This window comes from Oceanimonas sp. CAM02 (assembly GCF_032842915.1).
GTDB classification, from domain to species: domain Bacteria; phylum Pseudomonadota; class Gammaproteobacteria; order Enterobacterales; family Aeromonadaceae; genus Oceanimonas; species Oceanimonas smirnovii.
On sequence record NZ_JAWJBK010000033.1, the window covers coordinates 115,344 to 173,014 of the forward strand.

The 57,671-nt window shown below is 56.7% G+C and carries 53 protein-coding genes (2 of these 53 cut by a window edge); 44 read left to right on the forward strand and 9 right to left on the reverse strand.

Annotation, left to right across the window (positions count from 1 at the left end):
• The 4 genes from arsJ to R0I78_RS12610 all read left to right on the forward strand — a co-directional run.
• Window positions 1-1,107: the 3' portion of an organoarsenical effux MFS transporter ArsJ gene (gene arsJ, locus R0I78_RS12595; RefSeq protein WP_317075571.1), read on the forward strand. It extends 96 nt beyond the left edge of the window; the window shows 1,107 of its 1,203 coding nt (coding positions 97-1,203); its start codon lies beyond the left edge, outside the window; its stop codon occupies window positions 1,105-1,107.
• A gap of 43 nt (window positions 1,108-1,150) precedes the next feature.
• Window positions 1,151-2,035: a LysR family transcriptional regulator gene (locus tag R0I78_RS12600; RefSeq protein WP_317075572.1), complete on the forward strand. Its 885-nt coding sequence runs from the start codon at window positions 1,151-1,153 to the stop codon at window positions 2,033-2,035.
• 159 nt (window positions 2,036-2,194) lie between these two features.
• Window positions 2,195-3,169 carry a DUF1852 domain-containing protein gene (locus R0I78_RS12605; RefSeq protein ID WP_317075573.1) on the forward strand — a complete coding sequence of 325 codons (975 nt, stop codon included), beginning with the start codon at window positions 2,195-2,197 and terminating at the stop codon, window positions 3,167-3,169.
• A gap of 62 nt (window positions 3,170-3,231) precedes the next feature.
• On the forward strand, window positions 3,232-4,263 hold the full coding sequence (locus R0I78_RS12610) for a methionine synthase (RefSeq protein WP_019933761.1): 1,032 nt from the start codon (window positions 3,232-3,234) through the stop codon (window positions 4,261-4,263).
• A gap of 17 nt (window positions 4,264-4,280) precedes the next feature.
• Here R0I78_RS12610 and R0I78_RS12615 read toward each other — a convergent pair whose 3' ends face one another.
• Window positions 4,281-4,964 carry a heavy metal response regulator transcription factor gene (locus R0I78_RS12615; protein WP_395544766.1) on the reverse strand — a complete coding sequence of 228 codons (684 nt, stop codon included), beginning with the start codon at window positions 4,962-4,964 and terminating at the stop codon, window positions 4,281-4,283.
• 186 nt (window positions 4,965-5,150) lie between these two features.
• Between R0I78_RS12615 and R0I78_RS12620 the strand changes: the two genes are divergently transcribed.
• From R0I78_RS12620 to R0I78_RS12635, 4 genes are read left to right on the forward strand one after another with little or no spacing between them, the layout of a single operon-like run.
• Window positions 5,151-6,941, forward strand: coding sequence for a copper resistance system multicopper oxidase (locus R0I78_RS12620; RefSeq protein ID WP_317075574.1), 1,791 nt, complete (start codon window positions 5,151-5,153; stop codon window positions 6,939-6,941).
• On the forward strand, window positions 6,938-7,771 hold the full coding sequence (locus R0I78_RS12625) for a copper resistance protein B (protein ID WP_317075575.1): 834 nt from the start codon (window positions 6,938-6,940) through the stop codon (window positions 7,769-7,771). The genes R0I78_RS12620 and R0I78_RS12625 overlap by 4 nt, the downstream gene beginning before the upstream one ends.
• Window positions 7,772-7,810: 39 nt before the next feature.
• Window positions 7,811-8,302: a cupredoxin family protein gene (locus tag R0I78_RS12630; protein WP_317075576.1), complete on the forward strand. Its 492-nt coding sequence runs from the start codon at window positions 7,811-7,813 to the stop codon at window positions 8,300-8,302.
• 26 nt (window positions 8,303-8,328) lie between these two features.
• Window positions 8,329-8,742, forward strand: coding sequence for a cytochrome c (locus R0I78_RS12635; RefSeq protein WP_317075577.1), 414 nt, complete (start codon window positions 8,329-8,331; stop codon window positions 8,740-8,742).
• On the opposite strand, the gene R0I78_RS12640 is transcribed toward R0I78_RS12635, so the two are convergent.
• Window positions 8,739-10,136 carry a heavy metal sensor histidine kinase gene (locus R0I78_RS12640; RefSeq protein ID WP_317075578.1) on the reverse strand — a complete coding sequence of 466 codons (1,398 nt, stop codon included), beginning with the start codon at window positions 10,134-10,136 and terminating at the stop codon, window positions 8,739-8,741. The two genes, R0I78_RS12635 and R0I78_RS12640, sit on opposite strands and share 4 nt — an antisense overlap.
• Window positions 10,137-10,313: 177 nt before the next feature.
• Between R0I78_RS12640 and R0I78_RS12645 the strand changes: the two genes are divergently transcribed.
• The 5 genes from R0I78_RS12645 (at window position 10,314) to R0I78_RS12665 (ending at window position 19,230) form a co-directional block, all read left to right on the forward strand.
• Window positions 10,314-12,743 carry a type I restriction-modification system subunit M gene (locus R0I78_RS12645; RefSeq protein WP_317075579.1) on the forward strand — a complete coding sequence of 810 codons (2,430 nt, stop codon included), beginning with the start codon at window positions 10,314-10,316 and terminating at the stop codon, window positions 12,741-12,743.
• Window positions 12,740-13,792 (forward strand): YhcG family protein, encoded by a 1,053-nt coding sequence (locus tag R0I78_RS12650; RefSeq protein ID WP_317075580.1) that lies wholly within the window; start codon window positions 12,740-12,742, stop codon window positions 13,790-13,792. Before R0I78_RS12645 ends, R0I78_RS12650 begins: the two co-directional genes overlap by 4 nt.
• The gene (locus tag R0I78_RS12655) at window positions 13,785-15,170 is read left to right on the forward strand and encodes a restriction endonuclease subunit S (RefSeq protein WP_317075581.1); all 1,386 of its coding nucleotides are present in this window, start codon (window positions 13,785-13,787) and stop codon (window positions 15,168-15,170) included. The genes R0I78_RS12650 and R0I78_RS12655 overlap by 8 nt, the downstream gene beginning before the upstream one ends.
• Window positions 15,171-15,415: 245 nt before the next feature.
• Window positions 15,416-18,514 carry an HsdR family type I site-specific deoxyribonuclease gene (locus R0I78_RS12660; protein WP_317075582.1) on the forward strand — a complete coding sequence of 1,033 codons (3,099 nt, stop codon included), beginning with the start codon at window positions 15,416-15,418 and terminating at the stop codon, window positions 18,512-18,514.
• Window positions 18,514-19,230 carry a SprT family zinc-dependent metalloprotease gene (locus R0I78_RS12665; protein ID WP_317075583.1) on the forward strand — a complete coding sequence of 239 codons (717 nt, stop codon included), beginning with the start codon at window positions 18,514-18,516 and terminating at the stop codon, window positions 19,228-19,230. The genes R0I78_RS12660 and R0I78_RS12665 overlap by 1 nt, the downstream gene beginning before the upstream one ends.
• Before the next feature lie 68 nt (window positions 19,231-19,298).
• On the opposite strand, the gene tnpA is transcribed toward R0I78_RS12665, so the two are convergent.
• Window positions 19,299-19,727, reverse strand: a complete 429-nt coding sequence (gene tnpA / locus R0I78_RS12670) for an IS200/IS605 family transposase (protein WP_317075584.1) — start codon at window positions 19,725-19,727, stop codon at window positions 19,299-19,301.
• A 57-nt stretch (window positions 19,728-19,784) separates the two neighbouring features.
• Between tnpA and R0I78_RS12675 the strand changes: the two genes are divergently transcribed.
• The 3 genes from R0I78_RS12675 (at window position 19,785) to R0I78_RS12685 (ending at window position 21,842) form a co-directional block, all read left to right on the forward strand.
• Window positions 19,785-20,126, forward strand: coding sequence for a hypothetical protein (locus tag R0I78_RS12675; RefSeq protein ID WP_317075585.1), 342 nt, complete (start codon window positions 19,785-19,787; stop codon window positions 20,124-20,126).
• Window positions 20,126-21,295 (forward strand): RNA-guided endonuclease TnpB family protein, encoded by a 1,170-nt coding sequence (locus tag R0I78_RS12680; protein WP_317075586.1) that lies wholly within the window; start codon window positions 20,126-20,128, stop codon window positions 21,293-21,295. Before R0I78_RS12675 ends, R0I78_RS12680 begins: the two co-directional genes overlap by 1 nt.
• Before the next feature lie 61 nt (window positions 21,296-21,356).
• Window positions 21,357-21,842 carry a low molecular weight protein-tyrosine-phosphatase gene (locus R0I78_RS12685; RefSeq protein ID WP_317075587.1) on the forward strand — a complete coding sequence of 162 codons (486 nt, stop codon included), beginning with the start codon at window positions 21,357-21,359 and terminating at the stop codon, window positions 21,840-21,842.
• A gap of 201 nt (window positions 21,843-22,043) precedes the next feature.
• On the opposite strand, the gene rne is transcribed toward R0I78_RS12685, so the two are convergent.
• Window positions 22,044-24,977 carry a ribonuclease E gene (rne, locus tag R0I78_RS12690; protein WP_317075588.1) on the reverse strand — a complete coding sequence of 978 codons (2,934 nt, stop codon included), beginning with the start codon at window positions 24,975-24,977 and terminating at the stop codon, window positions 22,044-22,046.
• Between the two features lie 337 nt (window positions 24,978-25,314).
• On the opposite strand from rne, the gene rluC reads away from it, so the two are divergent.
• Together rluC and R0I78_RS12700 are read left to right on the forward strand one after the other, a co-directional pair.
• Complete coding sequence (gene rluC / locus R0I78_RS12695) at window positions 25,315-26,265, forward strand: 23S rRNA pseudouridine(955/2504/2580) synthase RluC (protein ID WP_019933743.1); 951 nt, start codon at window positions 25,315-25,317, stop codon at window positions 26,263-26,265.
• Window positions 26,262-26,903: an HAD family hydrolase gene (locus R0I78_RS12700; RefSeq protein ID WP_019933742.1), complete on the forward strand. Its 642-nt coding sequence runs from the start codon at window positions 26,262-26,264 to the stop codon at window positions 26,901-26,903. The genes rluC and R0I78_RS12700 overlap by 4 nt, the downstream gene beginning before the upstream one ends.
• Before the next feature lie 80 nt (window positions 26,904-26,983).
• Here R0I78_RS12700 and R0I78_RS12705 read toward each other — a convergent pair whose 3' ends face one another.
• Entirely contained in the window at window positions 26,984-27,562 is a 579-nt protein-coding gene (locus tag R0I78_RS12705) for a nucleoside triphosphate pyrophosphatase (RefSeq protein WP_317075589.1), read from the reverse strand.
• Window positions 27,563-27,699: 137 nt separating this feature from the next.
• Here R0I78_RS12705 and yceD point away from each other — a divergent pair, with 137 nt between their 5' ends.
• The 21 genes from yceD to R0I78_RS12810 all read left to right on the forward strand — a co-directional run bounded on the left by yceD (window position 27,700) and on the right by R0I78_RS12810 (window position 48,570).
• A complete protein-coding gene (gene yceD, locus R0I78_RS12710) occupies window positions 27,700-28,221 on the forward strand; it encodes a 23S rRNA accumulation protein YceD (RefSeq protein WP_019933740.1) in 522 nt (173 codons plus the stop codon).
• A gap of 21 nt (window positions 28,222-28,242) precedes the next feature.
• Window positions 28,243-28,413: a 50S ribosomal protein L32 gene (gene rpmF, locus R0I78_RS12715; RefSeq protein WP_019933739.1), complete on the forward strand. Its 171-nt coding sequence runs from the start codon at window positions 28,243-28,245 to the stop codon at window positions 28,411-28,413.
• 11 nt (window positions 28,414-28,424) lie between these two features.
• The gene (gene plsX / locus R0I78_RS12720; RefSeq protein WP_019933738.1) at window positions 28,425-29,435 is read left to right on the forward strand and encodes a phosphate acyltransferase PlsX; all 1,011 of its coding nucleotides are present in this window, start codon (window positions 28,425-28,427) and stop codon (window positions 29,433-29,435) included.
• 5 nt (window positions 29,436-29,440) lie between these two features.
• A complete protein-coding gene (locus tag R0I78_RS12725; RefSeq protein ID WP_317075590.1) occupies window positions 29,441-30,400 on the forward strand; it encodes a beta-ketoacyl-ACP synthase III in 960 nt (319 codons plus the stop codon).
• Between the two features lie 11 nt (window positions 30,401-30,411).
• On the forward strand, window positions 30,412-31,350 hold the full coding sequence (gene fabD / locus R0I78_RS12730) for an ACP S-malonyltransferase (protein ID WP_317075591.1): 939 nt from the start codon (window positions 30,412-30,414) through the stop codon (window positions 31,348-31,350).
• Window positions 31,351-31,450: 100 nt separating this feature from the next.
• Window positions 31,451-32,185 (forward strand): 3-oxoacyl-ACP reductase FabG, encoded by a 735-nt coding sequence (gene fabG, locus R0I78_RS12735; RefSeq protein ID WP_019933735.1) that lies wholly within the window; start codon window positions 31,451-31,453, stop codon window positions 32,183-32,185.
• A 158-nt stretch (window positions 32,186-32,343) separates the two neighbouring features.
• Complete coding sequence (gene acpP, locus R0I78_RS12740; protein ID WP_014292450.1) at window positions 32,344-32,580, forward strand: acyl carrier protein; 237 nt, start codon at window positions 32,344-32,346, stop codon at window positions 32,578-32,580.
• 71 nt (window positions 32,581-32,651) lie between these two features.
• Entirely contained in the window at window positions 32,652-33,893 is a 1,242-nt protein-coding gene (fabF, locus tag R0I78_RS12745) for a beta-ketoacyl-ACP synthase II (protein WP_317075592.1), read from the forward strand.
• Window positions 33,894-33,949: 56 nt separating this feature from the next.
• Window positions 33,950-34,738 carry an aminodeoxychorismate lyase gene (gene pabC, locus R0I78_RS12750; protein WP_317075593.1) on the forward strand — a complete coding sequence of 263 codons (789 nt, stop codon included), beginning with the start codon at window positions 33,950-33,952 and terminating at the stop codon, window positions 34,736-34,738.
• Entirely contained in the window at window positions 34,722-35,726 is a 1,005-nt protein-coding gene (mltG, locus tag R0I78_RS12755; RefSeq protein ID WP_317075594.1) for an endolytic transglycosylase MltG, read from the forward strand. The genes pabC and mltG overlap by 17 nt, the downstream gene beginning before the upstream one ends.
• A gap of 3 nt (window positions 35,727-35,729) precedes the next feature.
• Window positions 35,730-36,353, forward strand: a complete 624-nt coding sequence (gene tmk, locus R0I78_RS12760) for a dTMP kinase (protein WP_317075613.1) — start codon at window positions 35,730-35,732, stop codon at window positions 36,351-36,353.
• Entirely contained in the window at window positions 36,338-37,297 is a 960-nt protein-coding gene (gene holB / locus R0I78_RS12765) for a DNA polymerase III subunit delta' (protein ID WP_317075595.1), read from the forward strand. Before tmk ends, holB begins: the two co-directional genes overlap by 16 nt.
• 26 nt (window positions 37,298-37,323) lie before the next feature.
• The gene (locus tag R0I78_RS12770; protein WP_317075614.1) at window positions 37,324-38,118 is read left to right on the forward strand and encodes a TatD family hydrolase; all 795 of its coding nucleotides are present in this window, start codon (window positions 37,324-37,326) and stop codon (window positions 38,116-38,118) included.
• A gap of 199 nt (window positions 38,119-38,317) precedes the next feature.
• Window positions 38,318-38,740: an NfeD family protein gene (locus tag R0I78_RS12775; RefSeq protein WP_317075596.1), complete on the forward strand. Its 423-nt coding sequence runs from the start codon at window positions 38,318-38,320 to the stop codon at window positions 38,738-38,740.
• Between the two features lie 32 nt (window positions 38,741-38,772).
• Window positions 38,773-39,723, forward strand: coding sequence for an SPFH domain-containing protein (locus R0I78_RS12780; protein ID WP_019933725.1), 951 nt, complete (start codon window positions 38,773-38,775; stop codon window positions 39,721-39,723).
• 263 nt (window positions 39,724-39,986) lie between these two features.
• On the forward strand, window positions 39,987-40,706 hold the full coding sequence (locus tag R0I78_RS12785; RefSeq protein WP_317075597.1) for a GntR family transcriptional regulator: 720 nt from the start codon (window positions 39,987-39,989) through the stop codon (window positions 40,704-40,706).
• Window positions 40,703-41,581: a methylisocitrate lyase gene (gene prpB / locus R0I78_RS12790; RefSeq protein WP_317075598.1), complete on the forward strand. Its 879-nt coding sequence runs from the start codon at window positions 40,703-40,705 to the stop codon at window positions 41,579-41,581. The genes R0I78_RS12785 and prpB overlap by 4 nt, the downstream gene beginning before the upstream one ends.
• A gap of 44 nt (window positions 41,582-41,625) precedes the next feature.
• Window positions 41,626-42,780, forward strand: coding sequence for a 2-methylcitrate synthase (prpC, locus tag R0I78_RS12795; RefSeq protein WP_317075599.1), 1,155 nt, complete (start codon window positions 41,626-41,628; stop codon window positions 42,778-42,780).
• 8 nt (window positions 42,781-42,788) lie between these two features.
• Window positions 42,789-45,368 carry a Fe/S-dependent 2-methylisocitrate dehydratase AcnD gene (acnD, locus tag R0I78_RS12800; protein ID WP_317075600.1) on the forward strand — a complete coding sequence of 860 codons (2,580 nt, stop codon included), beginning with the start codon at window positions 42,789-42,791 and terminating at the stop codon, window positions 45,366-45,368.
• A 108-nt stretch (window positions 45,369-45,476) separates the two neighbouring features.
• Window positions 45,477-46,643 (forward strand): 2-methylaconitate cis-trans isomerase PrpF, encoded by a 1,167-nt coding sequence (gene prpF / locus R0I78_RS12805; RefSeq protein WP_317075601.1) that lies wholly within the window; start codon window positions 45,477-45,479, stop codon window positions 46,641-46,643.
• 52 nt (window positions 46,644-46,695) lie between these two features.
• Window positions 46,696-48,570, forward strand: a complete 1,875-nt coding sequence (locus R0I78_RS12810) for a propionyl-CoA synthetase (protein WP_317075602.1) — start codon at window positions 46,696-46,698, stop codon at window positions 48,568-48,570.
• A gap of 226 nt (window positions 48,571-48,796) precedes the next feature.
• Here R0I78_RS12810 and R0I78_RS12815 read toward each other — a convergent pair whose 3' ends face one another.
• Together R0I78_RS12815 and R0I78_RS12820 are read right to left on the reverse strand one after the other, a co-directional pair.
• On the reverse strand, window positions 48,797-49,432 hold the full coding sequence (locus R0I78_RS12815) for a tyrosine-type recombinase/integrase (protein WP_410506583.1): 636 nt from the start codon (window positions 49,430-49,432) through the stop codon (window positions 48,797-48,799).
• Window positions 49,429-50,574, reverse strand: coding sequence for an RNA-guided endonuclease TnpB family protein (locus tag R0I78_RS12820; protein WP_317075603.1), 1,146 nt, complete (start codon window positions 50,572-50,574; stop codon window positions 49,429-49,431). The genes R0I78_RS12815 and R0I78_RS12820 overlap by 4 nt, the downstream gene beginning before the upstream one ends.
• Window positions 50,575-50,650: 76 nt before the next feature.
• Between R0I78_RS12820 and R0I78_RS12825 the strand changes: the two genes are divergently transcribed.
• A complete protein-coding gene (locus tag R0I78_RS12825) occupies window positions 50,651-51,838 on the forward strand; it encodes a methyl-accepting chemotaxis protein (protein ID WP_410506584.1) in 1,188 nt (395 codons plus the stop codon).
• Between the two features lie 13 nt (window positions 51,839-51,851).
• On the opposite strand, the gene yegD is transcribed toward R0I78_RS12825, so the two are convergent.
• Complete coding sequence (gene yegD / locus R0I78_RS12830; protein WP_317075605.1) at window positions 51,852-53,210, reverse strand: molecular chaperone; 1,359 nt, start codon at window positions 53,208-53,210, stop codon at window positions 51,852-51,854.
• A gap of 128 nt (window positions 53,211-53,338) precedes the next feature.
• Here yegD and R0I78_RS12835 point away from each other — a divergent pair, with 128 nt between their 5' ends.
• From R0I78_RS12835 to R0I78_RS12850, 4 genes are all read left to right on the forward strand, one after another.
• Entirely contained in the window at window positions 53,339-53,845 is a 507-nt protein-coding gene (locus R0I78_RS12835; RefSeq protein WP_019933944.1) for a DUF3087 domain-containing protein, read from the forward strand.
• A 36-nt stretch (window positions 53,846-53,881) separates the two neighbouring features.
• Window positions 53,882-54,232 carry a GlpM family protein gene (locus R0I78_RS12840; protein ID WP_019933943.1) on the forward strand — a complete coding sequence of 117 codons (351 nt, stop codon included), beginning with the start codon at window positions 53,882-53,884 and terminating at the stop codon, window positions 54,230-54,232.
• Between the two features lie 72 nt (window positions 54,233-54,304).
• On the forward strand, window positions 54,305-55,282 hold the full coding sequence (locus R0I78_RS12845; RefSeq protein ID WP_317075606.1) for a hypothetical protein: 978 nt from the start codon (window positions 54,305-54,307) through the stop codon (window positions 55,280-55,282).
• A 13-nt stretch (window positions 55,283-55,295) separates the two neighbouring features.
• Window positions 55,296-56,117: a mechanosensitive ion channel family protein gene (locus R0I78_RS12850; protein WP_317075607.1), complete on the forward strand. Its 822-nt coding sequence runs from the start codon at window positions 55,296-55,298 to the stop codon at window positions 56,115-56,117.
• Window positions 56,118-56,121: 4 nt separating this feature from the next.
• Here R0I78_RS12850 and R0I78_RS12855 read toward each other — a convergent pair whose 3' ends face one another.
• A protein-coding gene (locus R0I78_RS12855) for a BCCT family transporter (protein WP_317075608.1) crosses the window boundary here: on the reverse strand, window positions 56,122-57,671 show its 3' portion. The gene runs 235 nt beyond the window's last position; only the last 1,550 of its 1,785 coding nucleotides appear in the window; the start codon falls outside the window, past its right edge — the gene reads right to left on this strand; it ends in the stop codon at window positions 56,122-56,124.

Here is a 57,671-nt window from a genome sequence, read left to right on the forward strand (position 1 = left end):
GTGGTGCTGCACTTTCATGAGCTGGGTTATTCACCGCTGAACATTGCCCTGTTGTTTTTGTTTTATGAGCTGTTTGGGGTGATCACCAACCTGGCAGGGGGCTGGCTGGGTGCCCGCATTGGGCTGAACCGCACCATGAACCTGGGCCTTGGCTTGCAGGTACTGGCGCTGGCCATGTTGCTGATGCCGGCGCTTACCGTGCCCTGGGTAATGGCGGCCCAGGCGCTGTCGGGTATTGCCAAGGATCTGAACAAGATGAGCGCCAAAAGTGCCATCAAGACCCTAGTGCCCGAAGAAGGCAGTCTCTATAAATGGGTGGCGGTGCTCACCGGCTCCAAAAACGCCCTTAAAGGGGCAGGGTTCTTTCTGGGCGGTGCACTGCTTGCCTGGCTGGGCTTTGCCGGTGCCGTTACTGCCATGGCCGCTGCCCTGGCGCTGGTATGGCTGCTCAGCCTGATATTGCTGAAGCAGGAGCTGGGCAAGGCGAAGCACAAGCCGGAATTCCGGGATCTGTTTTCCAAAAGCCCGGCCATCAATATTCTCTCGGCGGCGCGGCTGTTTTTATTTGGTGCCCGGGATGTCTGGTTTGTGGTGGCGTTGCCGGTGTTTTTGTCTCAGACCCTTGGCTGGAGCCACGGCCAGACCGGCGGCTTTCTGGCGCTGTGGGTCATGGGCTACGGGCTGGTGCAGTCGCTGGCGCCACGCATTACCGGCAAGCAGGCAGACGGCACCGGTGCCACATGCTGGGCAGCGGCACTGACACTGCTGCCTGCCGCCATGGCGCTGGGCCTGATGAACGGCCTGAGCCCGGCCTGGGTACTGATAGGTGGTCTGTTGCTGTTTGGTGTGGTGTTTGCGGTGAACTCGTCTCTGCACAGCTACCTGATTGTCAGCCATGCCAGCAGTGACGGCGTATCGCTGGATGTGGGGTTTTATTACATGTCCAACGCCATGGGCCGGCTTATTGGCACCTTGCTGTCGGGCTTTGTGTTTCAGCTGGCGGGGCAGGGCAGTGCCGGCCTGCAGGCCTGTCTGTGGATCTCAGCGCTGTTTTTGTTGTTCACCACGCTTATCTCGCTCCGGCTGCCTCGCCGCGTATATTTTTGATAAGTCATGAATTATATTCATGACTTTTGCGCGGAGCTTGCACATGCTGGAACGTTTTCACCTTGAAGTGCTGGCGGCCATTAAAGAGCAGGGCACCCTGACTCAGGCTGCTGAGTCGTTAAACTTGTCGCAGTCGGCCCTCAGTCACAGCATAAAAAAGCTGGAAGGCCAGCTAAAAACGCCGGTGTGGCAAAAAGAGGGCCGAAGCCTGCGCCTGACCAATGCCGGCGAGCAAATTTTAACGCTCGCCAACCGCGTGCTGCCCCAGTTCAAACACACAGAGCATTTGCTGCGGCAAATTGCCACCGGCGAGATGGGCTCGCTGCGCATTGGTATGGAGTGCCACCCTTGCTACCAGTGGCTGCTGAAAGTGATTGAACCCTATCTGGAAAAGTGGCCCAACGTCGATATTGACGTTAAACAGGAGTTTCAGTTTGGTGGCCTGGGTGCGCTGCACAGTTTTGAAATTGATATTCTGGTCACGCCCGATCCTCTCTACAAACCCAGCCTGAGCTTTATTCCCGTATTTGATTATGAGCACCGGCTGGTGGTGGCATCAAGCCACCCGCTTGCCGCACAGGCTGCGGTGTTGCCCGAGCAACTGGCCGGCGAAGTGCTGTTTACCTATCCGGTAGAGCCCGAGCGGCTGGATATTTTCAGCCAGTTTTTAAATCCGGCTAAATGTACGGTAAAAAGGCACAAAACCATAGAAACCACAGAAATCATGCTGCAGATGGTGGCAGCGGGCCGGGGCGTCAGCGCGCTGCCGGGCTGGCTGGTAGACGAGTTTGCCCAAAAAATGCCCATTAAAAGCCTGCGTTTTGGTGAGCAGGGCATTAACAAGCAGATTTTTCTGGGCGTGCGCAAGGGTGAGGAGCACATCAGCTATTTGAGTGACTTTATCACTCAGGCTCAGGGTATAGCCTGAGCAACTCATGCAATAATTTCATTTATTGATGAAATTAAATCATTTTTGTTCATGTAATTGAGTCTGTATAACTTAACTCATCGCTTAGCTCTGGATGTCTGGACATCCGGTGCTGCACACAGAATACAAACTTCATTGCGGGACAAAGGGATAAAAATCATGAGTAACGATTTCAAATTTTCGGTGAACAGCATCGCCTTCGACGAAAACTACCAACCTGCAGACAGCACTCGTGCTACCACCAACTTTGCCAATCTGGCCCGGGGAGAGAGCCGTCAGCAGAACCTGCGCAACGCCCTCACCATGATCAACAACCGGTTTAATGCCATGGCAAACTGGGACAATCCCAACGCCAATCGTTACTCTGTTGAGCTGGAAATTATCTCGGTTGATCTCGACATCAATACCGATGCCGAACGCTTTCCGACCATAGAGATCCTGAAAACCTACATTGTTGACCACAAGACCAAGCAGCGCATTGAAGGCATAGTGGGCAATAACTTTTCTTCTTATGTGCGTGATTATGATTTCAGCGTGTTGCTGCTGGAGCACAACAAGGGCAAGGCCGGCTTCAGCGTGCCGGAAAACTTTGGCGATCTGCACGGCAAGCTGTTCAAAAGCTTTGTGCAGTCTGACGCCTACAAACAGAACTTTGCCAAGCTGCCGGTGATCTGCCTGAGTGTGTCAGACAACAAGACCTATCATCAGACTGAAAACCAGCACCCCATTCTGGGCGTGGAATATCTGCCTAACGAGTCGTCACTCACCGAGCAGTATTTCAAGAAGATGGGCCTTAAGGTGCGCTACTTTATGCCGCCCGGCAGCGTGGCTCCGCTGGCCTTTTTCTTCTTTGGCGATTTGCTCAATGACTACACCAATCTGGAGCTGATCAGCACCATCAGTACCATGGAGTCATTCCAGAAAATCTACCGGCCGGAAATTTACAATGCCAATGCCAGCGCCGGTAAGTGCTATAAACCGGATCTGCAAAACGTCGATCACTCCGTCACTCACATTGTGTATGACAGAGAAGAGCGCAGCCAGCTGGCCAAAAAACAGGGCAAATTTGCTGAAGACGTGTTTATCAAGCCTTATCAGGACATTCTGGAACAGTGGTCTGCCAACTACGCCTGATAATAAAACAAGGCCCTGATAAAAGGGCCTGATAATTAACGAGAACAGAAACGGAATTTATGATGACCCAGTTATTATTACCTACTTCTACCGCCGGCAGCCTGCCCAAACCGTCCTGGCTGGCCCAGCCCGAGACTCTCTGGTCACCCTGGAAGCTGGAAGGGCAGGAGCTGATCGACGGCAAGCAGGATGCGCTGCGGGTATCGCTGCAGGAGCAGCAAACCGCCGGCATCGACATTGTGAGCGACGGCGAGCAGACCCGTCAGCACTTTGTCACCACCTTTATTGAACACCTCGACGGGGTGGATTTTGAACAGCGCAGAACCGTTAAAATCCGTGATCGCTACGACGCCAGTGTGCCGTCTGTGGTGGGTGCGGTGAGCCGTCAGAAACCGGTGTTTGTGGAAGACGCCAAATTTCTGCGCCAGCAGACCGACAAACCCATTAAATGGGCGCTGCCCGGCCCCATGACCATGATCGATACCCTCTATGATGGTCACTATAAAAGCCGGGAAAAACTGGCCTGGGAATTTGCCAAAATTCTCAACCAGGAAGCCAGAGAGCTGGAAGCGGCGGGCGTGGACATTATTCAGTTTGACGAGCCGGCCTTTAACGTCTTCTTTGATGAAGTGAATGACTGGGGCATTGCCGCCCTGGAGCGTGCCATTGAAGGTTTGAAGTGTGAGACCGCCGTGCACATTTGTTACGGCTACGGTATTAAGGCCAACACCGACTGGAAAAAAACGCTGGGCTCCGAGTGGCGGCAATATGAAGAAGTGTTCCCGCGGCTGCAGCAGTCCAGTATCGACATAGTGTCACTGGAATGCCAGAACTCCCATGTGCCCATGGAGCTGATTGAACTTATTCGCGGCAAAAAGGTGATGGTGGGTGCCATTGATGTGGCCACCAACGCCATTGAAACGCCTGAGCAGGTGGCCGACACCCTGCGCAAGGCCCTGCAGTTTGTGGATGCCGACAAGCTTTACCCCAGCACTAACTGCGGCATGGCCCCCCTGGCCCGCGCGGTGGCCAGAGGCAAGCTCAATGCCCTGAGCGCCGGTGCCGCCATAGTGCGCAACGAGCTGCTGGGTTAATGATTAAAGAGGATGCATCAGCATCCTCTTTCTGTATCCAGGGTGTAGCCCATGCCCCGCACAGTATGAATAAGCCGTGGCTCAAAACCGTCGTCAATCTTGCCGCGCAACCGGCGTATGGATACATCAATCACGTTGGTGTCGCTGTCGAAGTTCATGTCCCACACCAGAGAGGCGATCAACGAGCGGGGCAGTACTTCTCCCTGCCGGCGTACCAGCAGCTCCAGCAGCGCAAATTCCTTATTGGTAAGGTGAATAGACGTGCCAGCGCGGCTAACCTGGCGGCGCGGTAAGTCCAACACCAGGTCGGCCACCTGCAACTTGTGTTCATCCTGACGGGGAGCGCCCCGGCGCAGCAGGCTGCGCACCCGCGCCAGCAGCTCGGCAAAAGCAAAGGGCTTGACCAGGTAATCATCGGCCCCCAGCTCCAGACCTCTTACTCTGTCTTCCACACTGTCCCGTGCGGTCAGAAATAATACCGGCATTGTCTGCCCCTGTTCGCGCAGCGCCGCCACAATACGCCAGCCGTCAAGGTCCGGCAGCATCACATCCACCACCAGCAGATCATAAGGCTCGGCGCTGGCCTGATGCAGGCCATCCAGGCCGTTACGCACCAGATCCACCACCATGCCAGCCTCACGCAGGCCTTTTTGCAGATAGTCTCCTGTGCTTTGCTCATCTTCAATGATCAGCAGTTTCATCAGTTCCGGCTCCGTGACAAAGGAATAGGGTCATGATGGCGCACGAGCAGAAGCGGCTCAAGCGCGCCGGCCCTGGCTGATGGCTTTGTCACCATAAGATGACAATTTTGTCATTTGCCTGTCATGTTGGCTTCAGGTGTGCCTCTCTATGCTGTGAGCATGACAAGCAGCAAAGAGAAACAGGCGATGACACAGCCAAACAATCTGCCCCGGCGGCGTTTTGTGCAGGGGCTGGCAGCAGGTGGCGTGGTGCTGGGGCTGGCACCCATGCTAGCCTCGGCCCGATCCCCCGTGCCTACCACCATAACGGGCCATGTACCCGAGCTGTCCGGAACCGAATTCGATCTGGTGATCGACGAAACCCCGGTCAATTTCACCGGCAAAACCCGCATGGCCACCACCATTAACGGCTCCATTCCGGGCCCGACCTTGCGCATGCGCGAGGGTGATACGGTGACCATTCGCGTCACCAACCGGCTCAAGGAGCCTACCTCCATTCACTGGCACGGCATCATTCTGCCTTTTGACATGGACGGTGTGCCCGGCATCAGCTTTGCCGGCATTGCGCCCGGTGAAACCTTCACCTATCGCTATACCCTGGAGCAAAGCGGCACTTACTGGTACCACTCGCACTCGGGCATGCAGGAGCTGACCGGTATGTATGGTGCCCTGATTGTAGAGCCGGCCGATGCCGACACCATCAAGGCCGAGCGGGAGCATGTGGTGCTGTTGTCGGACTGGACCGATGAAAACCCCATGCGGGTGTTTGGCAAGCTCAAAAACCAGGGGGATTACTACAACTTTAATCAGCCCACAGTGGTGGATTTTTTTCAGGACATGGCCAGAGGCGGGCTGAATGTCGCACTGGAAAAGCGGCAAATGTGGAATGAAATGCGCATGAGCCCGAGCGATCTGGCGGATCTGTCTTCCGAAACCCTGACCTACCTGATGAACGGTACCACACCGGCAGGCAACTGGACCGGACTGTTTCAACCCGGTGAACGGGTACGGTTGCGCTTTATCAACGGGGCCGGCAATACCTTTTACGACGTGCGCATTCCCGGTCTGAAGCTGACCGTGGTGCAGGCCGATGGCCTGAATGTAACGCCGGTGGAAGTGGATGAATTCCGCTTTGGCCCCGGTGAAACCTACGATGTACTGGTGGAGCCCACCGCCGAGGCCTATACCCTGTTTGCTCAGGCCATGGACAGAACCGGTTATGCGCGAGGCACCCTGGCCACCCGCGAAGGGTTGAGTGCGGCGGTGCCGCCACTGGATGAACCTCAATCCCTGACCATGACCGACATGATGGGCACCATGGACCACGGTGCAATGAACGGAATGGCGGGTATGGATCATTCAGCCATGGGCCAGGGTGCCATGCAAAACATGGCCGGTATGGATCATGGAGCCATGGATCACGGTGCCATGGCCGGCGCTTTGGCCGCGGCCAGCAAGGCAGTCCGTCATGCCCGCACCGAATATGGCCCCAGCGTGGATATGCGGGTGGACATGCCCCGCACCAATCTCGATGACCCCGGCGTGGGCTTGCGCAACAACGGCCGGCGGGTGCTCACGCTGGCAGATTTGCACACGCCCGGTGGCCCCATGGACTCACGCCCGCCGGAGCGGGAAATTGAGCTGCATCTCACCGGCAACATGGAGCGTTACACCTGGTCGTTCGACGGCGTCGAGTTTGGCGGCTCCACGCCCATTCACCTGAGTTATGGCGAACGGGTGCGCATTATTCTGCACAACGACACCATGATGACCCATCCCATGCACCTGCACGGCATGTGGAGCGAGCTGGAAAGCCCCGACGGCGAGTTTTTGTGCCGCCGCCACACCATACCGGTGCAGCCGGCTCAGCGTGTCAGCTTTCTGGTCACCGCCGATGCGCTTGGCCGCTGGGCCTGGCATTGTCATCTGATGTTTCATATGGATGCGGGCATGTTCCGCATGGTGGTGGTGTCATGAGTAAATTCACAACAATAGCGAGCGCGGTTCTGGGCGTGCTGGCGCTGCCGGCCATGGCGCAAATGGATCATGGCGATATGCAAATGCAGGGCGGCCAGCCGCCGGTCGATGCCCGGGACCCTCATGCCTACTCCGGAGGCTTCACCCTGGACGAGGGCCCCTACGCGCTGCCGGGGCCCCGCCAGCTTAAACTGGCGGACGAGCACTGGTTCTACGGTGTGCTGGCCGACCGGCTGGAGAGGGTGGATAACGGCGATGAACAGATATTGGCTTACGAGGTGGAAGCCTGGGCCGGCCGGGACTACAACCGGGCGGTAATAAAAGCAGAAGGCGATATTGAACATGGCCGTTTAACGGAAGCCAGCACCGAGCTGTTATGGCGCCATGCCCTGACCGGGTTCTGGAACAGCGATCTGGGGGTACGTTACGACACAGGGCACGGCCCGGATCAGGGCTGGCTGGCCGCCGGTGTGTCGGGGCTGGCGCCTTACTGGCTGGAGCTGGACGCCACCGCCTACCTGGGCGACGACGGCCAGACCGCGCTGGCACTGGAAGCCGAATATGAATTGTTGCTGACGCAACGATGGGTGCTGCAGCCGGCCATTGAGCTCACCGCCTATGGCAGCAACGACGTAGAGCGTGGTCAAGGTCGGGGGCTGTCGAATCTGGTGGCCGGTGCCCGGTTGCGCTATGAGATAAGTCGGCAGTTTGCGCCCTATGTGGGCTGGGAATGGCAGACTGCTCTTGGGAAGCGCGCTGATCAACTCAGAGAAGAAGACGAGGCCACGCAGGAAAATCGCTGGGTAGCCGGGGTCAGGTTCTGGTTTTAAGCTGCCGACATTATTTTTTATTTATCAGGAGCAATACCCATGAAAACCACATTGTCCGTTTTAATGCTGGCGCTGTTGCCCGGTCTGGCGCTGGCTGCCGGTGAGCATGGCGGTCATCATGATGGCCACAATGCCGCCGCCATGCAGCAGAACATGCATGGCGTGGGTCGCCCCGGCCAGCCGGCCGAGGTCAGCCGTACCATAGCGGTAGAGATGAGCGATGACATGCGTTTCACCCCGGCCACCATTGAGGTGAAGGCGGGCGAAACCGTGCGCTTTTTTGTGAAAAATGCCGGCAAACTCAATCACGAGCTGGTGCTGGGCAACCTGGCCATGTTGAAGGAGCACGCCGAGATGATGCGTGAAATGCCCCATATGCAGCACGCCGAGCCCAATATGCTGAGTCTGAAGCCGAGGCAGCGAGGCGGCCTTATCTGGCATTTTGACCAGGCCGGCACCGTGGACTTTGCCTGTCTGGTTCCGGGACACATGGAAGCGGGCATGACAGGGCAAGTTAAGGTCATGCAATAACAGGCTGGAACAAAAGGAGGCAGGACATGAGCAAGTCATCTGATTCCGCTCGTTGGATGCTTTGGCTTGGCGGTGCCCTGGCCCTGCTGTTGCTTGCCATGATCGCCGGTCATTTTCTGATGGGTGGCAGCCAAATGTGGGGGGACATGCCTCACGACCGGGCATTTTCGGTACAGGGCAAGGCAGCCTACGGCGAGTATTGCGCCAGCTGTCACGGCGCCGATCTCAGGGGCACCCCCAAGGGACCGCCCTTTATTCACAGGGTGTACGAGCCGTCACACCATGGTGACGAGGCCTTTTACCGGGCCGCCGCCAACGGTGTGCGCGCTCATCACTGGCGCTTTGGCGATATGCCGCCGGTAGCGGGTGTCAGCCGTGACGAGGTGAGCGCCATTATTGACTATGTGCGCGAGCAGCAGCGCCGGCATGGCATCGACTAGGCCTTGGCAAAGGACTGTGCGGGGAAACTCATGGTAAAACAGGTTTCCCGCTCGTCGGAGTGTACCGTCAGGGTACCGCCATGGCCGGTCACAATGGCCTTGGCGATGGCCAGCCCAAGCCCGGTGCCTTCGGTGGCCGGCTGGCGGGCACTGTCTGCCCGGTAAAAACGATCGAACAATCGTGACCATTGGGCCGGCGGGATCGGCGGCCCGGGGTTGGCCACGGCCACCGTTATGCCTTTGGCGTTATCGGTGAGGGTAATGAGAACCGTACCCTGGGCCGGGGTGTAGCGAATGGCATTGCTCAGCAAATTGCTGACGGCTCGCTGCACCATGGCTCTGTCTCCCCACAGGTGAGCATGGCCCAGGCGCTGTAGCGCTACCTGTTGCTCACTGGCCAGTGGCTCAAAAAAATCCATCAGCTCATCCACCTCTTGCGCCAGATCCAGGTGCATGCACTGCATGGCCAGCTGGCCTTGATCGGATTTGGCCAGAAACAGCATTTCATTGATCATTCTGCTTAACCGCTCGGCTGCGTTCAGGTTGGCATAGAGGGCTTCCCGGTAATCGTCTGCGGTGCGGGTCTGGCTCAGGGCAACCTGAGTCTGCATCATCAGGCTGTTAACCGGGGTACGCAGTTCGTGAGCAATGTCGGAAGAAAAGTCGGTAAGCCGCCGAAAGGAGTCTTCCAGCCGGTCCAGCATACTGTTAAAGGCCTTGATGGGTTCAAGCAGCTCTGTTGGGGCGTTCTGCTCCGGCAGGCGGTGATCAAGCTGGCTGGCGCTAATGCGGGTAGACACCCGGGCCAGGGAATGCAATGGCTTGAGCCCGGTGCGTGAGGCAAACCAGCCCAGCAGGATGGAGGTCAGTGCAATGCCACCGGTCAGCCAGAGCAGACCGGTTTTGATGTGTTCAATAAAGTGCTGGTGATAACGGGTATCCATGACCACACGGATCAGCACCGGCCCGGGCAGTGTGGTGCTTGCGAACCGCTCGGTCACGCTGCGGTACTGAACACCACTTTCTGTCCAGCTTTCAAGCAGGGGTAGGGTACTGACCGGCGGCATAGCCCGGTGCCAGCTTGCCTGCTGCCGAGTATCTACCAGCAGGGCACCGTCGGGCGTGGTAATTTGCACACTATGGGCGCTGTATCCCGACAGCGCAGTACGCAGCCGAGCTTGTGTTTGTGCCCAGCCGGCGTGACCATCCTGCCACTGACTGACCAGCAGGTTTTTAACCAGCACTATCTTGCCCTGAAGGTCATCCTGGTCCTGACGGGCAAAATGCTGCTCCAGCGATTGCATCAGCACCAGGCTCACCAGCCCCCAGATGGTCAGCATGGTCAGGCTGAACAAGATGCTCAGGCGGGCAGTCAGCGAAAGGTAATACCTCATATGTGGCGCTTGATGTCAATGAATAACCAGGTGCCTACTGTATCGCTTGAGCGTTTGTACTGCCAGTAAGGCTGGTTTCAGCATTCCCCCTTGGGCATACTGTTTGGCCACATCTTATTTTCATCGGCTTGCCTGCTTTTTAGCCATCGCGAGCCTGTTTTGTATTCAAGGATCTCCATGGCCATTAAAAAAACGGCGCTTTATTCGTCCCTCTGGGCCAGCTGCGATCAGCTGCGCGGCGGCATGGATGCCTCCCAGTACAAGGACTATGTGCTCACCTTGTTGTTCATGAAATACGTGTCCGATAAAGCCAAAGACAACCCTTATTCCATGATTGAAGTGCCGCCGGGTGCCAGCTTTGACGACATGGTGGCGCTGAAGGGCGACAAGGAAATCGGCGATAAGATCAACAAGATCATCAGCGCTCTGGCACAAGAGAACGATCTCAAGGGCGTGATTGATGTGGCCGACTTTAACGACGAAGACAAGCTCGGCAAGGGCAAGGACATGATTGACCGGCTGTCCAAGCTCATCGGCATTTTTGAAGGCATTGACCTCTCGGCCAACCGGGCAGAAGGCGACGACCTGCTGGGGGATGCCTACGAATACCTGATGCGCCACTTCGCCACCGAGTCCGGCAAGAGCAAGGGCCAGTTTTATACGCCGTCGGAGGTATCGCGCATTTTGGCCAAGGTGGTGGGCATAAATAAGAACACCTCTCAGGAAGCCACGGTATACGACCCCACCTGCGGCTCTGGCTCGCTGCTGCTGAAAGCCAGCGACGAAGCCCCCAGAGGCTTGTCCATCTATGGTCAGGAAATGGATAACGCCACCAGCGCTCTGGCCCGCATGAACATGATTTTGCACGACAACGCCACCGCCAAGATCTGGAAGGGCAACACCCTGAGCGCGCCTCAGTGGAAGGAAGACAACGGCCAGCTCAAGACCTTTGACTTTGCCGTGGCCAACCCGCCGTTTTCCAACAAAAACTGGACCAGCGGCCTGAACCCGGCAGATGATGAATTTGGCCGCTTTGAATGGGGCACGCCACCGGAGAAAAACGGCGACTACGCCTTTTTGCTGCATATTCTCAAAAGCCTTAACAGCAACGGCAAGGGCGCGGTGATTTTGCCTCACGGTGTGCTGTTTCGCGGTAACGCCGAGGCCCGCATTCGGGAAAACCTGATCAAACAGGGCTACATCAAGGGCATTATCGGCCTGCCCGCCAACCTGTTTTATGGCACCGGCATTCCCGCCTGCATTATCGTGCTCGACAAAGCCCATGCCCGCAGCCGGGCAGGCGAGGCCGGGCAGGGCATTTTTATGGTGGATGCCAGCAAGGGTTTTATTAAAGACGGCAACAAAAACCGGCTGCGTAGCCAGGACATTCATAAAATTGTGGATGTGTTCACCAAGGGCATTGAGCTGCCGCGCTTCAGCCGCAACGTGCCCTTCAGTGAAATTGTGGCCAACGACTATAACCTGAACATTCCCCGCTACATTGACTCAAGCGATCCGGAAGACTTGCACGACTTGTCTGCCCACCTGCAAGGGGGCATACCCAACCGGGATATCGATGCCCTGGCCGATTACTGGCGAGTATTCCCCAGCCTGCGTGCCACCCTGTTTGCGCCGGCGCGAGAAGGTTACAGCCAGGCATTGGTGAGTGCGGCCGAGGTGAAAAGCACCATTCTGGCCCACGACGAATTCAAGGCATTTGCCGAGCGCAGCCTGGTGCCCTTTACCCAATGGGCCGAGGACGCCAAGCTTTCAGAAATCGCCAAAGGCGACAGCCCCAAGGAGCTGATTTTTGAACTGTCGGAAGACCTGCTCAGTCGCTACGCCAACCTGCCGCTGCTCAGCAAATACGATGTGTATCAGCTGCTGATGGACTACTGGACCGAAGAAATGCAGGACGATGTGTATGTGCTGGTGCAGGACGGCTGGCCCGCGGGCAGAGTGCTGCGCAAGCTGGTGGCCGCCAAGGGCGAAAAACTGAAGGAAACCCCGGATCTCGTCATCAACAAGGTGAAGTACAAGGCCGAGCTTATTCCGCCTGCGCTGATCACCGCCCGTTACTTTGCCAAGGAGCAGCAGCAACTTGATGCGCTGCAAGCGGAGCTCGACACTGCCACGCAAGCGCTGGAAAGCTTTATTGAGGACAACAGCAATGATGACGGCCTGCTCAGTGACGCCCTCAACGACAAGGACAAGGTCACTAAGGCCAGCGTGACCGCCCGCCAGAAGCTCGCCACCGATGCGGAAGAAAAAACCGCGCTCAAACAGGCGAAAAAACTGTTTGACGCCGAGGCCAGTGCCAAAAAGGCACTGAAAGACGCCCAGGATGCGCTCGACCAGGCGGTATTCAATCAGTACGGCAAGCTGGATGACAACGCCATCAAAACCCTGATGGTGCAGGACAAATGGCTGGCCCACCTGCAGGGTGCCATTACCAGTGAGGTGGAGCGGGTCACCCAGCAACTGGCCAACCGGGTAAAACAACTGGAAGAGCGCTACAGCCAGCCATTGCCCGAGCTGACTGAAGCAGTGGAAGATTTAAGCGATAAAGTCGCCGGCCACCTCAAGGCCATGGGGCTAGCGCTATGAGTACACCGCGTCACAATACGCTAGCCAGTTTGGTGGAGTCCATCGCGCTCATCATAGAGCAAGCGCGCGGACAAGTGCGCCAAGCCGTGAATAGCGCCATGGTTAACAGCTACTGGCATATCGGGCAAATGATTGTTGAGCACGAACAGCAAGGTGCTGCTCGTGCTCAATACGGCAAGCAGCAATTACAGCAGTTATCGGCAGAGCTCACCGAGCGATTGGGTAAAGGCTTTGATGTTACCAACTTGCGTAATATGCGCGCCTTTTATCAGGCGTTTCCAATTCGGGAGACGGTGTCTCTCGAATTGAGCTGGTCGCATTACAACGCCTTATCGCGTATTGAAAATGAGTCGGCACGCCGGTGGTATCAACAAGAAGCTCAGAAACAAGCCTGGAGCGTGCGCGCTTTGGAGCGACAAATCAGCAAGCTCTACTACGAGCGCTTACTGGCCAGCCAAGACAAGACGCTGGTTGAAAACGAAGCCGCTCAGCACACCCAGCCGTTAGCGGAGTCGGTAAAAGAGTATTTGCGCGATCCCTACATTTTAGACTTTCTTAATCTGCAAGATAAAAGCTACCAGGAGAGCGAGCTGGAGCAGGCCATTATCAGCAACCTGCAACAGTTTTTGCTGGAGCTGGGCAAGGGCTTTGCCTTTGTGGAGCGCCAGCAGCGCATTCGTTTTGATGACGAAGACTTTTTTATCGATTTGGTGTTTTACAACTTCAAGCTCAAGTGCTTTCTGCTGGTGGATCTGAAACTGGGCAAACTCCGGCATCAGGATATTGGCCAGATGGACACCTATGTGCGCCTGTATGACGAGCAGCGCAAGGGCGACGACGACAACCCCACTATTGGCCTGGTGCTGTGCAGTGAAAAGAGTGAAGCCGTGGTGAAATATTCGGTGCTGGCAGACAAAAAGCAGCTGTTTGCCGCCAAATATCTGCCCTATTTGCCCAGCGAAGAAGAGTTGAAACGGGAGCTGGAACGCGAGCGGGCCCGGGCCATGGCGCAACTGTCGCACTCAGGTGAGCAGGAAGACAATGAATAATCAGGTAGCGCAAGTGAGCAAAAAAGAATTGGCAGCAGCGGAGCCAATGGTGCCCGTAGGCTATAAGCAGACCGAAGTAGGGGTGATTCCGGAGGATTGGGAAGTTTGTAGCTTGGGTAATCTATCAAACTTTATTACAAGTGGCTCTCGTGGTTGGGCTCAGTTTTATTCGAATCAAGGTGCTTTATTTGTTCGTAGCCAGAATGTTAGAAATGGAAAGCTTGATTTAAAGGATAGTCAATTTGTTACTCCTCAAGTAGGTGCAGAAGGTGATAGAACTCGTTTAAAAAAATACGATTTGCTTATCACTATCACAGGGAATAGCGTAGGTAATGTTGCATTGGTTGAAGAGGATCTTGGAGATGCATACATTAGTCAGCATGTTGGCCTTGTTCGGCTAAAGTATTTTGAAAGTGCTAAATATATATGTATGTTTTTATCTCCTGGCTCTTTTGGTAATTATCAAATAGCAGCAAGTCAATCAGGTCAGAGTAAGCCGGGTTTAACGCTGAAAAACTTGAATGACTTTTTGATTGTAACCCCTTCACTTCCTGAGGAACAAACTGCCATTGCTAATGCGCTGTCCGATGTTGATGCGCTGATCGGCAGCCTGGAAGCTCTGATCGCCAAAAAGCAGGCCATTAAAACCGCCACCATGCAGCAACTGCTGACCGGCCGTACCCGTCTGCCACAGTTCGCTAACCATCCCGACGGCAGTTCCAAAGGCTATAAAACCAGCGAGCTGGGGGAAATCCCGGAAGATTGGGAGGTTGTTAAGATCGGCGATGTAGCGTTGGTCGACTCTGAGAATTTAGGTAGTTCTACTGCTTTGGATTATGAGTTTGATTATATCTCTCTGGAGCAGGTTGACACTGGCACTCTTTTGAACACCACTAAACTTAAATTTTCGAGTGCACCTTCTAGAGCCAGACGTATTTTGAAAAAAGGAGATGTTCTTGTCTCTACTGTTAGACCTAACCTAATGTCTCATTATTTTGTGTCCAATGAAGTAAAAGACTTAATTTGTTCAACTGGGTTTAGTGTAGTCAGGTCTATAGAAGAGAAAATGTGTTCCGGTTATTTATACCAACATCTTTTTTCTTCAGTGATTAACGGTCAGATTGAGATGCTAATTTCTGGCTCAAATTATCCTTCAATAAATGGAAGGGATGTTAATAACCTTAAACTACAAATTGGTAGTTTAGATGAACAAACCGCCATCGCCACCATACTGTCCGATATGGACGAAGAAATTCAGGCGCTTGAAACACGGCTGACCAAAACCCGGGATCTCAAGCAGGGCATGATGCAGCAACTGCTCACCGGTAAAATCCGGCTGGTAAAGCCATTAGCGGGAGATGAGCACCATGCCGGTTGAGGTAACGCCCATTCTGGGCCTGATTTGGTTGACTGGTTGTTGACTGAAAGCAGTAATATGGCTTCCAAAAGCATCGTGATCACTATAAGTAATTGATTTTATTGGGTTAATTTGATTGACTGATGGTTGACTGGCTAAGGGCATGAACAACAGAGCCACCTACGCAGGGGGTGGCTCCTCAGTATATAAACAAAAATAATCCTGGCGGCACAGCCAGCCGCGAGAGCGACAGGGAGCACGGATAAATGGGAACAGTAGGGCAGCGCGAGCGCGAGACTCAAAACCGGGTAGTGCGGTTTTTTCAGAATGAATTAGGTTATGAGTACCTGGGCAACTGGCAGGACAGGGAAGGCAACCGCAATATCGAGGCCGGTGTGCTGGAAGCCTGGCTGCAACAGCGGGGCGTGAGCCCGGCACTGATTAACCGGGCGCTGCGCCAGCTGGATGCAGCGGCGGCGCTGGGCGAGGGCAAGCAGCTCTATTACGCCAACAAGGAAGTGTACCGCCTGCTGCGCTATGGCGTAAAAGACAAGGAAAGCGCCGGTGAGCAAAAGCAGACGGTATGGTTGATCGACTGGCAGAACCCGCAGGCCAACCATTTTGCCATTGCCGAAGAAGTGTCCATTAAAGGTGAGAACAAGAAACGCCCGGATATCGTGCTGTATGTGAATGGCATTGCCCTGGGTGTGCTGGAGCTCAAGCGTTCGTCGGTGTCGGTCAGTGAGGGCATTCGCCAGAATCTGGATAACCAGAAAAAGGACTTTATCCGCAATTTCTTTACCACCATGCAGCTGGTGATGGCCGGCAACGACACTCAGGGCCTGCGCTACGGCACCATAGAAACCCCGGAGCGCTACTACCTGGAATGGAAAGAAGACGCGCCCAACCCTTATGGCAACCCGCTGGACTGGCACCTGGCCCGGCTGTGTGAAAAGCCACGTTTTCTGGAGATCATTCATAACTTCATTGTGTTTGATGCCGGGGTAAAAAAGACCTGCCGTCATAATCAGTTCTTTGGTATTCAGGCCGCCAAGAAGCACATTGCCAACAAGGAAGGCGGCATTATCTGGCACACCCAGGGGTCGGGCAAAAGCCTGACCATGGTGTGGCTGGCCAAATGGATTCGCGAAAATGTAAAAGACGCCCGTGTGCTGATCGTTACCGACCGCACCGAGCTGGACGAGCAGATAGAAAAGGTATTCAGCGGGGTGGAGGAAGAAATCTACCGCACCAAAAGTGGTGCCGATCTGTTGGCCACCCTCAATCAGCCCACCCCCTGGCTGCTGTGCTCGCTGGTACACAAGTTTGGCCGCCAGCAAGGCGAAGAAGAGGATGAGACCGCCGCCGAGGATTTCATCAAGGAGCTGCAACAGGCCATTGCCCAGGGTTTCAGGGCCAGGGGTGAGCTGTTTGTGTTTGTGGATGAGTGCCACCGTACCCAGTCCGGCAAGCTGCATGAGGCGATGAAGGTCATACTGCCCGAGGCCATGTTTATCGGTTTTACCGGCACGCCGCTGATGAAAAAGGACAAGAAAAAGTCGGTGGAAGTGTTCGGCCCCTTTATTCATACCTACAAGTTTGATGAGGCCGTGAGTGATGGCGTGGTGCTGGATCTGCGCTACGAGGCACGGGATATCGATCAGCAGCTGACCTCGCCCAAGCGGGTGGATGAGTGGTTTGACATCAATACCCAGGGGCTGTCCAACCTGGCCAGAACCCAGCTCAAGCAGAAGTGGGGCACCATGCAAAAGGTGCTGTCCAGCAAGTCGCGGCTGGAAAAAATAGTGGCGGACATCTGGCTGGATATGAAAAAGCGGCCTCGCCTGGCAGCCGGGCAAGGCAATGCCATGCTGGTGTGTGCCAGCGTGTATCAGGCCTGCAAGGCCTATGAGCTGTTCAGCCAGACCGATCTGGCGGGCAAGGTGGCCATTGTCACCAGTTATCAGCCAACAGCCGCCAGTATCAAGGGGGAGGAGAGCGGTGAGGGGCTGACCGAAAAGCTGTTCAAGTACGACATTTACCGCAAGATGCTGGCAGAGCACTTTGGCACCACCGAACAGGAGGCGATGAGCAAGGCCGAGCTGTTTGAGAAAGAGGTAAAGAAACGCTTTATCGAGGAGCCGGGTCAGATGCGCCTGCTGATCGTGGTGGACAAGCTGCTCACCGGTTTTGATGCGCCGTCGGCTACTTACCTGTATATCGACAAGCAAATGGCCGATCACAACCTGTTTCAGGCCATCTGCCGGGTTAACCGGCTGGATGGTGACGACAAGGAATATGGCTACATCATCGACTACAAGGACTTGTTCAAGTCGCTGGACAAGGCCATTACCGATTACACCGCCGGTGCCTTTGACGGCTACGACAAGGAAGATGTGGCCGGCCTGCTGAAAGACCGGCTGGTGCAAGCCAGAGAAGACCTGGAAACCGCGCTGGAGATGGTGCGCGCCCTGTGCGAGCCGGTGCGCTCCCCCCGTGGCACCGCCGATTATTTGCATTACTTTTGTGGCGTGTCGGGGCAGAATCAGGACGAGCTGACCGAGAAGGAAGCCCTGCGTCTGACCCTTTACCAGAGCGTGGCTAAGTTGCTGCGTGCCTTTGCCAATATCGCCAATGAAATGCCCGCTGCCGGTTACGCACTGAGTGATATCGAGGAGATCCGTGCCGAAGTGGCTCACTATGAAAAAGTGCGCGACGAGGTGAAGCAAGGCAGTGGTGATGCCCTGGACATGAAACGGTTTGAGCCGGCCATGCGTTACTTGCTGGATATGTATATCCGCGCCGACGACAGCGAAGTATTAATGGACTTTGAAGAGCTGGGCCTGATCGAGCTGGTGGTGCAAAAGCAGGGCGACGATCTGATCAAGGCGCTGCCGGAAGGGCTGGCCAACAACCAGGATGCGATGGCAGAAGCGATAGAGAATAACGTGCGCAAGACCATAGTGGATGAGAACCCGGTTAACCCCAAATATTACGAGCGCATGTCGGTGCTGCTGGATGAGCTGATAGAGCAACGGCGGCAGCAGGCACTGTCTTATCAGGAATACCTGGAGCAAATCCGGGCACTGGCCAGCAAGGTGACCAAGCCTGAGCAGGGAGGCAGCAGCTATCCCGCCACCATGGACACCCAGGCCAAACGCGCCCTGTACGACAACCTGGGCCAGGATGAAGTGCTGATAACCAAAATTGACAGCGCCATCCGCTTTACCAAGAAGGCGGACTGGGTGGGTGATCGTTTCAAGGAGCGGGAAATTGCAAACGCCGTGCGTGAAGAAACCAGCGATTATGATGTGGACATCAAGCAGGTGATGGAGCTGGCCAAGGCCCAGAAGGACTACCACTGATGCCAGTGATGCAGATTGGCAGCCTGGCGGTGCAGTTAAACCGCAAGGCCATCAAGCACCTGCATATCAGTGTGCTGCCCCCCGATGGCCGGGTGAGGGTATCCGCACCCGAGAAAATGACTGACACTGCCGTTCGCATGGCAGTGATCAGCCGCATTCCCTGGATTAAAAAGCAGCAGCAGGGCTTTATTGATCAACCCCGCCAGTCGGAACGGGAAATGGTAAGTGGTGAGTCCCACTACCTGTGGGGCAGGCGTTACCGGCTGGCGCTCACCGAGCGCACCGGTCGCCACGAAATCACTCATCAGGGCAACAACAAGCTGCATCTTTGGGTTAATCCCGGCACCAGCCGGGATAACAAGGCTCGGGTGATGGATAGCTTTTATCGTGCCGAAATGAAGCGCCACATCAGTGAGCTGCTGGACTATTGGACGCCAGTACTGGGTGTGGAGCCTGCCGCCTGGGGCGTAAAGAAGATGAAAACCAAGTGGGGCAGTTGCAGTATTCAGAGCAAACGCATCTGGCTTAATCTGGAGCTTGCCAAAAAGCCCCCGGAATGCCTGGAATACATACTGGTGCACGAATTGGTGCACCTGCTGGAGCGCCACCATAACGAACGTTTTCGGCAATATATGAACCGTTACCTGCCCGACTGGCAGGAGCGAAAAGCCCTGTTAAACAAAGGGCCGCTCAGCCATGAGCGGTGGGAATATTGATTTTAGCAAAACCCGCGTAAACCCTCGCCCAATCGGGCGGGGATACAAGCGGGAACCGCGCAGCGGTTCTATTCTGGTGTAGCCTGACTCTGCACGTATTCTCTCAGTGTTTCGATAGCCGCCCCGCCGGCGCTACAGGCAAAGTAGGAGCGTGACCAGAGCGCTGAATTTTTGCTTTGCCGAGGTATGTGTGTATTGAGAATCCGTATCCGGCGTGATGACACCGATTTCAGGTTGTTCACCATAACACTGACCGCCAGCTTTGGAGGGTATGCGACTAGCAAGTGTACGTGGTCTGCTTCGCCATCTATTTCCAGCAATTCACACTCCAGTTTTTCGCAAGCAGACTCAAACGCTTCACGCAGTTGTCCAATCATGTAACCGTCAAACAGCTTACGGCGGTACTTGGTGGTAAACACCAGATGTACTATCAGCTTGGTCACGCTGTGACGTTTACGTAGATAGTCGGCAAGCGGTTTTCTATTCTGTACACTCACTTGAAATATGTCCTAATAGGCTTATAGTGCAGGTAGTTTAAGCATGAGGGGTGAAATATGCTATACCAGTTCAAGATCAATGGAGTCTCCAACTCAGGCAAGCCCAAGGTTGATTTCTATTGTGCGCACTGTGGTCTCATTGATCTTTATATGGATGGCTACCTGTATGCGGCCAAACTATCGACTAACCCTCGTGAAGATGTTGAAGCTGCTTGTAAAGAGTTTCTCGACCGTATCAACTGTGGTGACATCAACCTATTCACAAATCCAAACACAGCAGTCAAGCTAAAGCGTGAACTGTGTCTCTGCGATCCGAATGTGGTTGCCCTTGAGCACGTAAGAGGCGTTAAACGAGCACAGGCTATCTTGCGGGCAGGATTGGAGCAGTCAGGGCGATAATGCTAAAAGCCACAAAAGTACGTATTTACCCAACGCCTGAGCAAGCTGATTTTTTAAATCAGCAGTTTGGTGCTGTCCGTTTTACGTACAACAAGGCTTTGCACATCATCAGTGCTCAGTACAAGCGCCACGGCTTAAAGCTGAAGGCCAAGAAAGACCTCAAGCCGCTGCTTGCAGTGGCTAAGAAGTCTCGCAAATACCACTGGCTCAAGGCCTTTGACTCGATTGCGCTACAGCAAGCGTGTATCAACCTCGACAAAGCCTTCCAGAATTTCTTCGATCCGAAGCTCCCGGCGCGTTACCCGAAGTTCAAGCGCAAGCACGGCAAGCAGTCGAGTTACCACTGCATGAGCGTCAGTGCGGGTGAAAACTGGATCAAGATCCCCAAGCTGGGTCGAATCAAAGCGCGAGTACACCGCGAACTGACCGGAAAGCTCAAAAGCATCACTCTGTCACGCACCGTGACAGGGAAATACTACGCCGCGCTGTTGGTCGAAGATGGGATGGGAGTACCCGCCCTATTGCACACCGTTGATACCGTGCTGGGCGTTGATATGGGACTTACCCATCTTGCTATCGACTCGGAGGGGAATAAGACAGCGAATCCCCGTTTCCTGAAACGCGCTCAGTCGAACTTGCGACGCAAACAGAAAGCCCTATCGCGCTGCCAGAAGGGTAGCAAAGGTCGTGCGCAGGCACGGCTTAAACTGGCTAAGGCGTGCGAGCGCCTTGCGAATACCCGTGCTGATTTCCAGCACAACCTGTCCCGACAACTCATTGACGAAAATCAAGCGGTGATAGTCGAGACACTGAAAGTAAAAAACCTGCTGAGGAACCGGAAATTGGCGAAGCATATTGCTGATGCCAGCTGGTTCAGCTTGATCCAGAAGCTGGAGTACAAGGCCAAGGCACAAGGCAAGCATCTGGTCAAAATAGACCAGTGGTTCGCCAGCTCCAAGACCTGCTCCTGCTGTGGGCACAAGGTAGACACCCTACCATTGTCGGTGCGTAACTGGTCGTGTCCAAATTGTGCAATAGAGCTTGACCGCGACGTAAATGCCGCGATCAATATCCGCCAGCAGGGTATAATCAAACTACGGGCCGAAGGACTGTCGGTTCCTGCCAATGGAGGCTTGCGTAAATCCAGCCACGCGCCGGTTGCAGCCTAAGAAGTTGGAAGCCTCGTCCGTCAGGACGGGGAGCAGTCACAAAAACGTAAAGGAATGCAGCATGTTTGAACAACAGTTAAAAAATAACCAAAAATACAAAGTGCTTACAGTGTGCATGGGCAACATATGCCGTTCGCCCACTGCCGAGGCGGTGTTGCGTCATAAGGCGCAACAGGCGGGGGTAGAGCTGGAGATTGATTCGGCGGGGACCATTGGTTTTCACGCCGGTAACGGGCCGGATGCACGCGCCAGAGCAGCGGGTGAGGCGCGAGGCTATGATTTTTCCGGCATGCGTGCCCGTCAGGTGACGGTGGATGATTTTGCCCGTTTTGATTTGATCCTGGCGGCAGATAAGGAAAACCTGCGGGACTTACAGAAACTATGTCCGCCGGCGCATGCCCATAAGGTGAAGCTGTTGCTGAGCTTTGCGGAGGGCCCTGAGCAGGAAGTGCCGGATCCGTATTATGGCGGGGATCAGGGCTTTGAGCAGGTGCTGGATCTGGTGGAAGCGGCCTGTGATGGGGTGTTGAGGCAGGTTAAGGGCTAGCCTGTAGCTGCCTGCCGTGTTAGCTGGCAGAGCCTGTGCAACAGGCTTTAAATACATGCTTGCTTTGAATTTGCGCCGGCTAAAGCGGCGCCTACCGCAAGATACCGGGTCAAGCCCGGTATGACGGGTAACGCCGGGTCAAGCCTGGTAAGGCGATAAAAAAGGCTCCCGAGGGAGCCTTTTTCTGTTAGCGCACTGTGATCAGGGTTTGGCCATGGGGGCCGAGGCCTGATTGGTGGCGTTGATGCTGCCGCCCTGGCGGCCACTGGTGGCGATGGGTTCGCGTACCAGAGGCGGGTAGTCGGGCTTCACATAAGGTGCTGCTTCCACAACCGGTGGTTTGGTCATGGGCGCGGAGGCCTTGCAGGCAGCCAGGTAGCGACCCAGTGCCACAGGAGCCGGCTTTGCCTCTTTGGCAGGCTGCGCAGCAGCTGCTACAGGCTCGGCTTGCACCGGTGCAGTTGGCTCGGGCGCGGCCTTGGCTTCTTGTTCAGCTGTGGGCGCTGCTTCAGGCTCGGCTTTGGTTTCCTGTTCAGCTTCTGCCACTGGCTCTGCAGCAACTGCAGGCTCTGCCGGTACTTCCTGTACCGCTTTGGGCTCTTCTGCTTTCACTTGTGGCTGAGCTTTTTCGTCCTGAGCAACCGCTTCCTGAACTACATCCGGCTTGGCTTGTTCGGCTTGCGGCGCGGGCTCGGTTTTAACCGGTTCTTGCACAGACTGCTCTGCCTTGGCCGGCTCTTGAGCCGGTTTAGGCTCGGGTTGCACAGGAGCTGGCTGTTGCTCGGCCTGAGTGGCTTCAGAAGCTACCCATTTTTCTTCACCTTCGCGCTCAATCAGGGCAGCAATGGTTTCTTCCCGGCGGCGACGACGGCTGTCTTCATTGATGCGCTTGCGCTTGGGTGCACGCTTGTGCGGCTGAGGCTGCTCGCTGGCAGGTGCAGCGGTTTGCTCGGGCTCACGGGTTTTCTCGGGCGCAGGCTTGGCGTCCTGAGTGCGGCCCTCACTGTCGAGACGTACCTGTTTGCGCAGCTGACGGCGCTCGCGGCGCTCGGCCACGGCCTGTTCACGTGCCTGCTCCTGTTGTGCTTCCTGCTGCGGGGCAGGGGCCTGAGTTTGTTGCGGCACGTTCTGAGCCGTTTGCTGCTCCTGCTGACGGGCGGCGCGCTCGGGCTGCTGCTCACGACGGGGCTTGCGACGTTCACGGCGCGGACGCTCGGCCTTCGGTTGCTGCTCGGTGTTGTCCTGCGCGGCGGCGACGGCCGGCTTTTGGTTGCGCTCTTCATCACGCGGCTTGCGGTTACGGTTGTTGTTGCGACGATCTCCGCGCTGACGACGGTCCTGGCGCTCACCGTTACGCTGGTTGCGGTTGTTACTGCGCTCGTTGCGGTCGGCAGAAGTCTGCTCCTGTGTGGCAGAGGCTTGCGGCTGTTCGCTGCTCTTGAACCAGCCGGCAATGGTGCTGAACAGACGGCTCAGAAGGCCGGGCTGGCTGGGCTGAGACGGTTTTACTGCCGCCGGGCTGGTCGCTGCCGGAGCCGGAGCGGGGGCAGTAAAGCCCTGCAGGACCGGCTGCTCAATTTTTTTGGCGGCTTCATGCTGGCGCGGCTGATAGGCAGTTTGCTCTACCTCTGTTTTCAGTTCAAAGCTGGTGACGTCTTCCACATCGCTGCTGCGCACCCGGGTTACGTCGAAGTGCGGGGTTTCCAGCTGCTCGTTAGGAATGATGAAAATATCAACCTTGTAGCGGTTTTCCAGATTGGCAATGGATTTGCGCTTTTCGTTGAGCAGATAGGCGGCTACGTCCACCGGTACCTGACCGTGGATCTGGCCGGTATTGTCTTTCAGCGCTTCTTCCTCGATCAGGCGCAGAATGGCCAGGGCGAGGGATTCGTTGTCGCGAATGGTACCCTGACCCAGACAGCGGGGGCACACATGGGTGCTGGACTCGCCCAAAGACGGACGCAGGCGCTGACGAGACATTTCCAGCAGACCAAAGCGGGAAATACGACCCAGCTGAATGCGGGCACGGTCTTGCCGCACGGCGTCGCGCAGGCGGTTTTCCACTTCACGCTGGTGGCGCACTGGTGTCATGTCGATAAAGTCGATCACCACCAGGCCGCCCAGATCGCGCAGGCGCAGCTGACGGGCAATTTCCTCTGCCGCTTCCAGGTTGGTCTGCAGCGCGGTTTCTTCAATATCGCCGCCCTTGGTGGCCCGGGACGAGTTGATATCGATGGAGGTGAGCGCTTCGGTGGGGTCAATAACGATGCTGCCGCCGGACGGCAGGCGCACTTCCCGCTGAAACGCGGATTCAATCTGGCTCTCAATCTGGTAGTGGCTGAACATGGGCACGTCGCCCTCATACAGCTTCACCCGGTTGACAAAATCGGGGCGCACCAGCTGAATGTGTTGCTTCGCACGTTCAAATACCACGGGGTTATCGATAAGAATTTCACCGATATCCCGGCGCAGGTAGTCGCGAATGGCGCGCACAATGACATTGCTTTCCTGATGGATAAGGAAAGGAGCGGTACGGCTGTCGGCGGCTTCCTGAATGGAAGCCCAGTGGGCTTTCAGTACATTCAGATCCCATTCCAGCTCTTCACCGGATTTACCCACACCGGCGGTGCGCACAATCAGGCCCATGCCGTCGGGCAACTTGAGGCGGGAGAGGGCTTCTTTCAGTTCAGTGCGCTCGTCGCCCTCGATGCGGCGTGAGATACCACCGGCACGGGGGTTGTTGGGCATCAGTACCAGGTAGGAGCCGGCCAGGCTGATAAAGGTGGTAAGCGCAGCCCCTTTGTTGCCACGTTCTTCCTTATCAATCTGAACAATAACTTCCTGACCTTCTTTGACCACTTCCTTGATGTTGGGGCGACCCTGATAGGTGTAGCCTTCAGGGAAATAGTTGCGGGCAATTTCCTTGAGGGGCAAAAAGCCGTGGCGCTCGGCACCGTAGTCAACAAAGGCGGCTTCCAGGCTGGGTTCTACCCGCGTGATTTTGCCTTTGTAAATGTTGGCTTTTTTCTGCTCGTGGCCGGGGCTTTCAATATCGAGATCATACAGCCTTTGCCCGTCCACCAGGGCAACGCGCAACTCCTCTTCCTGGGTTGCGTTAATTAGCATTCTTTTCATTTAGTACTCTTTTTATATGTTTTTACTGTTTTTTACAGTGTTCAGATTCCCCGGAATACCCGTCAGGTTCCGACCGACACCGGCCTCGGGTCTTTTAGCGTAGTCGTTACAGCCTCCCGGCTGGCTACGCATGAGGCGCATTTTTCAGGTGTGTTTCACGTCAAAAGGGGAGAAAAGCCCAAAGGTCGCGAACCTGACGGTGTTTCCGGGGTTTTTGTGTGCGCTTCCCCAACCGGGAAAGCGCGAAAATCTTCTGCATTATCACACTTTACCCACAACCATAGCAAGGCACCTTTTTTGCAGCAAAAACACCGGCTTCGGTGGTAGAATCCCGCCCATGAAACAAGACCATCAAAGCGTGCGGCTGCTCACCATAGAGGCTGAGCATGAAGGGCAGCGCATCGACAATTTTTTACGGACTCAGCTTAAAGGCGTTCCCAAAAGCCTGATTTATCGAATTTTGCGCAAGGGCGAGGTAAGAGTTAATAAAAAGCGCATCAAACCGGAATACAAGCTGGTAGCCGGTGACATCATACGGGTGCCGCCGGTGCGGGTGGCAGAGCGGGAAGAAGTACTGCCTTCCGCCAAGCTCGACAGCGTGCAGGGGCTGGAAAACGCCATTGTGTATGAAGATGATGCCCTGCTGGTGCTGAACAAGCCATCGGGCATGGCGGTGCATGGTGGCAGTGGCCTTAGCTTTGGCGTAATTGAAGGGCTGCGTTCCCTGCGACCTCAGGCCCGTTTTCTGGAGCTGGTGCACAGGCTGGACCGGGACACCTCCGGCATTTTGCTGGTGGCCAAAAAGCGCAGCATGCTGCGCAGCCTGCACGAGCAGCTGCGTGAGAAAACCATGGACAAACATTATCTGGCGCTGGTGCGCGGCCAGTGGCAGGCGCATCAGAAGTCGGTAAAGGCGCCGCTGAAGAAAAACGAGCTGGCTTCCGGTGAGCGGGTGGTGCGGGTAGACCGCGACGGTAAGCCGTCAGAAACCCGTTTTCGGATTATTCAGAAGTTTGACGGTGCCACCCTGGTGGAGTGCAGCCCGGTCACCGGCCGGACTCATCAGATTCGGGTGCATACGTTGCATGCGGGCCATCCCATAGCAGGGGACGATAAATATGGCGATCGCCAGTTTGATGAAGCCATGCGCGGCCAGGGGCTGACCCGGCTGTTTTTACATGCCTGTCGCATTCGCTTTTATCATCCGGGCAGAGAAGAAACCATGACCCTGGAAGCACCGCTGGAGCCGGCGCTGAAAAAACTGCTGACGAGAATGGCAAAAAAATGAAGTATGAACTGGTGATCTTTGACTGGGACGGCACCCTGATGGACTCGGTGGCCCGCATAGTGTCGTCCATGCAGGCGGCGGCGCTGGACTGCAACCAGCCGGTGCCCACGCCTGAGGCGGTGCGCCATATTATCGGGCTCAGCCTGTATAAGGCGTTCCCCGTTTTGTTTGGTGAATTGACGGTCGCCGAAAGTGATGCGCTGCTGCATGCTTACCGCCGGCATTATCTTGAGCTGAACACCACGCCATCACCGCTGTTTGCCGGCGCGGACAAGGTGCTCACTGGTTTGCATCAGACCGGCTACCGGCTGGCAGTGGCCACCGGCAAGGCCCGGGAAGGGCTTGATCTGGTGCTGAAAGACTCAGGCCTGGGTCACCTTTTTCATGCGTTGCGCGGTGCCGATCAGGCGCGTTCCAAGCCGGATCCGCTGATGCTGGCACAAATTCTCGACGAGCTGCGGATGGCACCGGAGCAGGCGGTGATGGTAGGGGACTCCAGTTACGATCTTGCCATGGCCGAAGCCATTGGCATGGACCGCATTGGCGTCACTTACGGAGTGCATAACCGGGATCAGCTGGGCGTGCACAAGCCCGTGGCCCTGATTGATGACATTCGCCATCTGCCTGAGTGGGTTTAAAACAGTGAGGGGTTGTAGGTGAAGGGAGATGATTGTCCATTGTGGACTGTGCTCACTCCTCACTCCTCACTCCTCACGAATCAAGGCACCTCCACCCCAAATTCTGCCAGCAGGTCGATAAGGGCAATCAGTGGCAGGCCCACCAGGCTGTTGGGATCGCGGCCGTCCATGCGCTCGAACAGACTGATGCCAAGGCCCTCGCACTTAAAGGCACCGGCACAGTCCAGCGCCGGCTCTTTTTCCAGGTAGCGGTCAATCTGGCTCTCGGTCAGCCGGCGAAAGTGCACACGAAAGGGCTCCACTACCGAAGTCTGTCTGCCGGTGGCGCAGTCGTGCACGCACAGGCCGGTATAAAAGGTGACGGTTTTACCCGAGGCCGCCAGCAGCTGGCGGCGGGCATTGTCTGTGGTGCCGGGTTTGCCCAGCAGCTGATTGCCGTTTACGCACACCTGATCCGAGCCGATCACCAGGCCTTCTTTATAATACTCAGCCACAGCGGCGGCTTTTTGCTGAGCCAGCCGCAGTGCCAGCGCGTCGGCGCTTTCACCGTGCTGGGGTGTTTCATCAATATTCGGGCTGTGGCAGGAAAAAGGCAGGCCCAGCCGCTCCAGCAGAGCACGGCGATAAGAGGAAGAAGAGGCAAGAATAAGCGGTGGCATAACAAGTGATGATCACGTGAATATTAAGGTGCAGCCATTTTACCCGGAGCAACAGGCTGCGCACAAACCCCTGTTATGCGTAGGAAAGTCAATTTCTCTTTGACTCCACAGCAGACGCGCTATAATATGCGCGCCTTATGGAAAAGGTAAAGTTGCCCATCAAGGTTGACCCCGTTCGCTGCGCCAATAAACGCCTGGATTATCAGGGCGTGTTTGCCGCAGAGCTGATGCCCAGACTGGCGGAGTCTACCCAAGGTATCCATGGTGATATCGACGTTTCTCTCACCTTTGGCATTGATGCCCAGGGGTTGCGCATCATGTCCGGTAAAGCCGGCGTGCACGTTACCCTTCAGTGCCAGCGCTGCAATGAGATGTTCGACACCACCATAGAATCCGAGTTTACGTACACGCCTTTGCGTGAGAATGCCGAGGCGCCGGAGCTGCCGGAAGAGTACGAAACGTTTGAGGCCGATGAATTCGGAGAAATTAATCTGGCGCAGACCATTGAGGATGAACTCATCCTTGCCCTGCCGCTGGTACCCGCTCATGAAAATGAGCGTTGTGCCGAAGGCAAGTTTGATCTGAGCTATGGTGATATTCCCGAAGCCGAAGAGCGTTCGAACCCTTTCGCCATTCTGGAAGAGCTGAAACGAAAGTAACTGATTTAGGAGTTAGGTCAAATGGCCGTACAACAGAACCGTAAAACCCGTTCCAAGCGTGGTATGCGTCGTTCACACGATGCTCTGAGCACTGCCAGCCTGTCTGTAGACCAGACCACTGGCGAAACTCATCGTCGTCACCACGTGACCGCCGATGGTTTCTACCGTGGCCAGAAGGTAATCGCTAAGTAAGGATTATTCTCTTGCCGCAGCTGACCGTTGCGCTTGATATGATGGGGGGCGACTTTGGCCCTCCGGTTACAGTGCCTGCCGCCGCGCAGGCACTGTCGCTTCTACCCGACCTTCACCTGCATGTGTTCGGGTCCCGCGCGGCGCTACTTCCCTGGCTTGAACGATGTAACCTGACCGCTCATCAGCGGGTGCGGGTGCATTATTGTACCCAGCAGGTTACCAACGAGCACAAAGCGGGCTTTGCCCTGCGTCATCTGTCTGATTCCTCCATGTGCCAGGCACTGAATGCGCTGGCCAGCGGCGAGGCTCAGGCCTGTGTGAGCGGCGGCAATACAGGTGCACTCATGGCCATGGCCATTAACGTGGTGCAGACCCTGCCCGGTGTCGACCGGCCGGCACTGATCACCCGCCTGCCTCAGGCCGATGGCAGCCATGCGCTGTTGCTGGATGTGGGAGCTAATGTGTGCTGTGACACTGAGCAACTGGTGCAGTTTGCGCTGATGGGAGATGCGGTGGCGCGGCATGTGTTGTCGCAACAGAAGCCCCGTGTCATGCTGTTGAACGTGGGAGCCGAGTCCAACAAGGGTTATGAAGCGGTGCGCCAGGCTGCCCGCCGGCTGAAAGCACTGCCGGCACTGAATTATCAGGGCTATATCGAAGGCAACGACCTGTTTGCCGGCACCGCGGAAGTCATTGTGTGTGATGGCTTTGTTGGTAATGTGGCGCTCAAAACCAGTGAAGGAGTCGCCCGGCTGCTGCTGGGTGCGGGAAAAAAGCGCGGGTTCTGGTGGCGGTTGCTGGGCACCTGGCTCAAGCGCCGGCTTTCTCACCTGAACCCGGACCAGTATAATGGGGCCAGTCTGATAGGATTACGTTCCAGTGTGGTAAAAAGCCACGGGAGCGCAGGATCACCCGCCTTCTTGAATGCGATTTTGCAGGCTGTTGCCGAAACCGAGCATCAGTTGCCCGCCAAAATCGCGCATCTTTTTGATACTGCCCCTCAGGACAGTCACGCAAGATAACGCCTATGAACAGTAAAATTTTGGGAACCGGCAGCTACCTGCCTCAGGGTGTGCGTACCAACGCCGACCTGGAAAGAATGGTAGAAACCAGCGATCAGTGGATTGTTGAACGCACCGGCATTCGCGAGCGTCGCATTGCCGGTGCCGAAGAAACCGTGGCCACCATGTCTTATGGTGCCGCCCTGCGGGCACTGGATGCCGCCGGCATTGAAGCGCAGCAGCTCGACATGATAGTGCTGGCTACCACCAGTGCCGACAATGCCTTTCCGGCCGCCGCCTGCGAAGTGCAGGCCATGCTGAATGTGCCCGGCATTCCGGCCTTTGACATCGCCGCCGCCTGTGCCGGCTTCAGCTATGCCCTGAGCGTGGCAGATCAGTTTATTAAAAGTGGTACCGCCCGCCATGTGCTGGTGATTGGTGCCGATGCGCTGTCGCGCATGTGTGACCCCGAAGACAGATCCACCATTATTCTGTTTGGCGACGGTGCCGGTGCGGTTGTGCTGGGTGCCAGCGAAGAGCCGGGTATTCTGTCGACTCATTTGCATGCCGATGGTGCCTATGGTGAGCTGCTCAAGCTGCCACACCGCCAGCGCGGTGTATCGGGCACCGAAATGGATGCCTACATGCACATGAAGGGCAATGAAGTGTTCAAGGTGGCCGTGTCCCGCCTGAGCGATATTGTGGTGCAGACTCTGGAAGCCAACGGTATTGATAAGTCGGAGCTCGACTGGCTGGTACCTCATCAGGCCAACTACCGCATTATTAACGCCACCGCCCGCAAGCTGGGCATGTCGCTGGACAGCGTGATCCTGACCCTCGACAAGCACGGTAACACTTCAGCGGCCAGTGTGCCCATCGCGCTGGATGAAGGCGTGCGTGACGGTCGCATTCAGCGTGGCCATCTGGTGCTGCTGGAAGCCTTTGGCGGCGGTTTTGCCTGGGGCTCGGCCCTGGTTCGTTTTTAAGAGGAAATTTCATGTCTTTTGCCATTACCTTTCCCGGACAGGGATCCCAGACCGTTGGCATGCTGGCCGATGTGCTGGCCAATCACGAAATAGTGCAAACCACCTTTGCCGAGGCATCCGACGCTCTGGGCTATAATGTGGCGGATCTGGTACTGAACGGTCCGGCCGAAGAGCTGAATAAAACCTGGCGCACTCAGCCGGCGCTGCTCACCGCCTCGGTCGCGCTTTATCGTCTGTGGCAGCAGCAGGGCGGGGCACAGCCTGCGGTGATGGCCGGCCATAGCCTGGGCGAATATTCCGCCCTGGTGTGTGCCGGTGTGCTCAGCCTGGCCGACGGTGTGAAACTGGTAGAGCTGCGCGGCAAGCTGATGCAGGATGCCGTGCCCGAAGGCACCGGTGCCATGTCGGCCATTATCGGCCTGGATAATGACACTATTATTGCCAACTGCGAAAAAGCAGCAGAAGGCGAGGTGGTATCGGCAGTAAACTTCAACTCACCGGGCCAGGTGGTGATTGCCGGTAACAAGGCCGCAGTAGAGCGTGCCAATGCGCTGATGAAAGAAAGTGGCGCCAAACGTGCGCTGCCGTTGCCGGTAAGTGTGCCGTCTCACTGCGCGCTGATGCAGCCTGCCGCCGACAAGCTGGCAGAAACCCTCAGCGGCATGAGTTTTAATGCGCCTGTGGTGCCCGTGATCAACAACGTGGATGTAACGCCCGAAACCGATCCGGCTGCCATTAAAGAGGCACTGGTGCGCCAGTTGTACAGCCCGGTACGCTGGACTGAAACCGTGGAAACCATGGCGGAGCAGGGTGTGACTCTGGCGCTGGAAGTGGGGCCGGGCAAGGTGCTCACCGGCCTTGCCAAACGCATCGACAAGCGGGTAGAAGGCGTTGCCGTGAACGACGACGCCAGCCTGGAAAAAGCCCTGACTGCCGTTAACGGTCTGTAATGCCAATCTGCCTGGTCGCTTTCTGTCGTCACTCTGGCGAAAGCCAGAGTCCGGAATGACCAGAATGCAATTGGTTTAAACCCCTGATAAAGGAGTGAATATGAGTTTTTCCGGTAAAGTAGTGCTGGTCACCGGTGCCAGCCGCGGCATTGGTCGTGCCACCGCCGAACTGTTCGCAGAACGCGGTGCCACCGTCATCGGCACTGCCACCAGCGACAAGGGTGCTGAGGCGATCAGCGCCTATCTGGGCGACAAGGGTACCGGTCTGGTACTGAACGTCACTGATCCGGCGTCACTGGAAGCCACGCTTGGCACCATCAAGGAGCGTTTTGGTGATATCGACGTACTGGTGAACAACGCCGGTATCACCCGCGATAATCTGATGATGCGCATGAAAGAAGACGAGTGGCAGGATATTCTCGACACCAACCTCACATCTGTGTTCCGTCTGTCCAAGGCGGTGCTGCGCACCATGATGAAAAAGCGCTACGGTCGTATTGTGACCATCGGCTCCGTGGTAGGCACCATGGGCAACGCCGGCCAGGCCAACTATGCGGCTGCCAAAGCCGGTCTGATTGGTTTCAGCAAGTCCCTGGGCCGTGAAGTGGCGTCCCGCGGCATTACCGTTAATGTGGTTTCTCCCGGTTTTATTGAAACAGACATGACGCGCGCATTGAATGACGAACAACGAGCCGGTATCTTGTCACAAGTTCCGGCTCAGCGCCTGGGCGACCCCAAAGAGATTGCATCCGCCGTGGCCTTTTTGGCGTCGGATGAAGCTGGTTACATTACCGGCGAAACGCTGCACGTTAACGGCGGCATGTACATGGTGTGATGAAAATCACCTCGGTTAGCATCTGTTTGGCGGAAAATGCGCCGTTTTAGGGGTAAATTCTGGTTAGACCAGCCCCAAACAGGCTTGCAAACGACGGTTATTTTTATACACTACCGCAACGACACGCACTTGCGTATTTCTAAAGGAAAATACTGGTCATGAGCAACATTGAAGAACGCGTAAAGAAAATCATCGTAGAACAACTGGGTGTTAAAGAAGAAGAAGTTAAATCTGAAGCTTCTTTCGTTGATGATCTGGGCGCGGATTCCCTGGATACCGTTGAACTGGTAATGGCACTGGAAGAAGAGTTTGACACCGAGATTCCTGACGAGGAAGCGGAGAAGATCACCACCGTTCAGGCTGCGATCGACTACATCAACGCCAACCAGGAATAACAAACCTGTACCGGAGTGGCGCCCGCCACTTCGGTTATTTTCTTGTTTAACCCCCATTCGGAGGCGCTCCTGTGTCAAAACGCAGAGTCGTGGTGACTGGCCTCGGTATGCTCTCTCCTGTCGGAAATTCGGTCGATGCCAGCTGGCAGGCCCTGCTGGCAGGTCAAAGCGGCATTACCAATATCGATCATTTTGATACTACCGATTACACCACCAAGTTTGCCGGCCTGGTCAAGGATTTTGACCCGGAAGCGCATGGCATAGCCAAGAAAGAAGCCCGCAAAATGGATCTGTTTATTCAGTACGGTATAGCAGCAGGCTTGCAGGCCTTTGCTGATGCCGGACTGGAAATTACAGACGCCAACGCCGATCGCGTGGGTGTGTCCATCGGCTCGGGTATTGGTGGTCTGGGTCTGATTGAACAAAATCATACCAACCTGATGAAGAGCGGTCCGCGTAAGCTGAGTCCCTTCTTTGTGCCGTCCACCATTATCAATATGGTATCCGGCCATTTGTCGATCATGAAGGGCCTGCGCGGTCCCAATATTGCCGCCACCACCGCCTGTACCACTGGTACGCACAGCATTGGTCTGGCAGCCCGCATGATTGCTTACGGTGATGCCGATGCCATGCTGGCCGGCGGCACCGAAAAAGCCTCCACGCCCATGGGCATGGGTGGTTTTGCTGCGGCCCGTGCGCTCTCTACCCGCAACGACGAGCCGCAAAAGGCAAGCCGCCCCTGGGACAAGGACCGTGATGGCTTTGTGCTGGGCGACGGCGCCGGTGTGGTCATGCTGGAAGAGTATGAACACGCCAAGGCCCGTGGTGCCACCATTTATGCCGAGCTGGTTGGCTTTGGCATGAGCGGCGATGCACATCATATGACGGCTCCGCCCGATGACGGCAGCGGTGCTGCAGCGGCCATGGCCAATGCCCTGCGCGACGCCAATCTGGATCCGGCGCTGGTGGGTTACATCAATGCTCACGGCACCTCCACGCCGCTGGGTGATGTGGCCGAGCTGAAAGCGGTGAAAAAGGTATTTGGTGAGCAGGCCGGCAAACTGATGGTCAGCTCCACCAAATCAATGACCGGTCATCTGCTGGGTGCTGCCGGTGCCATTGAAGCCATTATTACCGTGCTGGCGCTGCGTGATCAGATTGCACCGCCCACCATCAATCTGGACAACCCGGATGATGAATGCGATCTGGATCTGGTACCGCACCAGGCGAAGAAGGGTGAGTTCGAGTATGCCCTGTCCAACTCTTTCGGGTTTGGCGGCACTAATGGCTCATTGATCTTCAAGCGCATATAATGGCCCTTCGGCCATAAACAGCCCGGCCATGTGCCGGGCTTTTTTATAACGGTATTATGCAGACCTTTATCAGCAGTTCAGACAACACCAGTCGTGGCTGGATGCTCGGCGACGGCCATTTCACCACCATGCACCAGCACCTGGGCCGGGTACGGCTCTGGCCATTGCACAAGGCCCGGCTGATTAAAGCCTGCCGCCGGCTGCACATGGCCGAGCCCGACTGGAGTGCCGTGGAAGCCGCCCTTGCGCGCCTGCCCGACGAAGGCGATCGTGTGGTGCGCCTGACCCTGTTGCGCGGCGCCGGCGGCCGGGGCTATGGTATTGCCGGCAGCACGGAAACCGTGGTTGCCTTGAACTGTTCGTCTTTTCCCGTGCATTATTTTGCCTGGCGCGAGCAGGGCATTGAGCTGGGCCTGTGTGAAGGCCGGCTTGGCAGCTCGCCGCTGTTGGCGGGACTGAAAACCAGCAACCGGCTGGAGCAGGTGTTGCTAAGGGCTGAGCTTGAAGACCGCGGGCTTGATGAAGGCGTGGTGCTGAACGATGCGGGCGTTATTATGGAGGCAGTGACCGCCAATCTGTTCTGGCGCAAGGATGATGCTGTGTTTACTCCGGCGCTTGCCACCAATGGCGTGCATGGCACTGTGCGTGCCTGGATAATAAATGAGCTGGGCGATCGGGTACAGACAGTGAATGCCCCCCTTGACGCCCTTTATGACGCGGATGAAATCTGGCTGACCAATGCCCTGATGGGGCTGGTGCCTGTGCATACCTTTGCCGGCCGGACACTGCAACAGCCGTTTTCCATGACAAGAGCACTGCAACGCAAATATGAGCAAATTGATTAACGCCGTGAAAGGCACTCTGCTGGCCGGTGTGCTGGCGGGAGCTGGCCTGGCCGGCTATGGCTACAGCCAGTGGCAGAAAATTGAACATCTGACCATCACACCGGGAGAGCATCCGTTGTTTGTGGTGCATAAAGGCGAGACCGCCCTGCAACTGGCCGGCCGGCTCAGTCCGGAGCTGCCGCTGCTGCATCGCCGGTTATGGCTGAAGTTTCATCCTGAGCTGGCGGCTGTGCGCCAGGGCACCTACAAGCTGGATGACAACACCACGCTGCGTGAGGCTCTCAATACCTTTGTAGACGGAGATGTGTATCGGCTGAACGTGACGTTAGTGGAAGGGCTGCGCCTGTCCGACTGGCTGGGCAAGCTGGCCAGCGCGGAGTACATGGAGCATGAGCTTGAGGGCGTCAGCGAAGCCGAACTGGCCGAACGTCTGGGGGCCGGGCACAGCAAGCTGGAAGGGCTGTTTTTACCGGAAACCTATACCTACACACCCGGCGACAGTGACTATGATGTGCTGGAGCGTGCTTATGGCCATATGCAGACGTTTTTACAGGATGCCTGGGAAAACCGTGAGCCCGACCTGCCGGTAGACTCTCCCTACGAAGCGCTGATCCTGGCCTCCATTATTGAAAAGGAAACCGGCATTGCCGAAGAGCGGCCGCTGATCGCCTCGGTGTTTATTAACCGGTTGCGCCGGGGTATGCGGCTGCAGACCGATCCTACCGTGATTTACGGCATGGGCGACGACTATGACGGCAATATTCGCAAGCGCGATCTGCAGGCACATACGCCCTATAACACCTATGTGATAGACGGCCTGCCGCCCACTCCCATTGCCATGCCCAGCCAGGAAGCCATTCAGGCCGTGCTGAACCCGGCCAAGAGCAAATATTATTATTTTGTGGCCAAGGGTGAGGGCCGGCATCATTTTTCCCGCACCTTGCGTGAGCATAACAACGCAGTGCGCCGCTACATTTTGAACAGGTAAATGATGAGCCGTTTTATAGTGATTGAAGGGCTGGAAGGGGCCGGCAAAAGCACGGTGCAGCGCCATGTGGTGAGCTGGCTTGAAGCCAGAGGCCACCGAGTGATGACCACCCGTGAACCCGGTGGTACCCCGCTGGCAGAAAAAATGCGCAGCCTGGTAAAAGAGGTGCATGAAGAGCCGTTCACCATGGAAGCCGAGCTGCTGCTGATGTATGCCGCCCGGGTGCAGCTGGTAAAAAACCGGATTCAGCCGGCCCTGGCCGACGGTATCTGGGTGGTGGGAGACAGGCATGACTGGTCTTCTCAGGCTTATCAGGGCGGTGGCCGGGGCATAGACACCGGCCTTATTACTCAAATCAAACAGGCGGTGCTGGGAGACTTTAAACCGGATCTGACGCTTTACCTTGATATTGATCCGGCTCAGGGGCTGGTCCGGGCCCGCCACAGAGGCGAGCTGGATCGCATAGAGCAGGAAAAAATCGACTTTTTTGAACGCACTCGTGCCCGTTATCTTGAGCTGGCCCATGCCGATGCCAACTGTGACCTGATAGACGCCAGTGGCAATGAGCAGCAGGTAAAAGAACGGGTACTGGCCTGTCTGGAGCAACGTCTGTGTACCCTTGGCTGAGCCCGGTATGGCAGCCGCTGCAGCGGGCGGTGCGAGAGCAGCACCTGGGCCACGGCCTGTTAATAAAGGGCATGGCGGGGCTGGGCAAGCGCGAGCTGGCCGGAAAACTGGCCTCCGCATTATTATGCCAACATACAAGTGATACTCCTTGCGGCATCTGCCATGCCTGTGAACTCAACGCCGCCGGCAGTCATTCCGATCTGCATGTGGTGGGCCGGGAAGGGCGTAGCATTGGCATTGATGCCATTCGCGAGCTCAGCCGTATTATGAGCGAGAGTGCGCGACTGGGGCACGGCAAGGTGGCCATTATTGAGCGGGCCGAGCTGATGACCGAAGCCGCCGCCAATGCCTTGCTGAAAACCCTGGAAGAGCCGGCGGGTGAAAGCACGCTGATTTTGGTATCGTCCCGGCCCGAGCGGTTGCTGCCGACGCTTATAAGTCGTTGTCAGCAGTGGCTGGTGCCACTGCCCGATACGCAAAGTGCGCTGGCCTGGCTGAATGAGCAGGGCGTGCAGGCCAGCCCCTCGGCTCTGAGTGTGAACCAGGGCTCGCCACTGCAGACCCTGGAATACCTGAGTGCCGGTACCGACGACAAACGCCTGAGTTTGCTGGCCGAGCTGGCCGGTCTGGGCAAGCAGCCGGGCCGGCTGCAAAAGGTGCTGGCAGGCCTGCAGGAACAGCCGGTGCACCTGGTATGGGTGCAGCTGTTGCTGCAGGATGCGCTGCAAACCGCCCTTGGCGTGCGGGCACCACTTAAACTTGCTGACTGCCGGCAGCACAGTGCGCTTATAGCGCAGCTGGGGCCCATGCCGCTGCATGAGCTGCACAGTGCGCTGCTGAAATTGCGCCGTTGTTTGCAGCCGGGGCAGGGCAGACCGGTCAATGCCGGCCTGCAGCTGAGCCAGTGGCTGCATCGTTTGCAGCAGACATTACTTCATTCCTGATTTACCGAAAAACAACACCGGAGCTGATTTTGCTGGTTGATTCCCATTGCCACCTCGACAAACTCGATTACGGCAAAAAACACAAATCCATGGACGAAGCCATCGCCAAGGCCGCCAGCCGTGGCGTAAACCACATGCTGTGCATTGGTGTGGGGCTGAATTCCTTTCCCGATATGCTGAAAGCCGTTGAGCCTTACCCTCAGGTGTTTGCCTCCTGTGGCGTGCACCCGCTGCACCAGAATGATGAACAGAACAATCCGGAGCGGCTGCGCGAGCTGGCCTCGCACCCTTCTGTGGTAGCCATTGGCGAAACCGGACTGGATTATTTTTATGCACCCGACACCGCCGAGCTGCAAAAGCGCTCTTTTGAGCAGCATGTGCAGGTGGCGGTGGAGCTGAACAAGCCGCTGATCATTCATACCCGCAGCGCCCAGGAAGACACCCTGGATATTTTGCGCAAGGGCGGTGCCGACAAGGTAGGCGGTGTGCTGCACTGCTTTACCGAGTCGCTGGAAATGGCCGAAGCCGCCATTGAGCTTGGTTTTTATATTTCCATCTCCGGCATTGTGACCTTTCGCAGCGCCGACGCCCTGCGCGAGGTGGTAAAAGCCCTGCCGCTGGAGCGCCTGCTGGTGGAGACCGACTCGCCCTGGCTGGCCCCGGTGCCGTTCCGCGGTGAAGAAAATGAACCCGCCTACACCCGCACTGTGGCGGAATATGTAGCCAAACTTAAAGGCGTGCCCTATGAAGAAGTAGCACAGCAAACCACCGCCAACTTCTTTGAGCTGTTCAAACTGGCCCGCCCCGTTGGGGAGCTGTAAGCCGTAAGCTATCAGCTATAAGAGGTGCCGTCTGTAGTGCCAAGGTTGAGATTAGCCATGCGAATCCCAACAACCCGCAGTCGGCATCCTGTTGCAATTCGCTACGCTCACGGCATGCCATTCCCCAGCCCCCGCTGGCTTCCGGCTTTCAGCTTACCTATAGTAAACATTGTTCCATTCGCATCTAAGGTGTTAACACGTGCTTGCCTGGCATTTGTGGCTGATTGCCGCGCTTATTTTGTTCCTGGCCGAGTTGCTTGGCACCGGCTTTTTTGCCGTTGCCATGGGGCTGGCTGCCTTGGTGGCCATGGCGGCGGCGCTGCTGGATGTGGGTGTAACGGGCCAGTGGTTTGCTTTTGCCCTGGCAGCCGCCGCACTGGCCCCTTTGCTGAAAAGGGCCTTTCGTCAGTATGCTCCCTCACAGCGTCGCAGCGGCCTGGCCGGCGAAAGCCGCCATCAAACCGGCAAACTGGTGCGCCATCATAACGGTGAGTTGCGGCTTAAACTTGAAGGTGACTTGTTTATGGTGCGCGCCGAGGCTGACGCCGAACTACAGGAAGGAGAAGAAGTGGAAATTCTCCGTTTCGACGGCATTACCGCTATTGTTAAATCACTCAAATAATTAAAAACATTGTTACCGCAAGGGAGTTTGTCATGGACATGATGTTGGTTATTGCTCTGGTATTTACCGTGCTGGTGCTGGCACTGGTGATCAAAGGCCTGATGATAGTGCAGCAATCGGAAGCCGTGGTTATTGAGCGGCTTGGGAGTTACCAGAAAACGCTCAGCCCCGGTATTAACTGGATTATTCCCTTTGTAGACAAGCCTCGCTCCATTAAGGTGCGCCGTTATCAGGCCATTGGCGGAGAAAATGTCGCCGTGGTGCAGGAAGAAACCCGCATTGACCGCCGCGAAACCGTGCTCGACTTTCCCGGCCAGTCGGTGATCACGGCCGACAACGTGAGCGTGACCGTAAACGGTGCCCTGTATTTTCAGGTGATTGACCCGGAGCGGGCCGTATACCAGACCGAGAACCTTATTCAGGCTATCGAAATTCTGGCCAAAACCTCTCTGCGCTCGGAAGTAGGCAAAATGGAGCTCGACAAGCTGTTTGAATCCCGCCAGGAAATTAACGACAAGCTGCAGGTGGTTATGGACGAAGCCGGCAACAAATGGGGCGTAAAAGTCACCCGGGTTGAAATTCAGGACATTCTCATTCCCGCCGAGGTGGAAGACGCCATGCGCAAGCAAATGGCCGCCGAGCGGGAACGCCGGGCACTTGTATTGCAGGCCAGCGGTGAACGGGAAGCCGCCATTGCCCGAGCCGAAGGGGAGAAACGCTCCAATATTCTGGTAGCAGAAGGGGAGCGCGAAGCCGCCATTCTGATGGCCGACGGCCAGCGCCAGGCCATTGATCAGGTGCTGGCCGCCGGCAGCGACCGACTCGATCCGCAACTGGTTATCGGCTATCTGCTGGGGCTGGAATACCTCAAAACCCTGCCCGAAATCGGCAAAGACGGCGATCGCATCTTCCTGCCCTATGAAGCCAGCAGCGTACTCGGTGCCGTGGGCAGCATAGAAGCGCTGCTTAAAAACAAAATGTAATCTCCTGCAGGCCCCAATTTATTGGGGCAAACCAGCCATCATGTAGCACCTTTGCCCCGTTAAAACGGGGCCTACAGTAGGCCCGAATTTATTCGGGCAACTTGGGACGAGTCCCAACATTCCTCCAGCTTCTCGCTTCCAGCTTCCAGCACCCAGCTGTCTGTTAAGACCAAAGTCTAACCATAATTGTCGACACATTACCTTGATCAACCCCATTTCAGGTGATAATTTTGTTTCATATTCGTTAAATTGTTGACAGTTAAATGGCAGAGCAAGCACTACTACCTCAGAGCACCGACTTATCCTTAACCGAAGCGCGGGAGCTGACCAAGTCGGCCAACCTGACCGAGCAGCTGATTGATCTGATCGTGAAAGGGGAGTTTGAGGCCGGCAGCAAAATCTCCGAGCCCGAGCTGGCGCGCCGCTTTGGTGTGAGCCGGGGGCCGCTGCGCGAGGCCATGCTGCGGGTGGAATCGTTAGGCCTGATTGAACGGGTGCCCCATGTGGGCGCGCGGGTTATTGCCCTCAGCCGGGCCAAGCTCATTGAGATTTATGCGGTGCGGGAGGCGCTGGAAGGCATGGCGGCGCGGCTGGCCTGCCAGCACATTACCGAGGCCGAGCTGATTGCCCTGGAGCAGCTGCTTAATACCCACAAGGCCCATATCGAAGAAGTGGAAGGGGCCTCCTATTTTCATCAGCAGGGCGACTTTGACTTTCACTACCGGCTGATCCTGGCCAGCCGCAACAGCACGCTGATCAGCCTGCTGTGCGATGAGCTTTATCACCTGCTGCGCATGTATCGGCATCAGTCTCAGCGCTCACATTCCCGTCCGCAACAGGCATTAAGCGAGCATTTTCACTTGCTGGCGGCCCTGCGGGAGCGGGACGGTGAGCTGGCCGAGCTGTTAATGCGCCGGCACATTATGCGCAGCCGGCTGTTAATTGAACAACAACTTGAAACCGAACAAGGAGCAAACCAATGAGTCCGGGAGCCAAATTTCGCGAGGCGGTCGCCAATAACCAGCCGCTGCAGGTGGTAGGCACCATTAATCCTTATTGCGCCATGATGGCGGAGCAGGTGGGTCATCAGGCCATTTATCTGTCCGGTGGCGGCATTGCCAATGCCTCTTACGGCCTGCCGGATCTGGGCATTACCACCCTGAACGACGTGCTGGAAGACGTGCGCCGCATTACCGCCGCCACCAAGCTGCCGTTGCTGGTAGACATAGACACCGGCTTTGGCGGGGCCTTTAACATTGCCCGCACCATTAAAGAGATGGAGCGCGCCGGCGCGGCTGCCGTGCATCTGGAAGATCAGGTGGCGCAAAAGCGCTGTGGCCACAGGCCCAACAAGGCCATTGTGAGCCAGAGCGAAATGGTAGACAGAGTAAAAGCAGCAGTGGATGCGCGCACCGATAGTGACTTTGTGATCATGGCGCGCACCGACGCCCTGGCGGTGGAAGGCATGGACGCCGCCATTGAGCGGGCACTGGCCTGTGTGGAGGCGGGAGCCGACATGATTTTCCCCGAGGCCATCAACACGCTTGAGCAATATCGCCAGTTTGCCGAAGCGGTCAAAGTGCCGATCCTTGCCAACATTACCGAGTTTGGCCAGACCCCGCTGTTCAGTAAAGACGAGCTGGCCGAGTGCGGTGTGGGCATGGTGCTCTATCCGCTGTCGGCATTCCGCGCTATGAATCAGGCGGCGCTCAATGTGTATCAGCACCTGCTGAAAGACGGCCATCAGCGCAATGTGGTGGACAGCATGCAAACCCGGGAGCAGCTCTATCATTACCTGGGTTATCACGATTACGAGAACAAGCTCGACCGGTTGTTCAGCGAGCAAAAAGGCGACTGACGCTTACGCACACACCTCGACCAAAACATAACAAGGAGTCAGCCATGACCACCTTTGCTGAAAAATCCAAGGAAGAAAAACAACTGGGCGGCGCGGGCCTGCGTGGCCAGAGTGCCGGCACCACGGCGCTGTGCACCGTGGGCAAAAGCGGCACCGGCCTCACTTACCGGGGCTACGACATTACCGATATGGCACACCATGCCGAGTTTGAAGAAGTGGCCCATTTGCTGCTGAAGGGCAAGCTGCCTACCCAAATCGAGCTGAACGACTATAAACAAAACCTGATGTCCCGCCGTGGTCTGCCGGAAGCCTTATGCCGAGTGCTGGAAGAAATTCCTGCCCATGCGCACCCCATGGACGTGATGCGCACCGGCTGCTCTGTGCTGGGTAACCTGGATCAGGAAATGGATTTTGCCGAACAGGAGGATAAAACCGATACGCTGCTGTCCATGCTGCCGGCCATTATCTGCTACTGGTATCGCTACAGTCACGATGGCGTACGCATCGACACCACCTGCCCGGCGCAGGACAGTATAGGTGGCTATTTTCTGGAAATGCTCACCGGTAAGGCACCAAGCGAGCTGCATAAAAAGGTAATGCACTGCTCCCTGGTGCTTTATGCCGAGCATGAATTCAACGCCTCTACCTTTACCGCCCGGGTGTGCGCGTCCACCCTGTCGGATCTGCACTCCTGCATTACCGCGGCCATTGGCAGCCTGCGCGGCCCGCTGCACGGCGGGGCTAACGAAGCCGCCATGGAAATGATTGAACGCTGGCAGACCCCCGATGAAGCCGAGGCGGGCATACTGCACATGCTGGCCAACAAGGAAAAGATCATGGGCTTTGGTCATGCCATTTACCGCGAGTCGGATCCGCGTAACGCCCTTATCAAGGAATGGGCCAAAAAGCTGTCTGAAGACGTAGGCGACACTCACCTTTATGCGGTGTCCGAGCGGGTAGAGGCGGTGATGAAGCGGGAGAAAAACCTGTTCTGCAACGCCGACTTCTTTCATGCCTCTGCCTATCACTTTATGGGTATTCCCACCAAGCTGTTTACCCCCATCTTTGTGATGAGCCGGGTCACGGGTTGGGCCGCCCATGTGTTTGAGCAACGCGCCAACAACCGCATTATTCGCCCCAGCGCCGACTATATCGGCCCCGAGCCGCAAGCCTGGCTGCCCATCAGCGAGCGCAAGTGAGGAATGCCATGAATACCGACTTTCGCAAACCGCTGCCGGGCACTCGGCTTGACTACTTTGATGCACGGGAAGCCGTTAACGCCATCGCTCCCGGTGCCTATGAGGGTTTGCCCTATGTGTCTCGGGTGCTGGCGGAGCAACTGGTGCGCCGCTGCACACCGGCTCAGCTTACCAACAGCCTGAAACAACTGATTGAGCGCAAGCGCGACCACGACTTTCCCTGGTATCCGGCGCGGGTGGTGTGCCACGACATTCTCGGCCAGACCGCTTTGGTGGACCTGGCCGGCCTGCGGGACGCCATTGCCGCTCAGGGCGGCGATCCGGCACGGGTGAATCCGGTGGTGCAAACCCAGCTGATTGTGGATCATTCCCTGGCGGTGGAGCATGCCGGTTTTGAGCCGGACGCCTTTGACAAAAACCGCGCCATTGAAGACAGACGCAACGAAGACCGTTTTCACTTTATTGAATGGTGCAAAACCGCCTTTGAGAACGTGAGCGTGATCCCTGCCGGCAACGGCATTATGCACCAGATCAACCTGGAGAAAATGTCGCCGGTGGTGCAGGTGCAAAATGGCGTGGCCTTTCCCGACACTTGTGTGGGCACCGACAGCCATACGCCCCATGTGGATGCGCTGGGCGTGATTGCCATTGGCGTGGGCGGGCTGGAAGCCGAAACCGTGATGCTGGGCCGGCCCTCCATGATGCGCCTGCCCGACATTGTCGGCGTAAAGCTTACCGGCACCCGCCAGCCCGGCATTACCGCCACCGACATAGTGCTGGCGCTCACCGAGTTTTTGCGCGAGCAACGGGTAGTGTCGGCCTGGCTGGAATTCTTTGGCGAAGGCACCAGGGATCTCACCATTGGCGACCGGGCTACCATTTCCAATATGACCCCGGAATACGGGGCCACTGCCGGCATGTTCTACATCGACGAGCAGACCATCAACTACCTCAAGCTCACCGGCCGCGACGACGAGCAGGTGAAGCTGGTAGAAGCCTACGCCCGCCATACCGGCCTGTGGGCCGACGACCTGCAAAACGCAGAGTATGAGCGGGTGCTGGAATTTGATATTGGCGCGGTGACACGCAATATGGCGGGGCCGTCCAGCCCGCACCGGCGGCTGCCCACCTCGGCCTTGGCCGAGCGCGGCATTGCCGGCCCCTGGCATGAAGAGCCGGGCAAACTGCCGGATGGTGCCATTATTATTGCTGCCATCACCTCCTGCACCAACACCAGCAACCCGCGCAACGTGGTGGCGGCGGGGCTGCTGGCCAAAAAAGCCAACGCGCTGGGGCTAACACGTAAGCCCTGGGTAAAAACCTCGTTCGCCCCCGGCTCCAAGGTGGCGCGGCTTTATATGGAAGAAGCGGGCCTGCTGCCGGAGCTGGAGCAACTGGGCTTTGGCATTGTGGGCTATGCCTGCACCACCTGTAACGGCATGAGCGGCGCGCTCGACCCCGATATTCAGCAAGAGATCATTGAACGCGACCTTTACACCACGGCCGTGCTCTCGGGTAACCGCAACTTCGACGGCCGCATTCATCCTTATGCCCGGCAGGCGTTTCTGGCCTCGCCGCCGCTGGTGGTGGCTTATGCGCTGGCGGGATCCATTCGCTTTGATATAGAGCGCGATGTGCTGGGCACCGATGCCAATGGCAAGCCTATTTACCTGAACGATCTCTGGCCCAGCGATGAAGAAATAGATGCGGTGGTGGCGGAGTATGTGAAGCCCGAGCAGTTCAACCGAGTGTACATTCAGATGTTCAAGCTGAATGACGCCGCGCAAAACACGCCGCCGCTTTACGACTGGCGGCCCAACAGCACCTATATTCGCCGTCCGCCCTATTGGGAAGGGGCGCTGGCCGGGAAATGCAGCCTTAGCGGCATGCGCCCGCTGGCCATTTTGGGTGACAACATCACCACCGACCATCTGTCGCCGTCCAATGCCATTCTGGCATCCAGCGCGGCGGGGGAATATCTGGCCAGCATGGGGGTGCCGGAGGAAGACTTTAACTCCTATGCCACCCACAGAGGCGATCACCTCACCGCTCAGCGGGCGACCCTGGCCAACCCCAAGCTGTTTAACGAAATGGTGCGGGAAAACGGCGAAGTGGTGCAAGGATCGCTTACGCGAATAGAGCCGGACGGCAAAGTGACCCGCATGTGGGAAGCGATAGAAACCTACATGAACCGCAAGCAGCCGCTGATCATAGTAGCAGGGGCCGACTATGGTCAGGGATCGTCCCGGGACTGGGCTGCCAAGGGGGTGCGTCTGGCCGGGGTGGAAGCCATAGTGGCCGAAGGCTTTGAGCGCATTCACCGCACCAACCTGGTGGGCATGGGCGTGCTGCCGCTGGAGTTTATGCCCGGCACCAACCGCCACACGCTGGCGCTCGATGGCACTGAACTCTATGACGTGCAGGGCCACATTCAGCCCGGCGCTGAATTGACGCTGGTGATCACCCGCACCAGCGGCGAGCAGGAAAACGTGCCCGTACGCTGCCGGCTGGACACCGCCGACGAGCTGAGTGTGTACAGCGCCGGCGGCGTGCTGCAGCGTTTCGCCCAGGACTTTCTGGCGGGGTGAGGGTCAGTGCGTTTGTAGGCCCCAATTTATTGGGGCTACGGTGTCACACACGACATGGTTTGCCCGAATAAATTCGGGCCTACAACGGGCAATTAGAAGGAAGAAACCATGGCAAGCAACACCTTTGCACCCCAGCTGAAAATTCCCGCCACCTATATGCGTGGCGGCACCAGCAAGGGGGTGTTTTTTAACCTGAGCGATCTGCCGCCGGCGGCGCAAGTGCCCGGCGAGGCCAGAGACAAGCTATTGCTGCGGGTCATTGGCAGCCCGGATCCTTACGGCAAGCACACAGACGGCATGGGCGGGGCTACCTCCAGCACCAGCAAAACCGTGATTGTGTCGAAAAGCCAACAGCCGGATCACGATGTGGACTATCTGTTTGGCCAGGTGCCCATCGATCAGCCCTTTGTGGACTGGAGCGGCAACTGCGGCAACCTGTCGGCGGCGGTGGGGCCTTTTGCCATTCATGCCGGCCTGGTGGAGCGGGTGCCGCAAAATGGCATGGCTACGGTGCGGGTATGGCAGGCCAACATAGGCAAAACCCTGCTGGTGCATGTGCCCATGCAAAACGGCGAGGTGCAGGAAACCGGCGACTTTACGCTGGATGGCGTCACCTTTCCCGCGGCGGAAATTGAGGTGGACTTTATGGCACCCGGTGAAGGGGCTATGTTTCCCACCGGTAATTTGGTCGACAAGCTGGACGTGCCCGGCATCGGCACCCTTGACGCCACGCTCATCAACGCCGGCATTCCCACCATTTTTATTAATGCACAAGACATCGGCTTTACCGGCACCGAGCTGCAGCCGGCCATTAACGACAATGCCGACACTCTGACCCTGTTTGAGCGTATTCGCGCGGCTGGCGCGGTGAAAATGGGGCTGATCAACACACCGGAACAGGCAGCAAGCCGCCAGCACACCCCCAAGGTAGCCTTTGTAGCGGGGCCGGCGGCCTATGTGGCCTCCAGTGGCAAAACCGTAGCAAAAAACGATACCGATGTGCTGGTGCGGGCGCTGTCTATGGGCAAGCTGCACCACGCCATGATGGGCACCGCCGCCGTGGCCATTGCCGCCGCCGCCTGTGTGCCCGGCACTCTGGTTAACCTGGCCGCCGGCGGCTGCGAGCGGGAGTCGGTTACCTTTGGTCATCCGTCCGGCACCCTCAAGGTAGGGGCCAGCGCTCGGCACACCGAGCAAGGCTGGATGGTGGAAAAAGTCACCATGAGTCGCAGTGCGCGCATTTTAATGGAAGGGGTAGTGCGCGTGCCGTTTTAATCATCAATGCGCCCGCGGCGCTTAAGGAAAAGCAATGTCAGGAGCAAGCAGCATGTTCACCTATCAGCAGGCATTTGATTTGGCGGCCAATTCGCCGGAAGTGTTCTGGAAACAGCAAGCACAGCAGCTGGACTGGTTTACCTTTCCGCAAACCATATTAAGCCAGGACGAGCACGGAATAGAGCGCTGGTTTGCCGATGGCGAGCTGAACACCGCCCATCTGGCGCTGGATTACCATGTGGCGCAGGGCAGGGGCGATCAGACCGCGCTGATTTATGACTCGCCGGTCACTGGCCGGAAGGCCCGTTACACCTACCGCGTGCTGCGGGATCAGGTGGCCAGGGCCGCCGGCATGCTGGCCGCACTGGGGGTGCAAAAAGGCGACCGGGTGGTGATTTATATGCCCATGATCCCGGAAGCGGCTATTTCCATGCTGGCCTGTGCCCGGCTGGGGGCCATTCATTCCGTGGTGTTTGGCGGCTTTGCCCCTCACGAGCTGGCGGTGCGCATTGAAGACGCCGAGCCCAAAGTGCTGCTCACCGCCAGCTGCGGGGTGGAAGTAAACAAGGTGATCCCCTACAAGCCGCTGGTAGACAAGGCGGTGATGGACAGCCGCTGTAAGCCCGAGCATGTGGTGGTGGTGCAACGGCCGGAATGCCCGGCAGATTTACCTCATGATCGCGACAAGGACTGGTCGGCCCTGATGCAAAAGGCCGAGCCGCACCCCTGTGTGCCGGTAAAAGCCACGGATCCGCTCTACATTCTGTATACCTCGGGCACCACCGGCAAACCCAAGGGCGTGGTGCGCGACAACGGCGGCCATGCCGTGGCGCTGAACTACAGCATGAACACCATTTACAACGTAAAGCCCGGCGATGTGTTCTGGGCCGCCTCCGACGTGGGCTGGGTGGTGGGTCATTCCTACATAGTGTATGCGCCGCTTATTTACGGCTGCACCACCATTATGTATGAAGGCAAGCCGGTGAAAACGCCGGATCCCGGTGCCTTCTGGCGGGTGTGCGACGAATATGGCGTAAAAGTGCTGTTTTCGGCACCCACGGCGTTTCGCGCCATTAAAAAGGAAGACCCGAACGGCGAGCAGCTGGCCCATTACCCCATGGACAAACTCACCACCATTTTTATGGCCGGTGAACGGCTGGATCCGCCCACCCTCGACTGGGTGGAAACTCATACCAAGCGCCCTGTGGTGGATCACTGGTGGCAGACCGAAACCGGCTGGGCCATTGCCGGCAACCCGCTGGGGCTGGAGCGTTTTACCACCAAACCCGGTTCCGCCACCAAACCCACCCCGGGTTACAAGGTGAAAGTGCTCAATGAGCTGGGTGAGGCGCAGGCCGCTGGCGAGCAGGGCTACATAGCCATTGAACGGCCGCTGCCACCGGGCTGCCTGCCCACGGTGTGGCGCAATCACGACCGTTTTGAATCCGGCTATCTCGGCCAGTTCCCGGGTTTTTACGTATCCGGCGACGGCGGCTACATGGATGAAGACGGCTACCTGTTTGTGATGGGCCGTATGGACGATGTGATCAACGTGGCCGGCCATCGCTTGTCCACCGGCGAGATGGAAGAGATTGTGGGCAGCCATGAAGCGGTAGCGGAATGCGCCGTGATTGGTGTGCACGACGAGCTGAAAGGCCAGCTGCCCCTGGGGCTGGTGGTGCTGAAAGACGGCTATGTCTCCGACAACGGCAGTATTGAACGGGCGCTGCTGCAACTGGTGCGCGACCAGGTGGGTGCGGTAGCCTGCTTTAAACAGGCCATTATCGTAGACCGGCTGCCCAAAACCCGCTCCGGCAAAATACTGCGCCGGGTGATCCGCCAGATTGCCGACGGTGAGCAATATGTGGTGCCGTCCACCATAGACGACCCTGGCTCGCTGGAGGAGCTGGCGCGAGTGCTGGAGTAAGCCAACCTTAATCGGCTCAGATCCTGAGCCGATTAGCCTATCTATTCGGCTCACGGAGCCTGAATGGCCGACAATTAAACAGTCCTGCTCACCTTATTGATCAGTCTCAATTGAATTATCCTGCCAGTGCGTCAAAATAAGTCGCAAATTTATAAAGCTGCAATCAGGATGATCGCCTGCAAGGTCTGGCGGTAGCCTGCGTGGTGTTCAGCCAACATCGCATTGGTTACTGATTGTCCGCACCGGCAAGAAAGTCCAGAGGGCTGTGTGTGCCGGCAAAGTGCTGACCGAGCACATGGGTGTAAATCTGAGTGGTGCGCACATCGCTGTGGCCAAGCAGCTCCTGGACGGTTCTGATATCGCGGCCGCTTTCAAGCAGGTGCGTGGCAAATGAATGGCGAAAGGTATGGCAACTGATGCGTTTGTTGCAGATGCCGGCCTGACGTACTGCCACTTTAAGCGCCTTGCGTGGCACAGAGTCATGCAGATGATGGCGGCAAACCACGCCGGTAACGGGATGTTTGCACAGGCTGACGGACGGGAACACAAACATCCAGGCGGGCTGGCGAAAGGCATTGGGGTATTTTTTGCCAATGGCGTAAGGCAGTGATGGACCAACGCCTTTGAGGTTATCTTCTTGCTGAATGGACAAGGCGCTTTCTATCTGTCGGTGCAGCAAGTCGTTCAGCCGTTGGCTCAGCATGGTTTTTCTGTCTTTGTTGCCCTTGCCGTTACGCACGGTGACCGAGCCGTCGTTAAAGCCAATGTCCTGTACTCTAAGCCGCAGGCATTCGGTGATTCTGAGGCCGCTGCCATACAGTATTGACTGCTCCTCCCTAAAGGAAGGGGATTCCCAATTCACCGAGAACCGGACACGGAGACTGGCCCCATGCCGCTTACATTCTCTCCAAGGGCTAACACCGCCAGCCCGACGGCTTTAATGTTGGTCGCGGCGTTAATGTCGCGGTCATGGTGTGCGCCACATTCGGGGCAGTCCCATTTCCTGACCGACAACGGCAGCGACGACAAGGTATGCCCGCAACCCGAGCAGCGTTTGGAGCTGGGGAACCACTGGTCAATGGCGACCAGTGAGCGCCCGGCCCATTCCGCCTTGTACGCCAACTGGCGCACGAACTCGCCCCAGCCGGCATCAGCAATGGCCTTGCTGAGTTTCGGGTTGCGGATCATGTTTTTCACTGTCAGGGATTCAACGCAGACTACTTGGTTCTCGTTAATCAGTCTGCGAGACAGCTTGTGCAAGTTGTCCTGTCGGCAATCGGAAATCTTGGCGTGAAGTTTCGCCACCTTCTGCCGAGCCTTGGCGCGATTGGCCGAGCCGAGCTTTTTCTTGCTCAGCCAGCGCTGTGCCTTGGCCAGCCTGGCGGCGTATTTCGCGGTATGGCGGGGATTGCCGACCCGTTCACCCTGGTCGGTGATAAACAGATCTGTCAGACCCAGATCAATGCCGGTCATGTTGGGAGTAACCGGCAGTTTACTGGGCGCGAACTCACACAGGCAGCTCACAAAGTAACGGCCTGCCGAGTCCTTGGAAACGGTCACGGTACTGGGCTCGCCGGGCAGTTCACGGCTCCAGCGAATATTCAGCGGGGTTTTGCTCTTGGCCAGATACAGCTTGCCGTCTCGGTATTTGAAGGCCGAGCGGGTGAACTCCGCCGACTGGCGGTGCCGCTTGTGCTTAAATACCGGGTACTTGGCACGGCCTTCAAAGAAATTCTTGAAGGCGGTTTGCTGGTGGCGCAGGCATTGCTGCAAGGGCACACACGACACCTCAGACAGAAACGCCAGCTCAGGATCTTTCTTGAGTTCGGTCAGTCGGGCGTTAGCACCAACGTAGCCGATTTTTTCCTGACGCTGATAAAAAGCATCGGTACGCCAGCGCAGTATGGCGTTATAGACAAAACGCACACAGCCGAAGGTCTGCGCCAGCAGCTCAGCCTGTTCGGGAGTTGGGTAAAACCGATATTTATAGGCGCGTTTCGTCATACGCTTAGTTTAGTAAACCACTGTATAGATAACCAGTTTAAAAGGAGAGGCGGGAACAGGGGCGGCTGACGCCGTCGTGCTATCCCTCCCCGCCCTGAAAGGACGGGGTTTCCCGCGCAAAATTGATGACTTGTTACAACAGCCGTTAACCCGTTTTCTGGTACCCGCTGCGCTTGAAAAAGAGCATTGCCAAAAAATGCTGAGTGCCATTGAGTCGGGCAAGCATTGGCACGGAGCAATGCAGATGCTCAATCAAAACGGTGATGAAGTCTGGTATCGTACCATTATTCAGCCTGTTGCGGTTTGTGGCGCGGGCGAGCCTGTGCTGGCGGCTTATTCTGCTGAAGTGACCCGCACCATTTCCCGCTCTCGGGAAAAAGAAGACATGCTGTCGGCGCTGGATCGCTCTTCGGCGGTGATTGAATTCAGTCTGGATGGCATTATTCTGAATGCCAATGCCAACTTTCTCAATGCCATGGGTTACACTCGGAGTCAGATCATCGGCAAACATCATCAGCTGTTCTGTGACGAGCAGGAGGTGCACAGTGATGCTTACCGCCAATTCTGGCAGCAGCTGCGTTCGGGCGAATACGTATCGGATCGGTTTCGCCGTCTTGACAGCCGGGGCAATGTGGTCTGGCTGGAAGCCTCTTATAACCCCATTCACGACGAAGCCGGTGAGCTTTATAAGGTAGTAAAGTTTGCCACTGTGATAACCGAACAGGTGAACCGCGAGCTGGCTACCGCCGAAACATCTGATATCGCATATGATATTTCCAAAGCCACCGATGAAAATACGCGCAAGGGCATGCAGGTGATCGATGCCACCATCAGTACCATGAATGAGCTCTCAAGCCAGATGAGCAGCGCCAGTGCCGGTATTTCAGAGCTGGACAGCCAGTCGCAGCGTGTGGCCGAGCTGGTCAGCAGTATTCGCGGTATTGCCGATCAGACCAATCTGCTGGCACTGAATGCCGCCATAGAAGCGGCTCGTGCCGGCGAGCAGGGCAGAGGGTTTGCCGTGGTGGCTGACGAAGTACGCAATCTGGCGGCCCGCACCAGTTCGGTCACCGAAGAAATCATTACCATGGTCTCGGAGAACCGCAAGCTGACCGAGCAGGTGGTTATTCTGATAGAAGAAAGCATGAGCCGGGCACAGCAGGCTCTCACCCTGTCCAGTGACTCGGGTAATGTCATGCGAGATATACAGCAGGGTGCCCGGCAGATAGTGGATGCGGTAGGGCAGTTCCGGCTAAATTTGTAACTTTTATACTCTGTCAGCAATAAATTCGCCTGGCCCAGCGGGTTAACCCTGCGGTAACACTGCCAAAATGATCGCCAACCACAATGGGAGTGTGGGGAAACGCCCGCTGTAAAAAACGCTTCAGCACCGGCGATTTGGCCGTGCCGCCGGTAACAAACACCACTTCAGGCTGAGTGCCTGCCTCTGTAATGGCACTTTGCATCAGGCTGGTAATACGGCCAAGCTCGCGCTGGCAGGCCTGGGCAAAGTCATCACGGCTTAGTTCAAGGCTTAAATTATTATCGATATCGCACAGTTCAATCCGTTGGCGGGTCTGCTCGGTAAAGGCAATTTTGCTCTGCTCGGCGGCGTTAACCACCCGGTAACTGAGTTTGTGTTTCTGTACCTTAAGCAGCCGGTTTATCAGCGCGGGCTCGGCCGCATCCCGCTCCAGTTGTTGCAGCAGGCGGCGGTTGGCGGCGCTGTAAAACCCGGTTTGCTGATGAATATCGTTAATGGCCACCGCCTGCCAGTAGCTGTTGGCGGGCATGGTTTTTCCGCTGGCAAGCAGGCTGTTCAGGCCAAAGGCCGGCATGATTCCCTTGAGGGCAAAGGCAATATCAAAGTCGTTGCCGCCCACCCGTTCACCACTGTGGCTGAGCAGATCCCGGCTGCGATCTTCACGCTGTGCCTGCTGTGGCCCCATCAGTATCATGGAGCAGTCGGTGGTGCCGCCGCCAATGTCCACCACCAGAACCCGGGTTTCCTTGTTCAGGCTGGCTTCATATTCAAATCCTGCCGCCACCGGTTCAAACTGAAATTCGACCTCCTTAAAGCCCACCCGTTTGGCGGCCCGGGTCAATATGGCCAATGCCTGATCGTTGCTTTCTTCGCCGCGCAGGCCCTGAAAGTTAACCGGCCGGCCAATGACGGTTTGCGTCACGGCTCTGCCCAGGCTGGCCTCGGTCAGGTTTTTCACATTGCTCATCATGGCTGCGACTATGTCTTCAAACAGCTCAATCTGCGCCGGCAGCAGGCCACTGGCCCCCAGAAACGACTTGGGTGATTTGATGTAGTAGCCTTCATCGGGCTCCTGCAGATAGCTGTTCAGGGCATCGCGGCCAAAGAACAGTTCACCGGAAATACCGTCCAGCGCCAGCTCGTTCAGCTCGGTCTGACCTTTTTGCAGCTGCAGCCGGCGCTGTTGGGCGAAGTGATGTTGTTCGGCTGCTGGCAGCTGACGATGCAGCCAGTTGACGATCACCTCACGGCTGGGGGCATACAAACTGGAGGCGATATAGCGGCCGTGTTTACCCAGCGGCAATATCATTGGGCGATTGCCGTCCATGACACCAACAGCGCAGTTTGATGTACCGTAGTCAAATCCGATCATGGCAGCCCCTTTGCAAAAAGGCGCGAATGTTACTGCTATTGCCGTGCTGGAGCAAGGCCCGGCGCATTAGCAAGAAGGGCCGGGCGCGCTTATAATGCAGCCGCTTTTAATTAATTTTTCAGGTGGTTATGAAACTTAAACAGATAGATAAAAAGCGCTACCGAGGGCATCTTAATAAAGTGTTTATCGGGTCTGCACTGGTACTGGCCGTGCTCAGTCTGGCTATTTCTCAGCTGCTGATAGCGTTTTTCCCCGATGCCGATGGCAGTCACTTTCACTGGAACCTGCTGGGAGTGGTGTTTGCAGCGCTGCTGGTGGGGGCCGGGCTCAGCCGGTTTCGTCAGCACCCTTTTATGACCGAGGTTGTGTATGTGTGGGATCTGAAACAGCGGCTGAACAAGATTGCCCGCAAACGCCGGCAGGTGGAAGCGGCTGCCCGCGAAGGCAATGAAACCGCCATGCAGATACTGCAGTTTTGTTATGCCGGCTCGCGCCAGCTGTGGCAGCTGGATGACAACACCATTGTCATGGATGAGCTGGCAGACAAGCAGGCTGAGCTGAACACGCTGGCTGAACAGCACGGGGTGACCCTGAATGCCGAACAGTATGATGAAAGCATGCTGAAACAGTTTTAATGCAGCAGTCCAGGCACGGCTGATCGGAGGAAGAGAGTGTTATCACTGTTTTTGAAATCGTTACTGGGTGCGCTGGCGGTACTGCTGATTGCGCTGCTGTCCCGGTCCAAAAGCTTTTTTATTGCCGGGCTGGTGCCTTTGTTTCCCACCTTTGCACTGATTGCTCATTATCTGGTGGGCACAGAACGAACCATGGCGGATTTAAGGGTAACGGCGCTGTTTGGTCTGTATTCCTTGCTGCCTTATGCCGCTTATTTGCTGGCGGTATACTGGTTCAGCTATCGTTTTAGTTTATTTACTACGCTGGCAGGCGCAACGCTGGTCTGGGGCCTGGGTGCTGCAGGTCTGTTGCTGGGCTGGATGAAATATTATTCCGTGGCGGCCTGAGTATCGCTCTTATACTAAAAGCGGTCAGCCCATATTCAAGGCAGATGATCACGCTGGTAAGGAGACTGCATTATGGCTGCCAATGGCCACTGGCGATTAATATTACTGAGTGACTTTCAGTGTCCGGAGCCGCCGGCCAGCACCCGGCTGCAGCGCGGCTGGCACAAGTTGCAGCGGGTGTTTGGCATAACCGACGAGTCCGATACCAACAATGGCAGCACGCTGCCAGACTATGCCGGTTTTAACCGCACGCCTGCAGTAAAAGCGCTGGATCATGGTCTTAAAGGCTGGCCGGGCCAAACCCGGGAAGTGCGTTTTTTACTGGACCCTCCTTTCAGTGCCACCGCCGACATTGCCCGGGACTGGGCAGAATGGCGACAATGGCCTTGTCTGCAGCCGCCTACTATCACTCAGCTGGTCAGCGCCGATGTGGAAGCCTGGTGGCAAAGCCAGCAGGTACGCGGTCCCTGGCTGATTGATGATATCAGCCGCTACTTTCTGCGTACCGCCACTGGCATGAGGTTTTTACGCTGCCTGTTGATGCAGCTGGTACAGGGAGCCTTTGGCACCGGCCTGGTGGTGTGTAACAGCTGGACTTACCGTTTTATCACCCAGGGTTTTGATCCGGGCCTGAGCGCCGTTTATTGCTTTGCTCCGGCGACGCCCGGTCTGTTGCGTGAGCTTGGCATCAAAGGCGCTGAGCGTCAGCTCACCCGGCTGGCCGCCCGCGCCCGGGGCAACGCCGGTGTGGCGCTGGCGCTGTGGAAAGCCGAGCTTGAACAGCCGCCGCTGCCTCATATTCCGGCCAGCATGCACGATAACGAAGGTTTTGTGCTCTATGCTCTGCTGTTGCATGGCGGGCTGAATGAGGCGGCATTACAACAGGTGCTGCCCATGCTGGCGCCGGAGCAGCTGGCCGCCAGTTTGCTCAGAATGCTGGCGGCCGGGCTGGTAGCGAGAGAGCAAACCCGCTGGCATATCAGTCCGGTGGCGTATGGTGAAGTGCGGGAGTTTCTGGCCGGCCGGGATCATTGTCTCGACGAATTTTAGCAAGGAGCGCGTTTTGGATGCGGAAAAAGTCCGTAATTTATTTCGAAGTATCACCCCCGGACTGCTGATTGAGCTGGCTCTGGTGGTGGCAGTGGCGCTGCTGCTGGCCTGGCTTATTCAACGCCTGTTGCCCATGCTGGCAGCCCGTTTGCACGGCCGGCGGCGGCACTGGGTGCTGGCGCTGATCCCCACGTTGCGTATTCTGGTGGTGGCGGTGGCCATTGGCTGGATAGTCAGCCTGCTGATTGAGCCTTCTTTGCGTAATATGGTGGCTATTCTCGGGGCCGTGGGGCTGGCGCTGGGTTTTGCCCTCAAGGATTATGTCAGCAGTCTGTTTGCCGGTGTGGTGGCTGCCTATGAACGGCCTTACCGGCCCGGGGACTGGATTGAAGTGGATGGCTGTTATGGCGAGGTGCGCCATATTGGCCTGCGGGCAGTAGAAATGGTGACCCCCGACGACACCGTCGTGGTGGTGCCCCATTTAAAACTGTGGAACGGACTGATCCGCAATGCCAATAACGGCGGTGCCAGCCTGATGTGCGTGGCCAGCTTTTATCTGGCCCCGGCGCACGATGCTTACCAGGTGCGCCGGATATTGCATGAGGTGGCGCTGTCCAGCCCTTATCTCAAGCTGAGCCGGCCCGTTGTGGTGGTGATGGAAGATCATCCCTGGGGCAGCCGTTATCGCATCAAGGCCTACCCCATGGATCCCCGCCAGCAGTTTTTGTTTATCTCGGATCTCACCGCCAGAGGCAAGGCGCAGCTGCAAACCATGGGCGTGGAATTTGCCCGGGTGGAAGCCATGGCCCAGACCAGCGACAGCAACGCCGGCTGATTAATCAGGTTTTCAGCGGTGTGATCTTTTCAGCATCTTCTTCCTGCTGCTGACGCATTTCATCATATTCTGCCTGCTGGGCCAGCACAGAGCCTTCCGGTGCTTCCGAGGTTTCACCCTGCTCCCAGGGGGCAGTTTCGGGCAGCTCCTCAATGTGAATGGTCTTCAGGGAATAATCCGGCTGATAGTGCAGATCGTATTTGGCCGCCTTGATAATGGAGATCATCATCATGGCCATGATGACGATAAGCGGTGCGCCGGCAAAAATGGACGCGGTCTGCAGGGTCGACAAACCACCCAGGAACATTAATACCGCTGGCATAAAGCACAGGGTAAAGGCCCAGAACAGCCGGTTCCAGCGGTGCGGCTCGCCGTCCACTTCCCGCTGCACCACAGAGGCCAGAATAAAGGAAATGGAATCAAAGGTAGTGGCGGTAAAAATAATGGCCAGCAGGGTAAACACGGCCACCATCAGCCAGCTCATCGGCAGGGTGTTCAGTACTGCAAAAATGGCCGCGGTCGGGCTTTGCTGATTCAGAATGGCGACAATATCCAGTTCACCGGACAGCTGCATATACAGGCCATAGTTGCCCAGGATCATAAAAAAAACAGCACAGCCCAAAGACCCGAAGAAAATGGAGCCCACCACCATCTGGCGAATGGTACGGCCTCTGGATATCTTGGCAATAAACAGCCCCACAGTAGGGGCAAATACCAGCCACCAGGCCCAGTAAAAAATGGTCCAGTCCTTGGCAAAGCGGGTTTCGTTAAAGCCATGATCAGCAAAGGGACCAAACGACTCGGTCCAGGTCATCATGGTGATCATCTGAGTCAGTGAACGACCAATGCTTTCCAGTCCGGTATTCAGAATAAAACCAGTGGGGCCGGCAAACAGTACTACCACCAAAAATGCCAGCGCCAGATAAAAGTTGATGTTGGAAAAGAGCTGAATACCGCTTTTCAGGCCGCGCCATGCACTCCAGGCAAAGAGTGCCGTGGTGCCCAGCAGCACCATGACCCGGCTCCAGTTATTTACCGGCAGGCCAAACAGCTCATGCAGGCCTTCGGTGACCATGGGTGAGGCCAGCCCCAGGGTGGTGGCACCACCGCCAATCATGCCAAAGACAAAAAACACATCCACCAGCTTGCCCCAGTTGCTGCAGGCAAAGCTTTCACCAAACAGGGGGGCCAGACTCTGGCTGACCTTCAGGCGGGGCGAGTTGCGCACATGGGCAAAATAAGCAATGGGAATGGCCGGGATCAGATAAATGGACCAGGCCACCGGCCCCCAGTGAAAAATTCCGTAGGTGGCCGCCCAGCGAATGGCGTCGGGTGTGCCCGGCTGCAAACCAAAAGGCGGTCCCTGATAATAATAGGCCCATTCAATAATGCCCCAGTACAGAATGCTGGCACCAATGCCGCCGCAAAACATCATGGCTGCCCAGGAGCTGTTTTTGAATTCCATTTCGTCTTCGGGCTTGCCGAGCTTGATACTGCCAATATCCGAAAACGAAATGTAAATCACAAACAGCACGGCGGTCAGTCCCAGTGCCA

Bases quoted from the DNA above. Each gene is read 5' to 3' on its own strand.
- R0I78_RS12610 (WP_019933761.1), top strand. From the start codon at position 3,232: ATGACCCAGTTATTATTACCTACTTCTACCGCCGGCAGCCTGCCCAAA.
- prpC (WP_317075599.1), top strand. From the start codon at position 41,626: ATGACCACCTTTGCTGAAAAATCCAAGGAAGAAAAACAACTGGGCGGC.
- R0I78_RS12635 (WP_317075577.1), top strand. From the start codon at position 8,329: ATGAGCAAGTCATCTGATTCCGCTCGTTGGATGCTTTGGCTTGGCGGT.
- R0I78_RS12650 (WP_317075580.1), top strand. From the start codon at position 12,740: ATGAGTACACCGCGTCACAATACGCTAGCCAGTTTGGTGGAGTCCATC.
- prpF (WP_317075601.1), top strand. From the start codon at position 45,477: ATGGCAAGCAACACCTTTGCACCCCAGCTGAAAATTCCCGCCACCTAT.
- R0I78_RS12625 (WP_317075575.1), top strand. From the start codon at position 6,938: ATGAGTAAATTCACAACAATAGCGAGCGCGGTTCTGGGCGTGCTGGCG.
- R0I78_RS12640 (WP_317075578.1), bottom strand. From the start codon at position 10,136: ATGAGGTATTACCTTTCGCTGACTGCCCGCCTGAGCATCTTGTTCAGC.
- R0I78_RS12705 (WP_317075589.1), bottom strand. From the start codon at position 27,562: ATGCCACCGCTTATTCTTGCCTCTTCTTCCTCTTATCGCCGTGCTCTG.
- pabC (WP_317075593.1), top strand. From the start codon at position 33,950: ATGCAGACCTTTATCAGCAGTTCAGACAACACCAGTCGTGGCTGGATG.
- R0I78_RS12725 (WP_317075590.1), top strand. From the start codon at position 29,441: ATGAACAGTAAAATTTTGGGAACCGGCAGCTACCTGCCTCAGGGTGTG.
- fabD (WP_317075591.1), top strand. From the start codon at position 30,412: ATGTCTTTTGCCATTACCTTTCCCGGACAGGGATCCCAGACCGTTGGC.
- rne (WP_317075588.1), bottom strand. From the start codon at position 24,977: ATGAAAAGAATGCTAATTAACGCAACCCAGGAAGAGGAGTTGCGCGTT.
- R0I78_RS12600 (WP_317075572.1), top strand. From the start codon at position 1,151: ATGCTGGAACGTTTTCACCTTGAAGTGCTGGCGGCCATTAAAGAGCAG.
- R0I78_RS12810 (WP_317075602.1), top strand. From the start codon at position 46,696: ATGTTCACCTATCAGCAGGCATTTGATTTGGCGGCCAATTCGCCGGAA.
- tmk (WP_317075613.1), top strand. From the start codon at position 35,730: ATGAGCCGTTTTATAGTGATTGAAGGGCTGGAAGGGGCCGGCAAAAGC.
- rpmF (WP_019933739.1), top strand. From the start codon at position 28,243: ATGGCCGTACAACAGAACCGTAAAACCCGTTCCAAGCGTGGTATGCGT.
- R0I78_RS12780 (WP_019933725.1), top strand. From the start codon at position 38,773: ATGGACATGATGTTGGTTATTGCTCTGGTATTTACCGTGCTGGTGCTG.
- R0I78_RS12665 (WP_317075583.1), top strand. From the start codon at position 18,514: ATGCCAGTGATGCAGATTGGCAGCCTGGCGGTGCAGTTAAACCGCAAG.
- R0I78_RS12645 (WP_317075579.1), top strand. From the start codon at position 10,314: ATGGCCATTAAAAAAACGGCGCTTTATTCGTCCCTCTGGGCCAGCTGC.
- R0I78_RS12700 (WP_019933742.1), top strand. From the start codon at position 26,262: ATGAAGTATGAACTGGTGATCTTTGACTGGGACGGCACCCTGATGGAC.
- R0I78_RS12615 (WP_395544766.1), bottom strand. From the start codon at position 4,964: ATGAAACTGCTGATCATTGAAGATGAGCAAAGCACAGGAGACTATCTG.
- R0I78_RS12655 (WP_317075581.1), top strand. From the start codon at position 13,785: ATGAATAATCAGGTAGCGCAAGTGAGCAAAAAAGAATTGGCAGCAGCG.
- R0I78_RS12845 (WP_317075606.1), top strand. From the start codon at position 54,305: ATGGCTGCCAATGGCCACTGGCGATTAATATTACTGAGTGACTTTCAG.
- R0I78_RS12605 (WP_317075573.1), top strand. From the start codon at position 2,195: ATGAGTAACGATTTCAAATTTTCGGTGAACAGCATCGCCTTCGACGAA.
- R0I78_RS12660 (WP_317075582.1), top strand. From the start codon at position 15,416: ATGGGAACAGTAGGGCAGCGCGAGCGCGAGACTCAAAACCGGGTAGTG.
- R0I78_RS12620 (WP_317075574.1), top strand. From the start codon at position 5,151: ATGACACAGCCAAACAATCTGCCCCGGCGGCGTTTTGTGCAGGGGCTG.
- yceD (WP_019933740.1), top strand. From the start codon at position 27,700: ATGGAAAAGGTAAAGTTGCCCATCAAGGTTGACCCCGTTCGCTGCGCC.
- R0I78_RS12785 (WP_317075597.1), top strand. From the start codon at position 39,987: ATGGCAGAGCAAGCACTACTACCTCAGAGCACCGACTTATCCTTAACC.
- R0I78_RS12675 (WP_317075585.1), top strand. From the start codon at position 19,785: ATGCTATACCAGTTCAAGATCAATGGAGTCTCCAACTCAGGCAAGCCC.
- acpP (WP_014292450.1), top strand. From the start codon at position 32,344: ATGAGCAACATTGAAGAACGCGTAAAGAAAATCATCGTAGAACAACTG.
- yegD (WP_317075605.1), bottom strand. From the start codon at position 53,210: ATGATCGGATTTGACTACGGTACATCAAACTGCGCTGTTGGTGTCATG.
- R0I78_RS12680 (WP_317075586.1), top strand. From the start codon at position 20,126: ATGCTAAAAGCCACAAAAGTACGTATTTACCCAACGCCTGAGCAAGCT.
- R0I78_RS12685 (WP_317075587.1), top strand. From the start codon at position 21,357: ATGTTTGAACAACAGTTAAAAAATAACCAAAAATACAAAGTGCTTACA.
- acnD (WP_317075600.1), top strand. From the start codon at position 42,789: ATGAATACCGACTTTCGCAAACCGCTGCCGGGCACTCGGCTTGACTAC.
- mltG (WP_317075594.1), top strand. From the start codon at position 34,722: ATGAGCAAATTGATTAACGCCGTGAAAGGCACTCTGCTGGCCGGTGTG.
- R0I78_RS12835 (WP_019933944.1), top strand. From the start codon at position 53,339: ATGAAACTTAAACAGATAGATAAAAAGCGCTACCGAGGGCATCTTAAT.
- prpB (WP_317075598.1), top strand. From the start codon at position 40,703: ATGAGTCCGGGAGCCAAATTTCGCGAGGCGGTCGCCAATAACCAGCCG.
- R0I78_RS12630 (WP_317075576.1), top strand. From the start codon at position 7,811: ATGAAAACCACATTGTCCGTTTTAATGCTGGCGCTGTTGCCCGGTCTG.
- fabG (WP_019933735.1), top strand. From the start codon at position 31,451: ATGAGTTTTTCCGGTAAAGTAGTGCTGGTCACCGGTGCCAGCCGCGGC.
- rluC (WP_019933743.1), top strand. From the start codon at position 25,315: ATGAAACAAGACCATCAAAGCGTGCGGCTGCTCACCATAGAGGCTGAG.
- R0I78_RS12820 (WP_317075603.1), bottom strand. From the start codon at position 50,574: ATGACGAAACGCGCCTATAAATATCGGTTTTACCCAACTCCCGAACAG.